A 55,475-nucleotide genomic window follows, 5' to 3' on the forward strand; every position below is an offset into this window, starting at 1 on the left:
AACTTGCGGCGTCGATTTATCGAGCACGACCTCGCGGTTACTCATCGTGGGGAGCACACTTTTTGAGCCTTAACTCAAAAAATGCCCGCTGGCTTGAATCCTTCTGCCGTAGGATACCTCTGCAAGTGGTCTACCGATAGCCCAATAAGGGCTAATGCCCAGGGGCGGCTGCTGGGTTTCTCATCCACCTCCAGGGCGTCCACGGCCTTGTCTGCGAGGAAATGAGTTGACAGAGGCGCTACAGCGCGCCTGTGCGATAGGCTCGGATGGCGGCGAGGGTCGCATCGGCGAAGTGCTGGATGGCGTCCACCTGAACCCAGCGGCCGTCTTCCCGATAGCGCAGGGAATGCCCTCGGCTGCGGCCAACACGCAGGTGCCCGATGGAGAGGGTTACGCTGCCGGGGATCTCCCGGGTTTCGACGTGGGTGCTGATGCTCGAGCCTCCCAGGGCCCAGGCGGTGAGGCCGGCGTCTGAAAGGCTGCCTGTTTCCTGATAGACGGCCAGGGCCGCCATGGCGCCGAAGCCGTCGTCCTTCTCCTCCGTTTGGCAAACGCGCCTCTCGGTGCGCCCGGGCAGCCCGGCGCACACGATGTGGGATTGCCTCGTGAAGTGGTAGCGCTTGCCGTTAACCGCAATTCCCCAGGTGAAGACCTCCCACGTGCCGGTTCCGTCCTTCGCCTGGAAGCGTGCGAGTGCTTGCTGTGCGTCCATGAATCCGTCCTTTCGGAATTGCGCCATGGCGCGATTATGGCGCGATTATGGCGCGATTGTGGCGCGATTGGCGCGATTGTGGCGCGATTCTTCGGGTCGTATCGCCTACTTCAGGTAGCGGGTGGAATAGTTGTCGAGGTGCTTGCCGATGTGCGAGACGATGATGCGGCCGGTCTCTTCGTCGAAGGCGAAGTAGAGGCGCAGGCTGTTGGGGCTGGCATCGTCGTTACCTTTCGCAAGGTGGGCCTCCGCGTTAATCTCGCGCCCCTGGTAGGTGTCCTGGTACTGGGCCATGAGCCGGCTGTCCTTGCGGGTCATCTTGCCCGCGCCTCGCTTCAATTCGAAGGTCGATTGGCTGTTGAACTTCTTGGCGTAGTCGCCGGCATCGCGGGAGGCGAAGAGGGGGTATGCGATGGCGCACAGGTCGTGCAGGGCGTTCCAGACCAACGCCGGCTCCGTGATGCAATCGCCCAGCGACTGATAGGCGCGATCGGTGAAATCGACGCGATCGCCGTGGTGCGCGCAGAAGAGCCGAAGGATATCTTCATAGGGCAGCGGCCAGCAATGCAGGTCGTTGGCGCTTTCTGTCTGCCGCCCCGCCCGGCTGAGCTGGCCCTCGAGGGTCGTCGCCTTCGCCTGGGCCAGGTACAGCTCGCTTTCGAGCTCGTCGTTGCGGGCCTTCAGTTGGTCGTTCTCGCGGTGCAGCTCCTCCAGAAGATCGACGGCGACGGCCTTCTCCTCCTCGGCCGCCTCCACCATGTCCAGGGCTTCCGAGACGGACTCGTCCTTCACCCGCTTCGTGTGGATGAGCCAGGCGCGGCGCCGCTTCACTCCGTCGGCCCGCAGCATGGTCTCGTAGAAGTGCACGTCCTGGGCCAGCGCCCGCCGCAGGATGCCGATGAAGGCCTCCTCACCCATGGCCTCGATGTCTCGGGCCGGGAAGAAGCGGTGGCGGCCCGCGTCGCCGGGCTCTTCCACGCGTGGACGGCCGGTGTATACGCGTACGGTGCCATGACAGCAGCGAAAGGCCAGGTCGGGAATGCATGCGCACATCTCCTGGGTGAATGCCCCGTCCTGGGAATAGCACACGAAGGCCGAGGGGCCCAAGGCCGCGGCCACCCGTTTCGGGTCTACAGCGAAGGAAGGTTCGTCGCTGCCGGGCTCGAAACGGGGGCTGATGTACACGAGGGGCGTCTCCCGCTCGCCATCGGCGATGAGGTTCCACAGATCTTTGAACTGCCCCACGTGCAGCAAGGTGGGCTCAAGGGACAAAGGCCGGCCCGAGGCGGTGCTGACAAGGCGATCGTTTTCCAGAATGGTCCGGATGAAGCCGGGGAAAGTGAGCGAGGGCTCGGGCTGGCAGGGACCGAGGAAGCCCGGCGTGTCGCCATAGGACAGGGCGACGGCCACCGAGCCCGCATCTACGGCCGTCCAGGCGAAGGAGATCTCGGTCGTCCAGTGACGCGGGGCCGCACCGGGCTCCTCGGCGATCTCCTCGATGGTGAGGGCCCAGTGGTTCCCTCCGTCTTCCAGGCACAGCTCCGAACGGAAACGGACGGGGCAGCCTTCCTGGAAGGGCACGCGGCCTGTTCGCTTGAGGGCGCTCCAGAAGGCCGCTTCCCGGGGAAGGGCCGGGTACTTGCGCGTGGCCCACGCCCGCAGGCTGCACAGAAGGCTCCACAGGGCATCGTCGCCCTCATCCGTCGTGCGAATGTCGAAGGAGGTTTTGTAGAACATGGTTTTGTTCAGATCGTGCATGAGGACCTCTTCTCGGTGCAACGGTGAGACAGGTATTGGGCCATATGGGGGATAGTGAAGCGGACGTAGCCGTAATCAGTTTGCTCTACGAACCGCTCTGCAATGAGGAGCTCTCGATATTTGTTGGCCCAACTGCGGCTTTTTCCCGCACGCTCGCCAATATCGGCTACTTTTGATGGCTCGGGGCCGTCCTCCGCCATAGCGCAGGCAAACTTCTTAGCTGCAGACGGCAGGGCGTCGAATGCCGGCGCACACACTGCATCGCCGAAGGCCTGGAGCGCGTCGGCGAAGCCTCGCTCTATGTCGGTTTCGGTGACAACGTCCCGCTTGTCTCGCTGTGCCGACTGCCAAACGTAGTAGCCCACCAGTTGGATCATGTAGGGATAGCCCGATGTGAGCCGGGCGCAGCGAGCGGCAGCCTCTTCGCCCAGCTCCTTGCCCGAGGAGGCAAAGGACTCAATAAGAGCGTTCTTCACATCAGGGAGGGGGACATCGCCCAAATGTCGTTGTAGGGATCGGCGCAGGAAGGTGAGCACCTTGTTGTTCACCAGCTCGTCCACAAGGGACGGCAACCCTGCGAAAGCGAAGGCAACGCCCTTCTTCTGGCTGTCGGGAAGATCCGAGAGATCTTGGTCGGTGATGACGTGCTGCACGGCGGTGGCGATGGCAATGAGGTCCTCGGGTGTGGCCGCTTGGGTCTCATCGATGGTGAAGAGGATCCCGCCCCCCTTCTTCAATTTACGGCTGCCCAGAGCTTCGTCAATGGCGCGCCGTAGAGTGAGCGCCGCTGTGTCATCGAAGGAGATGGAGGCGTTGCCCAGGCTTGCGGAGGCGATGCCAGGAATGTCTACGGACGGGCTGACGGTGGCGCGTTCCATATGCCAGCCCTTGGGTGTGAGGGCGCTTATGAGACGCGCGGTGAGGCCTTCGGAGGCCGTTTCGGAAATGGTCATCCAGCCGTGCTGCTCTGCGAGGCGGCGCAGCTCGGTGAGCATGACGGTTTTTCCATAGCCGCGTTGTCCCATGATGAGCATGAGGCGGCCAGGAGCGCCGGCGCCGTTGTCGAGCGCCTCTTGGAAGTCCTCGATGATATTCTGTCGCCCAACGAGAACCGGGGGCATCTTGCCGGCAGTAGGCTTGAAGGGGTTCATGGATGCACCTCCTCGAAGTGTCGCATGTTGCGTTGCACCACTTGCACCAATTTTACACTACTTGCACTCATTTTATACCGTCACATACCACGGGGTGACTGTGCGAAAGCGGAAACTGCTGCCAGCGCCGCGAAATGATGGCCCGGGCCCATGCGAGCCGCATTTACGCGAAGTTCGCCGTGCACACCCGCCAGGAGTTCAACGAGGTGCTCGACGGCTGCCTGCCCCCGCCGCCTCCGGGGGAGCCGCCTGAGGGCTGACGTGCGTTGCGGCAGCTCCCTGCCTCGGGGCTGGCGTTTGCGGGCTGCCGACTGGTTCGCGCGGTGCCGCCAGTTGCCGGGGAGGTCACGGTTGGCGGCGCGCCGCCCCCGCGGCGGGCGGGGTCGGGTAGCATGGGGCCATGACCGTGTTTGAAGCCCGACATATCGGCGTGCAATACCAGCGCAACGGAGAGCCCTTCGCCCCTTTCTCGGACGTGAGCCTTGCCTTGGAGGGCGGCCGGATGTACAACCTCACCGGCCCGTCGGGGTCGGGGAAGTCTACGCTGCTGGCGGCCTGCGCCCTCATGCTGCCGCGCTCGGGTGGATCCCTTGCCTTGAACGGCGTGCCCTTCGATCGCTTTCATCCCACCGAATGGCGCCGGCGTGTGTGCCTGGTGCCCCAGGCTTCGGCTTTGGTGCCGGGCACCGTGCGGGACAATCTGCGGTTTCCCTGGACGCTGAAGGTGAATGCCGGCACGGAGCCGCCGAGCGATGAGTTCCTCGAGGAGCTGCTGGCTCTCGCGCAGCTTAACGGGGTGACCCTCGACCACAGTGCGGCCCAGCTCTCGGGCGGCCAACAGGCCCGGGTGGCGCTGCTGCGGGCCTTCGCCACGCGCCCGACCGTGATGCTGCTTGACGAGGTGGAGGCGGCCCTCGATGAGGAATCTGCTGTGGCGGTGAGCCGCCTGACCCGAGCCCTGCTGACCGGCGCCACCACCTGCCTGCGTATTCGCCACCGGGCCGACGACGGCTACGCCTGCGGAACGTTCACCCTGGCCGATGGCGCGATCAGCTACGAGGCCCATCCTGCGACTGCCTCCAATGCCCCAGTGGCGGGGGAGGGGGCCGCGGTCCGTGCCCCGCAGGGGGCAAGCCGATGACCGGCGGCGTGGTGAACATCGGCTACGGGGAGCTCGTAGGGGCGAGCCTGCTCATGCTGGTGGCCGGTATCGTGTCGTGGCGGCTGCGGCTCGGTCAGACTCGGCGCATCGCCGTCTCCACGGTGCGAGCCTTCGTGCAGCTTCTGGCCATGGGGCTTCTGCTCGTGTACCTCTTCCGCTATCAGACCTGGTGGCTCGTGGGGCTCGTGCTCGTGGGCATGTGCATCGCGGCCACGCAGATTGCCACAGGGCGCACCAAGAACGTCATGGGCGGCCTGTGGGCCGACACCTTCGCCTCCATCACGGTGTCGTCGCTCGCCATCTCGTTCATCGTAGTGGAAGGCGTTATCCACGCCGATCCGTGGTACAACGCCATGCAGCTCGTGCCCATAACGGGTATGATGCTGGGCAACACGCTGTCCGCCTCGGCCGTGGCCACCGACCGGCTGCTGTCCTCCATGGATTCGCGGGCGAGCGAGATATACACCATGGTGGCCCTGGGCGCCACGCCGCGCGAGGCGGCGTTTCCCTCCATCAAGGCGGCGGTGGGCGCGGGTATGACCCCGACGCTCGCCCAGTTGTCGGCTGCGGGCATCGTGCAGATTCCCGGCATGATGTCGGGCCAGATCCTCGCCGGCGCCGACCCCATCATCGCGGCGAAGTACCAGATCGTCGTATTGCTCATGGTGTCGGCGGCCACTACGCTGTCCATCGTCGTGATGTGCTTCCTCGCCTACAAGAAGCGCTTCGCGACCGAGGGCTACTTCCTCGACCCTGCCCTGCGCGACGATATGGGCTCCCGGGGTTCGGGACGCTAGGCCGATCTACCTGCGGCCGAGGCGCGGCGGGCGAGCGGGCCGCGGCGATGAGCGGGTTATTCCCGTCTGTGATCGGCGTGGAGGGGCTCACGGGGCCCGGAGGTGGTTTACAATAGGCGCCGTCAGTTTTTAAGTTCTTTGGGAAAGAAGGCTTTACCGTGCCGGCACGAACCATGGCTCCGCGCTCCTGCGCCCCCGCGCAGCGGGGGGAGACGGCGCCCGAGATCGCACCGGTCGCGGCGCTGCTCACGCGCCGGACGTTTCTAGGGGCGAGCGCCTGCGCCGTGGCAACCCTGCTGACGGGCTGCGGCAGTTCGGAAGCCGGCGTGCAGGCCCGTCAGATCGCCGAAGTTCCCTGCCCGTACAACTGGGACAACCTCATTTGGGATGGCGGCCGGCCCGTCTACTACGAGAACGACCAGATTTGCTCCCGGTGGGGCGTGGACGTTTCCGAGCACCAGCACACGGTGGACTGGGAGGCCGTGGCGGGGGCCGGGGCTCAGTTCGCCTTCGTGCGCATCGGCAACCGCGGCGCTACCGAGGGTAAGCTGGACGTGGACGAGTTCTTCCTGGCCAACGCCATCGGGGCCCAGGCGGCGGGCATTCCCGTGAGCGCCTATTTCTTCTCCCAGTCCTTGGACGAGGCGGAGGCCCGCGAAGAGGCCGCCTTCGCCATCGAGCAGCTGCGCGAGGCCGAGCACGAAGGCGTCACCTTCCACATGGTGGCCTACGACCACGAGCCCGTGGAAATCGAGGGCGCCCGGGCCAACGACTTGCCGCCCGACCAGTTCGCCGCCAACGCGCGGGCGTTCTGCGAGCATATTCAGAAGGCCGGTTTCTCGCCCATGATCTACGGCAATCAGCAGGATCTCATGCGCCTGTCGGTGGAGGAGCGGGCCACCTATCCGCTCTGGCTCGCCGAGTACGGCATCGACGATCCCACGGTGACCTTCAACTTCGCCATTTGGCAGTACACCAACAAGGGCACCGTACCCGGCATCGACACCGACGCCGATCTGAACATCTGGCTCGAGACCCCCTAGAAGAAACTCAATAGAAGGAGCTTCATGAACATCAACAAGGCCATTCTCCATGTGTTCGACTTCGTGTCCTGTGTGAACGTGTTCGCCCAGACGGAGATGGACTTGGGCAACAAGACAGCGAAGCGCTACGTGACGAGCCAGGCCAAGCGGGCCGTGGGCAATCTGGACAGCAAGCGCGGCACCTTCGCCGAGAACAGCCTGTTCGCCGAGGAGCTGCGGGCCTACTTCCGCGGCGAGCGCGACTTCGTGGGGCTTACCCGGCAGATCGGCGAGTTCTTCGTGGGCGAGTTGTCGCGTATGGAGAAGACCCCCTCCACCGACCTGCTCGTCATCGACTTCGAGGGCGACCTGGACCAAACGGTGCGCGAGATGACCGACGAGGAGGCCGAGGCCGCCTTCAAGGGCCGCGGCACGCGGTACTTCGCCATCATATTGCTGGAGGCCCGTCAGGCCTACATGCACGAAGTGGGCTCCAACGATTTCGGCGATGCGGCCACTACCATCGCGCGGCACCATGCCATTCTGCCGAATCCGTCCCAGAAGGTGGCGTCGTTCGCGCTCATCGACGGCGATGCCATGACCGTGTGGTTCGTGGACAAGGAGCGCGAGATTGCCGGCGAGAAGCGTTGGCTCATTCCCGACGGCCTGCTGCAGTGCTCCATGGAGGCCTCGAGCAAGGAAGTGCTCGAGGCCGTGACCACCGTGGTGGAGGAAGTGGCCGAGGAATACGGGGCGAACACGGCCCGGGCGCTCGCCCGCGCGAAGTCCTACGTGGCCGAGAACGCCGAGGACTCCGACGAGGTGGACGCCCATGAGCTGGGACGCGAGGTGTTCGCCGACGAGCCGGTGCTCCAGGAGCGCTTCGATCGCGCGGTGGACGCCGGGGCCATTCCCGAGCGCGTGGTGGTGGAGAAGGCCGTGGCGAAGCGGGTCACCAAGAACCACAAGATTCGCACCGACACGGGCATCGAGCTGACCTTTCCGGCCGAGTACGGCGAGAACCCTGACTTCATCGAGTTCTTCAGCACGCCGGATGGCCGCATCGAGATCGCGCTGAAGAACATCGGCGCCATCGAGAACCGCTAGGGGTTTAACGCCAAGACCTTATCAACATTATGGCGATTCTCGCAAGTGCCGAAAAGGAAAACGTCAAAACCGCCATCTCCCAAGTTGAGGCGTTTTCCCGGGGCATTCGGATTATTGCCGCGGGAGTCTGAGGTGCTCGAGTACCTTTTGAGGGGCTACACCGTTGCCCGTCTCAGGGAACAGCTGTTTATATCGCCGAACACGGGAAAGGGGTGGCGCGTGCGATAATACTGAGGTATATTTTTGCGTATACGGTATATTTATAGCTTAGTGGTATATTACTTATATAAGCACTCTTAGAGAATGGACAAGTGAGGTGAAATCATGTGCCAGAACCCCTTTACTCCAGCCTTTGGTGGTAAGCCTCAGCACTTTTTTGGTCGCCGATCTGAGCTTTCTCTGGTAGGAGACGCTTTGGATAACAGCCTTAGCCCCCATCGCGCTCTCTTCATTACAGGTAACCGCGGGTGCGGAAAAACGGCACTTCTTGAGCAGGTCTCCGAACTGGCCATAGCTCACAAATGGCTTGCTGTAGATGTTCATGCTGAAGATGCTCTCATGTCTGCCGTGAAAAAACTCGCCGGCGGTACCCAGCGAGAAGAAACGCGAAACGCGCAACCGGAAGCATTCGGCGTAACGTTGGGGGGAGTGTCCACGACGTTATCTACAAGCTTCACGGGCATCGACCTTTCCGATTTGATCCAAGAAAAGCTTGATGGATTGCGCTCGCCCAGGGGGATTCTCATTACAGTGGATGAAGCGCAAAAGATGTCGGAGCGCGATGCGGAGGGACTTTGCACGGGCGCTCAGATGGCCATGCGAAAAGGCTACGCAGTTATGCTCGTGCTGGCCGGTCTGCCCGAATCGAAAGAGAAAATAGCCACTTATCGTGGTTGCACATTTATGGAGAGAGCTTTTGACATCAAACTTTCAAGCTTACTCATTGATGAGACCTACGATGCTTTTCGTGGATTACTGGCGCTGAGCACGAACTTGGTCGCTGACGAAGAGGCCATTGATCATATGGCCCGCTTCAGCTTAGGGTATCCCTACCTTATGCAGCTCATTGGGTTTTACGCTGTCGAAGTAGCTGGTGACTGCCAAAAAGGACAGCGGGTATCTGTGGGGCCAGGAGACGTGGCGGTGGCTGAGATGACCGCCTATGCCGCCTATCGCGAAAATGTACTCAAGGCAGCTTTGCGGCCTGTGCGCAATGGGGTGCGGGGATATCTCCACACTATGGCATTGCTTCTTGATGCTGATGGACGCGCTGAAACGCGGAAGATTGCCGCAGCCTTGGAAAAGGAGCCGTCTCAGTGCACCATGATGCGCCAGCGACTTATCGACCGACGGCTTATTGTGGCGGATGGCCGCGGATTCGTTCGCTTTAACCTTCCCTATCTGGGTCAATATCTTCTTGAGGAAGAATTTGCTGACGAAAACGCTACGTCGACGCCAGGTGCATGGTTATTCTAGTGCTTGTGTTTTAGGGCTCATCCTCTACCGGCGTAAGTTGCCGAACAGGCCGCGCATGAGCTGGCGGCCGGCCTCGCAGCCAATCTGACCGACGACAGAGTTCGCCGTCTTCGCCATCTGCTCACGCTGCTTCTGCTCGGCCTTGGCGGCAGCGGCGACTGCGACGGGGTGGCGACTACGGCTCTGCCTTGGCCTCTGGCCGCCAACAGTTCGCTGGCGTTCGGAAAAACCTAGGGTCGTGCCTGCGGCGCAAGGGGTAGAATCGGCTGCGATTACCCAGTGGAAGGAGCATTCCTATGACCCATGCGCCCCAGGCAACGGCCCTCTACGAGCGACGCGAGGGCTATATTCCCCGCGTTGCAGCCATCCATGACCTGTGCGGCTACGGCAAGTGTTCGCTTGGCGTAGCCATTCCCGTGCTGTCGGCGGCCGGCTGCGATGTGTGCCCGGTGCCCACGGGCCTGTTTTCCAGCCACACGGCCTTTCCCGGCTGGTACATGCACGACACGACCGACATCCTTGCCGACTACCTGGCCGCCTGGGCCGGCATCGGCGTGGAGTTGGACGCAGTGTACTCGGGCTTTCTCGGTGCACCCGAGCAGGTGGACATCATCAAGCAGGTATGGGGCACCTACCCGGACGCGCTGCGCGTGGTGGATCCGGTGATGGCCGACCACGGCAAGGTGTACCCCACCTACACGACCGAACTCGTGGCCGCCATGGGCACCCTGGCCGACGGGGCCGACATTCTCACGCCGAACCTCACCGAGGCTGCCATTATCCTGGGTCGCGAATGGGAAGGTGCCGACGTAGACGGGGAGACCGTGCGATCTATCATGGGGGCCCTGCGCGAGCGCGGCGCGAAGAACGTGGTGCTGAAGGGTATCGAGCACGGTGATGGCCTCATCCACAACTACGTGTGGGGTGATTCGGTTGATTTCACCGAGACCACCAACGCGAAACTCCCCTATATGCTCCACGGCACCGGCGACGTGTTCGCCAGCACGCTCCTGGCTGCGGTCATGGCCGGTCGCGACTTGGCTTGCGCCACGGCCTTCGCGGCCGACTTCACCGCCGACGCCATGGTGGTGTCCGCCAAACAACCCGACTTCGAGGCCCGCGGTGTCTCCTTCGAGCCCCTCTTGGGGAAGGTGACGGCGCTTTTGGGCTGAGCGAAAAGGAGGTGAGGAGGGGCTGCGCGGTGATCCGATGCAGCCCCTCTTCCTTGACAGCGGTTCTTCTTCCATCTAGAATGTATGACATGTCATACGGAAGGTGGTCGCCATGGAATCGGTACTCACGGTGCGTTTGGACGGCGCGGTGAAGGAGCAGGGGGCCGCAGTCATGCAAAGGTGCGGCTACACGCCCTCGGCGGCAGTGCGGCGTCTGTTCGATTACGCGGTGCGCCACGACGCGCTGCCTTTCGAGGCTCAGGAAAAGCCCTCTCGTGAGGAGATCCGCCGTCGCGTCGCCGCGTTCGACGCCTGCCATACGACGGGGCCTGCGCTTTCCGACGACGAGGTTCGTGCCCAGCGATTGGGGGAGCGCTATGGAACTGATGCTCGATAACAACATCGTGCTCGACCACATCCAGCGACGCGAGCCCTTCTACGAGCTGTCGCGGCGCGCGTGCCTGCTCGGCATTGTGGGAGAAGCGAACACCTACATCAGCGTGAGCATGCTGACAGATTTGTTCTATCTGCTGCGGAAGGACTTCGGAAGTAACGGGGCCCAGGCTATGCTGGAGAACAACCTCTCGTTCTTGAAGCTTGTGAGCGTGACGCCCGAGGATGCCCAGGTGGCCCTTCGCGCACGATGGAACGATTTCGAGGACTGTCTGGTGGCCCGCTGCGCCGAGAAGATAGGTGCCGACTACATCGTCACGCGCAACGTGAAGGGTTTCGCCGCCTCGAAGGTGGAGGCGGTTACGCCCGAGGAGTTGTTCACTCGCCTCGAGCAGCAGGGCTTCATCTACGAGGAGATTGACTGGTAGGAGCGGGGAGAGCGAAATCGCGTCTGGGGAGCGCATTGAACGGCTTAGGACCCTCGGCGAGCAGAAGCGCGCACTTGTGAGTATGGTTCGGGGAAATAGCTTGGGTGCTCTGGACGGAGAATAGGCTTCCGGTTTCTATTCGTAGAATGCCCCGTTTTCGAACGTTTTTCGATTGGTAAGCGGAAAGCGTTCGAACGTGGTGCTCTACGAGAAGCCGCTGGACGAGCCGGTCCGGCCGCGGCCTTTCCCCATGCCCTCGTGGTCGTGCGCGACTACCTGGCCGACGATGCCGAGGCTCTGCTCGCTGGCGCGTGGCCCGATCGCATCCGCATCGCCCCCGATGAGGCGGGCCGAGCGGCCGCTCTGCCGGCAATGCTCGGGGCGTGACCGCAAAACAGGAGGCTTCGCAGCCGTGTTTCCTAGTTCTCCGCCATGAGCAGATCGAGCAGTTCTTGGCGGGTGTTGATGCCGAGCTTCTCGTAGATGTGGCGGGTGTGGGCCTTGGCGGTGCCCTCGGCGATGATGAGCTCGCCGGCCACGCCGGAAAGCGACTTGCCCTGGGCCAAAAGCTCCATCACCTCCCGCTCGCGCGGGGTCAGGTGCCCTTGCTCGGCCACGGCGGCGCAGCGGCGGGCCAATCGGGTGCGCTCGTTTTCCTCGGGCGGTCGCTTCCCCAAAAAGGCGATGCCCCAGCGCTCGCCGATCTCGCGCTCGTTCAGCACGAGGACCGTCACTACGGCGATGACGGCTATGGCTCCCAGGGCTCCGACTGCGGGTCCCAAGGTGCCGAACAGACTATGGCCGTCGAACAGCAGCGCCCCTTCGTGGCCGATCCAGCCAGTGAGCAGCAGCGATTCCTCGATGCCGAACAGCAAGAGGGCACTCACGCCGAAGCGCTTCGCAATGTCGCAGAGAAACAGGAACACGATGGCGTTGAACAGCCCCACGCCCAGGGCCATGCAGAAGCTGGCCACCACGCTGCCGCCGAGGCCGAAGAGCGGCACGACGAGCAGGCCGCAGCAGATGAGCAGGGTCGGAGCCCGATAGAGGGTGGACAGGGGCAAGCGGTTGGAGAAGCGCCACACCCATACGAACAGCGCTATGCCGCAGATGAGGGTCGTCCAGGTGGAGTGCGAGCCCATGAGCGCGGCGTACTGCCCGCGAATCTGAGCACCGCTGTAGGTGGCCACCAGTTCGAATAGGGCCAGGATAATGAAGAACTTCCAGGGGATGAGTCGACGCTCAGACGGTACGGGACGATCTTCAGTCGGGATGTAGCGCTGGTAGGAGCGCCACGCCAGCGCCGCGGAAAGGGCAGGGAGCACGATAAGGGCCCCGTAGAGATACTGGTCGCGGAATCCTTCCAGGATGAAGGTGAGCACCACGCCGCCCGCCATGGACAAGGAGTAGTACAGGGCCACGCGGGTGGGGGCCAGGCAGCTGTAGATCTCGCACCAAAGGAGGATGAGCAGCGCCGATCCGATACCGGCGGCCACGGTGGCGATGGGAGCGAGGGCAGCTGTCAGCTCGGGGTGGACGAGCCCGGCGACGTTGACGGCGGTGGAGCCGCCGAGCAGCAGGGCCGCGGTCCGGAAAGCCCATCGCCTTCCCGCCAGCGGGGCTAGGCGCGGCGATAACAGGGCGATGGCAACGGCGCAGGCGGCCAGCACGATATCGTAAGGGAGCTTACCGCCAGCTACGTTCACCGGCAGAAGCGCGGCGGGGTTCGCATAGGAGAGCGACACCCAAGCCCGCCACAGGGCGAAGCCGAGGAAGGCCAGGGGCATGTCGAGCAGATGCCCGAGCGATCGCGGGCATCTGCTGTTGTCATCGTTGTCGCTGTGAGCCACGCTTTTCCCTCTCACGTCGTGCCCCCCTGAAGACGTTCCCTATTATAGCGGTCGCGGGGCGCAGGACGGCTGCGGTTTCGCTGACAGCCCTCAACGGCCTGAAGGTATATTCCCTGGTAAATCGGGTGTTTATAGCACCTGTTTACAAAGATAAACAGCCAAAGAGCCCAACGGGGGATGTGCGCGGTCCCTCGGCGGGCCATAGTGGGAGCCCGAGAGCCGCTTCGGATGCTGTCGCCGCAGACGGGCCGGGGCGGGAAGGGAAAGTGGAAACTACAGGAGGGTTCCCATGAACAACCAAACCATGCCCAACGCTACCGCCGGCTCCATCAGCCGTCGCAGCCTCTTCAAGATCGGCGGCCTTGCCACGGCAGCCGTGGCCGGCGCCTCGCTTGTGGGGTGCGCCCCGCAGCCGTCCGGCACCCCGACGGCCGCTACGGGCGAGGGCGCTGCGGCCTCCGATGGCACGCCGAGCTTCCTGGTGCCGCCCGAGCCCATCACCGAGTTCGACGAGACGCGCGATTACGAAGTGGTTGTCGTGGGCGCCGGCGTATCCGGCATGGCCGCCGCACTGTCTGCCGCCGAGGCCGGCGCGAAGATTGCCTGCGTGCAGCGCGAGGCCACGCCCTCTTCCCAGGGCAACATGGCTGCTGGCATCGATCTGAACCAGACGAGCGAGGCCGGCAAGCAGGCGCTCATCAGCTACCTTATCAAGTTGGCTGACCACCGCAGCAACCGGGCTCTCTTGGAGGCCTGGGCTGACAACTCCTTCGAGGCCCTGGCGTGGTTCAAGGAAGCTGCGTCGGCCGGTGGCATCGAGGTGAACCCCGACGAGCCCCAGGCCGACCGTGTGCTGCATATCAACGGCTACGACGTGTACCTGCATGCCAACACCTACTTCCGCATCGGCCACGACGAAGTGGTGAAGGCCATCGCCCCGGGCGCCGAGACGGCGGGCGTGGAGTTCTTCTACAGCTGCCCGGCCGTGCAGCTCGTCACCGACGAGGCGGGCCGCGTGACCGGCGTGGTGTGCGAGGAGGACGGCAAACACGTGCTCTTCAACGCCAGCAAGGGCGTTATCCTGGCCACGGGCGACTACCAGTGCGATCCCGAGATGGTGGCCTACTACTGCCCCGACATCAAGGAGTTCCCGCCGTGTCAGATCAATCGTACCGGCGACGGGCACAAGATGGGCGTGTGGGCCGGCGGCGAAATTGAGCCGACCACCCATACGAAGATGATCCACGATGCCCGCGTCGGCCGTGTGGACACGCCGCATCTGCTGGTGAACGCCAAGGGCGAGCGCTTCATGTGCGAGGGCCCCATGCAGGGCTACCTGAACAATTACGTGCGCGACTACATCCACGAGGCCGATGGCGATGCGGCTGCCGGCAACCTGTACACCATCGTGGATGCGAAGTGGCAGGATCAGATTGCGGAATGGAAGGCCATCGATCCGGAGATCGATGCCTCCAACTGCATGTGGTACTACGAGGGCAACACCATCGAGGAAGCCTGCGCCGCCATGGCCGCTGACACCGAGAGCGGCGCCTATAAGCTGGATGCGGCCGCCGTGCAGGCCACGGTGGACCGCTACAACGAGCTGTGCGCCAAGGGCGCCGACGACGACTTCGGCAAGAATCCCACCTTCATGCGGGCTGTGGACACTCCGCCGTTCATCGTGGTGCCCCACGAGTTCGGCATGGGCCTGTCGGCCATCATCGGTGGCTTGCTCATCAACGCCGACAACCAGGTGCTGAAGGCCGACGAGCACACTCCCATCGAAGGCCTGTTCGCCGTGGGCAACGTGTCCGGCTGCTTCTACGGCGGCGTGGACTACCCCATGGACGTGCTTGGCCTTTCCATCGGCCGCGCCATCACCGGCGGCTACCTCGCCGGCAAGCACGTGGCCGCGCTCTAGTCGGCATCGGGGCGGCCGTCGGGTTTCGCACCGCTTCCAAGGGACGTGTCCCCCGTCGCCGCCCTCGCGGGGTGTGCTGCCTGCACTCACATGTTCTCGCCCTCCCCTTGGCGAAGGCCCGCTTCCGGCGGGCCTTCGCTTTCTTACGACATTGAAAGCCGTCGTGTAAGGACGGAAGGAGGGAAAGCGGCTATACTGGCGGTAGACCATTTCGATACAGGAGGTATCTGCTATGACCGAATCGCAAAATGTGCCGCAGGGTGAAAGCTACGATTCCTACCAGGGTCAGCAGTCCTATCAGGCTGCGCCCCAGCAGCCCTACCAGGCCAGCTACGAGCAGCCGCAGGTGGCCTATCAGCAGGTGTACGCCCAGCCCGTGGCTCCGGCGGCGCCCGCGGCTCTGTACCCCATGACCGACACCGATCGCACGCTGCGCCTCGTGGCGTTCATTTTCGTTATCCTGTCGCTCGTGGGCTCGTGCTGGCTCATCATCCCGCTGGCGTGGATGATTCCCATGGCCGTTATCAGCTGGGGCATTTACAAGGGCACCAAGGCCAACACTGTGGCCTTCGGGGTGTGCACGCTGATCTTCTGCTCGCTGGTAGCCGGCATCCTGCTTCTGTGCTCCAACAAGGACCGGTAGCCTTTCGCAGGGTGCTCGGTCTTCCCATTGCCGAAACGAAACGCGGGCGCTCCGAGAAAGGGGCGCCCGCGTCGTTGTCGGCTGCATTGCAGTAGCCATCGGCGTCGCGCTTACTCCTCGTACAGCGAGAAGTCGTCCTTGCCGACGCCGCAGACGGGGCAGACCCAGTCCTCGGGAATGTCGGCGAAGGCGGTGCCGGGCTCGATGCCGCCATCGGGATCACCCACCTCGGGGTCGTAGATGTAGCCGCACACATCGCAGATGTACTTGTCCATGGATGGCCTCTCTTTCAAGGTTGGGGCGACGTGCTCGTCGCCTCCGGTGCTTGCAGATGCGAGCCCATGATGCCACTGGCCAGCCCGCCACGGCCGCTCCCGACGAAGCCGAAACCGATTTGTGAAGTAGGGCGCTAGCAGGAAGAAACCCAAGGCAAGCAGGGGGAAACTAACCCGTAACGGCGCAGAAACGGAAATACCAGCCGAAACCTAATCAATCACTGCCGAGCGCATCATGGGGGGCAGCATTTCCCATGAGGAAGTCCACCGCCGTCCGCAGGGTCGAGCGGGGCTCGCTGTTGCGTAAGCGCTTTGGCCGTGGCCGGACGCGCCCGCGCCAGCGACTTCCCCATCCGAGAGCGTGATGGCGTCGCGTCCGCGAGACGCGCAGGAAAGGAGCAGGCAATGGTTGCCGCCGAGCAGCAAAAGATTATCGACCGCGCCCAGCTGCAACAGGTGAACGGCTGGCAGCACTTGAAGGTGAAGGGCACTCCCTACGAGTGCGGCTTCCAAGAGGGCTACCTGCTCGTTGACGAGTACAAAGACGCCCTGCGCGTCTATAAGTTCATGACCTTGGAATCTTTCGGCATGACCTACGAGTGGTTTGCCGAACAGGCACTGAAGCTGCACCGGGACATGATTCCCGCTCGCTGGCTGGAAGAGCTGCGCGGCATGGCCGAGGGCCTGACGGCCGCCGGCGTGCCCACCACCACCGACGACATGATCGCCTGGAACGACTGGATGGAGATCACCGGCTACTGGTGGCCCCAGAACGCCGGGAAGGTCATGAGCCGCCCGCTTATGAAGACCCACCGCAAGGAGCACTGCTCCGCCATCGTGGCCACCGGTTCGGCCACTGTGGACGGCAAGCCCTATCTGGGCCACGAGAGCTTCGACGAGTTCTGGAGCGGCCAGTACTTCAACGTGTGCAAGCGCGTGGAGCCCGACGAGGGCTACGCCTTCATCATGCAGGCCTCGGCCCCGTGCATGCTGTCCTCCATGACCGACTTCTATGTGACTGCCGCCGGCCTGAACATCACCGAGACTACCCTGGCCGGCTTCGACCGCTACGACGACGCCGGCATGCCCGAGTGGGTGCGCATCCGCGACGCCGTGCAGTTCTCGGCCACCATCGACCAGTTCGTTGAGCGGCTGAACAAGCAGAACAACGGCGGTTACGCCAACGCCTGGCTCATAGCCGACCACAACACCGGCGAGATCGCCCGCTTCGAGCAGGGCCTGGCCTTCACGAGCTTGGAGCGCACCTTCGACGGCGCCTACTTCGGCTGCAACGCCGTGTTCGACCCGCGCATCCGCAACCTGGAGTGCAAGGACAACGGCTTCAACGACCCGCGCCAGCAGACCGGTGCCCGCCGCCAGCGCTGGATGGAACTGATCGATGCGTACTACGGAAAGATCGATCTGGAGGTCGTGAAGAAGATGCTGGCCGACACCTACGACGTGTATCTCGGCTATAACTGCCCGTCGAGCCGCTGCATCTGCGCCCACTACGACGTGGACCCGCAGTACTACGCCGACGATCCCGATGCCGTGTGGAACATCCCGTTCTACCCGGCCGGCTCCTGCGACGCCAAGGCCGCCGGTCCCGACGACGTGAAGCATATGAAGATGTGGGGCCGCTACGGCCGAGCCGACGGGGTGGAGTTCGTGGCGCGCGACTTCATGGACCAGCATCCGCTGTGGAAGTGGATGGATGGCTACCTGCAGGATCGTCCCACCCAGCCCTGGACCCTGTTCGACTAGGAAGCCGGGAACCCGGATGCCGCGCCTCTCCACGGCGCTCGCGTCCTTTCCATATACCGCATCAGCCTATCGAGGATAAAGGAGCATAGATTATGGAAATCTCAAAGGAACAACTTGCGAAGATGGCTCAGGCCTATAAGAAGGCTGAAACCCAGCATGTGGCCCAGCGCGCCGTCACCAAGAACGGCATTCTGGCGTCGGCCGAGAGCGTGGAGGTGCTCGAGTCCATGAGCCCCAAGAACTTCGCGTTCTCCATCGACGTGGACGACCAGGCCGTGGCCAACCAGAAGATGTCCGGCCGCTGCTGGATGTTCGCCTGCCTGAACGTGCTGCGCTTCCATATCGAGAAGGAGCTTGACCTGCCCCGCGGCACCTTCGAGCTCTCCCAGGCCTACCTGGCGTTCTTCAGCAAGCTGGAGCGTGCGGCCTGGTTTATGGAGCATGCGGTGGCCACCGCCGACAAGGCCCTCGACGACCGCGAGGTGGACTGGCTGTTCAGCGCTCCCATGGCCGACGGCGGCGACTGGGACATGGTGTGCGCCCTCGTGAAGAAGTACGGCGTGATGCCCCATTCCGCCATGAGCGAGACCCACTGCACCAATGATACCGCCGAGCTGAACACCGTGCTCTCGCACCTGCTGCGTCAGGATGGCCTGAAGCTGCGCACCCTGGCCCAGGAGGGCAAGGGCACCAAGGCGGTTCAAGAGGAGATGCTCACCGAGGTGTACCGCATCCTGGCTGTCTGCTTCGGCGAGCCCCCGGAGAAGTTCGACTTCACCTACAACGACGCCAAGGGTAAGTACCACGCCGACTTGGGCCTTACCCCGTTGGAGTTCCTGAAGAAGTACGTGCCCATTGACCTGGACGATTATGTAGGCATCATCAACGTGCCGGGCGAGGCGAACCCCTACGGCCGCCTGTATGCCGTGCAGGACTCCGACCAGATTCCCGAGCGCCGCAACCTGTACCTGAACGTGCCCATGGACGAGCTGAAGGGCTACGTCATCGAGTCGCTCAAGGACGGTGAGCCCGTCTGGTTCGGCTCCGACGTGCTGCAGCACTGCGATCGCGAGGCCGGCGTCATGGACTTCAACCTGTTCGATCTGGAGTCGCTGTTCGGCGTGAAGTTCACCATGGACAAGGCCGAGCGCTTCGCCACCCATGAGAGCCTGCCCACCCACGCCATGACCATCGCCGGCGTGGACATCAAGGACGGCAAGCCCACCAAGTGGAAGATCGAGAACAGCTGGGGCACCGAGAACGGCGGCAAGAAGACCGGCAACAACGGTTACTTCGTGTGCAGCGACGAATGGTTCGACAACTTCGTCTACGAGGTGGCTATCCGCAAGGACCGCCTCAGCCCCGCGCTGCAAAAGGCCCTGGATTCTGACCCGATTATCTGGCCGTTCTGGAACACCTTCAACCCGGTGTCTGCCTAAGGACACCCGCCGGCCGCACGCCCATCGCGCAGTCGGCTCCGCGGGCACCCAAGCCCGCACACACTATCCGCTGTCCGGCGGATCGGGACGCGACCGTTCCGCCGGACCTTCTCGTGAGGGGTAACAATGAGCTCCCAAACCGCATCTCACCCGGCGAAGGCACCGGCGAAGGGCGCAGCGAAGGCCAGCAGTGGAGCCTATATCAGCCTCATGGCACTGGTCATGATGAACGTGACCATCATCGGCAGCGTTGCCAATGACGTCCAGCAGGCTTATTACGGGCTGTCCTCCGTCACGCTCTTTATCATCGGCGCTCTCGTCTTCTTCCTGCCCACCGGCCTGGTGGCCGCAGAGCTGGCCTCCGGCTGGGGCCAGCGCGGCGGCATCTTCCGCTGGGTCGGCGAGGCCTTAGGCCCCGGTCTGGCATTCACCTGCCTGTTGATCCTCTGGTTCCAGACCTCCATCAACTTCGGCATGGGCGTTGCATCCGCATCGGCCACCATCGGCTTCTACACACCCGATTGGGACTGGGCCGTGCAGTTCATGAACCATCCGGAGAACCAGTTCTTCATCATTCTGGCATGGCTGGCCTACTATTGGGGCCTGACCTTCCTGGCCACCAAGGGCGTGAAGGCCTTCGCCCGCCTGACCAAGTACGGCGTCATCATCGGCACGTTCATCCCGCTGGCCTTCATCGTCATCTTCACGGTGGTGTGGCTGGCCCAGGGCAACGTGTCCAATGTGACCCCCACGCCCGAAGCGTTCAATCCCTTCGGCGACGGTTTCAGCCTCACCAACCTGGCCCTGGCCGCCGGCGTGTTCTTCAGCTTCGCGGGCATTGACATGAACGCCGCCCACATCAAGCAGCTGAAGAAGCCCCAGAAGGAATTCCCCCTGTCCATCTTCATCGCCATGATCCTGACGCTGATCATCTTCATCGCCGGCACGGTGTGCATTGCCATCGTTACGCCGAAGTCCGACATGAACCTGGTCTACGGCCTGTTCCAGACCTACAAGATTCTCGGTGCCACCTTCAACTGCCCGTGGATTTACGTGGCCTTCGTGTGGGTCGGCCTCGGTGCCTCCATGGCGTCGCTCGTCACCAACATGGCCGGTCCCTCGTTCATGCTCGGCCAGGCTGGCCGCTCCGGCTTCCTGCCGAAGGTGCTGCAGAACTCCAACAAGCACGGCATGCCGAGCCGGCTGATGTACCTGCAGATGACGTTCATGACCCTCATTGCGTTTCTGTGCTTCCTCATCCCGAACATCGAGGGCTTCGTCGTGCTCATCACCCAGGCCATTACCATCCTCTACATGCTGTACTACGTGCTCATGTTCGTCTCGTTCTTGAAGCTGCGCCGCGATCAGCCGAACCGCCCGCGTCTGTTCAAGGTGCCCGGCGGCAACGTGGGCGCGTGGCTCGTGGCTGGCCTTGGCCTTCTGGCCTGCTTGTTCGGCATCGTGCTGGCCATCATCCCGCCGGCCCAGGTGGCCGAGGAGGTGGGCAGCCCGGTGACCTATGTGGTGGTTATCGTGGCCATCATCGTTGTCACCTTTGCCATCTGCTTCGGCGTGTACCAGGCCTCCAAGCGCCATAACTGGGTGGACGAGAACAACGTGTTCGCCCCGTTCACCTGGCAGCTCGAGGGCTTGAAGAAGCCCCAGAAGGTGCTGTCCAATGTGCCGTCCGAGCTGATGAGCGAGGGCCAGAACCCCATGGGCATGCCCATTAAGAAGCTGTGGAACCCCAACGAGCAGATCGTGCTGCCCGACGAGTACGTGCACGGCAAGCACCATCCGTCCTCTCCGGCCATTGAGGCCGGCGACGATCCTGCGGCCATGAACCATCCGGTGAAGACCAGCGGCACGTCCATTGGCGCACTGGGCGCCATCCCCATGAGCCAGCCGACGGTGATTTCGAAGAAGGCCGGTATTGGCACGGCTGCCACCGTGGGGCTGAAGAAGGCCCCCGCGGTGCCGACGCCGGTAGAGGGAACCGAGCCGGTGCGGCTGGATGCCGCGGTGCCCGCCGCCCCTGCCGATGAGGTGGCCGCCCAGTCGGTGCCCCGCGACCCGGTGGCCGACGCCAAGCGGGCCACCGAGGCCGAGCAGGCTGCCCGTGCGGCGGCGAAGGCCTCCCAGGAGAAGGCCCATGCCTACGAGGTGGAGGCCGAGGCCTTAGAGCAGCAGGTGGAGGCCGATAGCGACCTGGCATCTGCCCGCCGCGAGGTGAAGGAGGCCAAGGCGGCCGCCGACCAGGCCCGACGCGAGGTGGGCCATCCCACAGCCGGTGCCGAGGGCGTGGCGAGTGCGGCTGCGACGGGTGCCGAGGGCGCTGACGCTGCGACCGGCGCTGCTGGCGCGGCCCCGAAGGCGTCCGACCATAAGTAGCCAGCAACGAAACGGGCCGCGCCTCGGGCGCGGGGCGCGGCCCGCCCAGGATAGAGGTGTTCTCCATGAGCAACAACGCAAAGACGATTGCGGGCGCCCCGCCGAAGGCCTCCGCATCGGTCGCGGCCGCCGTAGGCGGCGCGGCATCGGTCGGGGCGGCGGATCCGGGCAAGGCCGCCCGTCTCTCGATGCCTGAGAACAACGGCGAGAAGGTGGCGAAGCCGACGGTGGCCACGAAGCAGAACGCCGGCGACGACTTCAAGGCGACCCTCACCGTGAAGGATATGGTGGTGTGGGGCCTGATCACCATGGTGCCCATTTCCCCCATGGCCGTCTACGGCGGCGTATTCGCCGATTCCGGCGGCATGCCCACCCTGGCCTTCCTTATCGGGTTCGTGGCCGTGCTGTTCTCGGTGTTCTCCTTCGGCATCATGATCCAGCATTTTCCCTCTTCGGGCTCTATATTCACTTATGTGAGCCATGTGTTCGGCAAGCTTCCCGGCTTCATCGCCGGCTGGCTCATGCTTCTGCAGTACCTGGTCAGCCCGGCTATGGTGTACCTCATCGCCGCCATCGCCATCCATTCCATGTTGCCGGACGTGCCAATTCTGGCCCTGTGCTTCGGCTTCCTTATCATCGTGGCCATCGTGTCGCTCATCGGCATGAAGACGGCTATGGTGGTGAACAAAGTGGCCCTCGTGGCTCAGCTGGTGATTCTGGCGCTGTTCGTCGTGTGCGGCGTGATGTTCGTGGTGCAGCATCCTGAGAGCGCGAACTTCTCGCCGACCAACCTGTTCAACCCCGCGAAGTTCGAGTTCGGCGGCACCATGTCAGCGGTGTCGTTGGCCGTCATGTCCTATGTGGGCTTCGGCGCCATCGCCACCTTGACCCAAGAGGCGAAGGACCCCCAGCACGGGCCGTCGCGCGCCATGATGGTGATGGCCATCGTGCTGTGCGTGCTGTATGCGCTGCAGTGCTTCATCGCCACCTGCATCGACCCGTCGGGCGCCGCTTTCGCCGGCAACACCGATAATGCCTTCTACCTGGTGGCCAAAATGGCCGCTGGCCCCTGGCTCATGGTGGTGTGCGCCGTGGGCGTGGCCTTGGCTCAGGGCGTGTTCACCGCTATCGCGCAGCAGAACTCCATCGCCTTCGTTATGTTCACCATGGCCAACGGCGGCTGCCTGCCGAAGTTCATGGCCAAGATGGACAAGCGCACGAATTCCCCGCTGAACGCCGTCGTTTTCATCATCGTCTTGTCGGTGGTGCTGACCCTGGTCTTCCATTTCAGCAACATTGACATGAACACCGTGGTGAAGATCTCGAACTTCGGTGCGCTGTCCACCTATGTGATGCTGAACGTGTCGGTCATCGTGTTCTGCTGGTTCCAGCTGAAGGAGCGCACGGGGGCCAAGGCCGTGGCCATGCACCTGGTCTTCCCGGTGCTCGGCGCGCTCGTGTGCTTCGGCATTCTGATGTCCGTGGGCGCCGTGGCCCTCGTCGTCGGCGTAGCGTTCATCCTCATTGGCATCGTGTACTACCTGGTGCTGACGAAGGTGCTCCATCGCCAGATCAACCTCGGGTAGGAAGCGGGGCGCGTCTCCCCATTGAAGATGGCGGTCGCACAGGTTGGCGCAACGGCAACTTGGTGCGGCCGCCTTTTTGCGCGCAGAAAAGTTGCCATATTCCCTTCCCTCATGTTGCAAGCGAAGACCTCGCCTTCGGGGAACTCCCTCTTCGCTGGGCTCAAACGTCTTCCGAGGTCGTAGGGGCAACCCTAGCTGACGGCGCAACTGTGGGGATGACGATAGGGGTCTTGCCGGCAGCCACGCGACGGCGGCAATATCATGATAGCGGCAGCGCTGCGTTAAAGTACCGCGGCCAGGGCCTCTTCCAGGGCTGTCAGATCATCGGCGGTGGTGGACCAGCTGGTGACGAGGCGGATGGCGGTGTGAGTCTCATCGACCCGTTCCCAGAAGCTGAAGTGGATGCGCTCGGCCAGAGCCTCCATCTGGGTGTTCTCCAGCACGATGAACTGCTGGTTGGTGAGGCTTTCGCGGAAGAAGGTGCAACCGGCCTCGCTCAGGATGCGGCGCAGCTCGGTGGCCGCATCGATGGCGGTGCGTCCTACCTCGCCGTAGAGACCGTCGGCAAATAGCGTGTCGAACTGCACGCCGAGCAGGCGACCCTTGGCCAAGAGCGCCCCGTGCTGTTTCGCGTGGGTGAGGAAGTGGGCGGGCATGGCGCCGCGCGGGAACACCACGGCCTCGCCGCAGAGTGCCCCGCACTTGGTGCCGCCGATGTAGAAGGCGTCGCAGAGGCGCGCGATGTCAGCCAGGGCGACGTCGGTATTGCGGGCGGCCAGGCCGTAGGCGAGGCGCGCACCGTCCAAGTACAGCGGAATCTCGTAACGGTGGCACAGGGCCGAGAGCTCTTCCAGCTCGGTCAGCGAGTACAGGGAGCCCAGCTCGGAGGGGTGCGCAATGAACACCATGCCGGGGAACACCATGTGGTCGTGGCTTGCGTCGCCGTAGAAGGTATCCAGGTAGGCGGCCACGTCGGCGGCGCGCAGCTTGCCGTCGCACTCGGGCAGGGCGATTACCTTGTGTCCCGTCGCCTCGATGGCGCCCGCCTCGTGCACCGCGATGTGCCCGGTGTCGGCTGCGATCACGCCTTCGTAGCCGGCGAGCAGCGACGAGATCACCACGGCGTTGGCCTGCGTGCCTCCCACCAGGAAGAACACGTCAGCCGCAGGGTCGTCGCAAGCCGCGCGAATGCGCTCTGCAGCGCCCGCGCAGAACCGGTCCGTCCCATATCCCGAAACTGGTTCGAAGTTCGTTGCCGCCAGCGCCTCCAAAATCCGCGGATGCGCACCGGTGGAATAGTCGTTCTCAAAAGAAATCATGGATGCTCCTCAGTGTCGCGGTCTCCCCATTATTCCACAATGGTGAAGGCGACGAGCTGTCGCGCAGGCTTCGCGTTGGTCGAGCCTCTTTCCTTCTTCAGCAAATTCGGGGAACGTCCTCTTGACGAAGTTGTGCGACTCTTATACTATGCAACACATAGTATCATGCGAAAGGAGGTATGATGGACGCTCAAATGAAGCGTGGGTTTCTGGAAGCCTGCGTGCTCGCGGTGCTGAGCCGCGGGGAATCCTATGGCTACCAGATCATCAAAGACGTGCCGCCGTCGCTGGGTCTCACGGAATCGACGCTGTATCCGCTGCTCAAGCGGCTGGAAGGCGCGAGCTGCATTGCCGTGCGCTCGGCCGAGCACAACGGGCGGCTGCGCAAGTACTACCGCATCACGAGGGAGGGCCGCGCCCGCGTGGGGGCCTTCATCGAGGAATGGAACGAGGTCGAGGCCATCTACCGCTTCGTGCGCGAGGCCTTGGATGCAGAGGCGGGGTCGGAACGGCCGCAGCCAAAGGAAGGAGCCGCATCATGAACAAGCAGGAATACCTTGCCCGGCTACGGGCGGCCCTCGCCTGCCTGCCCGAGGGCGAGATCGAGGAGTCGGTGGGCTTCTATGCCGAGATGATCGACGATCGGGTGGCCGACGGCATGACCGAGGAAGAAGCGGTGGCCCAGCTGGACGATCCGAAGGCCGCCGCACGGGCCATCATCGCCGATTTGCCTGTGGTGCCGCGGACCGTGGTGCGCACTAAGCAGAGGAACCGTGCGCTGTACTGGACGCTCGTCATTCTGGGCTTCCCCTTGTGGTTCCCGCTGCTGGCGGCAGCTGCGTTGGTGGCGTTTACGGGCGTGCTGGTCATCTGGCTGCTCGTCGCAGGGCTGTGGATGCTGGCGGCAGGACTTCTCTTCGGAGGCCCGCTCGGTATCGTCGTATGCCTGTGGGGCTTGGCGAACGGGCAGATTCCCTATGGCGTCGTCGAGCTAGGGTCGGGGCTCGTGTGCTTCGGCCTGGGGCTGTTCTGCCTGCATGGGGCGCTGGCGGCCAGCAGGGCGCTTGCACAGGTCTCGCGTCAGTGGATTGCGAAGATGAAAGCGCCGTTCGTGAAGGAGAAGGTTCAGCGTGCGGCGGCGGTGCCGGGCGTGTTGGCCGAAGTGGCGAAGGAGGCCGTCGATGAAGCTTAGCGAGAAACACCCCTGGCTAACGTGGAAGAACATCCATTTGACTGCTGTGGCCTGTGTCGTGGCCGGCGTGGCCCTCATCATGCTCGGCGGTGCCCTGGCGGCGGTGAGCGCCAGCGGCTGGCACGACCTGGTCATGCAATTCGCAGGCCCTCCGCTGGGCTTCGGCGATGCGATGGGGGCCGCTCCCGTTGCGCCCGAGCCGCCGACGCTGCCCGCGCCACTCTAGGAAACGGCCGGTCGCCCGATGAGGCGGCCGGCCGTTTTTGCGAAGAGGCGAGACCGTAGTCGTCCGCGATGCTGTGCGGTGCCCATGGGTGCGCTGGAGCGTGAAGGTGCCAGTGGGCCGTTACTCTCCCTCGACCCGGTCGGTGACGAGGTTGATGAGCTCCTGTTTGGAATGGATGCCCAGCTTGCGGTAGATGGTCTTCGCGTACCACTGCACGGTGCCGAGCGCCAGGTAGAGCACCTCTGAGATGTGCTTCTGACTGTTGCCATGGGCGATGAGCGCCATGATCTCGGCTTCGCGCTCGGAAAGCCCCGCCTCGCGGGCCACGTCGGTGCAGGCCTCGTCGAAGCTGGGATGCGCATGAGGTGCGGACTTCGCGCCGGCGCTGCTTTCGGCTCCGGCTGCCGGGGCTCCTTGGATGGCCACGGCAGCTGCCGGGGCCGCCGTTGCGCCACGAGTACCCGCTTCCGCAATCGTCGACGGTGCCACCGCGCTGCCCGTGTTCGCGCCCTCCTCCTCGTCCGATTGCGCCAGGGCGCGCAGCTCGGCGGCTGTCAGGCGGTGGTTCGCGAAGGCGAGCACCGAGACGAGCACCACCATGGACATGAGGATGACTGCGGGCGCCACATCGCCCTCGGTCAGGCCGAGGTCGCTTATCACCTGGGGGAATACAAGACGCTGGAGGGCAATGGGCAGCACCTTGAACACGACCATGCCGAGGCTGACCACCATGACGGGGGAGACGCGGTCGTTCTTCACGAAGCGGAACATGATGAGGTAGGCGAGTACCTCGAAGCAGTTCAGCGCGCCGTGGGTGATACCGAGCCCCAGATAAGAGGTTGGCCCCTGCAGCCCGATGGTCATCATGGCGCCGAGCAGGAACAAGCCCGCGGCGGGAATCCACGTGTTGCGGTAGCCCTGCTCGAGGCTGGCGCCGCGGCGGGCCGACACCAGGCAGTAGGCCATGACGCCGGCGATGCAGGCGCAGCGCACGAGCAGCTCGCCGAAGGGCACTTCCTTATCCAGGTTGAAGTAGAGCCCCGTGACCACCCGGCCGCCGATGAGCAGCACCGCGAGCAGTCCCAGCAGCGCGAAGGGGGCATGGCGCAGGGCCGCCGCCTCGTGGCTGTAGGCAGGGGCAGGCACTGCGGTCGGCTTCAGGAAAAACCAGCACAGGCCGGAAAGGGCGGCCGAGGTGGCGCACAGGGCCATGCGGCCCTCGGCGGGCAGGAAGTTTCCCATGGTAAGGGCCGCATATCCGATGGCCGAGCCGAACAGCAGCACCATGGTCTGGCGCGTATCGATGCGGGCGAGAGTCATGATCCAGCAGAGCATGAGGGCCACGTAGCTTGCGGCCAGCACGAAGGTGACAACGAGCGCAAAGGGCAGCGAGTAATGGCCGATGGCGAGAGCTCCCGTCAGAAGCCCGTAGCCGGCAAGCCCCGACAGCACGAGGGCCAGCATGACGCCGCGATGGCGCTCGACGAGTCGTTCGAGGGGCCGACGCGCCACGGCGGCTACGAGGAAGAGCGCGAGGCAGAACCCCAGCAGCGTCTCGTTGGCATGGGAGTAGGCGCGGGCTTCGGGGAAGAACCCCGGGATCATCCCCGGCGGGAAGAACACCCAGCTGAAGACAAGCCCCACCATGGCCAGGACGAACTGGCCCCCTCGCAGCGTGCGCACGATCTCATCCCCTTGATGCGTTTGATGCCCGGCGTCCCCGGAGCATCGCGAATGTAGCTAGGGGCATTCTACCCGAAAGGGCGGGAGGGGGAAACGGGATACGCGCCGGCTCGAGGCGGCAACCTGAGCGGTGTGCGAAAGCAGTCAGAGGCGAAAAGGAGGCATATGATCAGGTGATTCCTTGCCTTCCCCAGCTTTTATGGGGTCATTGGAGGGGAGGGGGCGGCCGATTTCCCCATGAAACATGAGGTGATTTCCGAACGCCCGCGAGCCACAATCGGGGCGTCCCGGAAAACAAGAGGAAAAGAGCAAGCTGGGGCGCCCGGCGCGAGAGGCGCTGGGGAAGACGAGGAAGGAAGGGAAGCAGTATGAAGGCACGGAAGATGATGGTCGCCGTGGCGACGCTGGCGCTGATGGGTGCCATGGCGTGCGTGGCTGCCGCGTGCAGCCCGAGCACCGAGCCGCTGAGCCAGAGCGGCGGCGACTGGGAGGCCGCTATGGCCGAGCATCCGGACGACCCCTATGTGGCCAGCTACGAGGCGGAGGATCCCTCCACGCTCATCACCATGCACAAGAAGCTGGGCAATACCTGCGAGAGCTGCCATGACGATGACGTCATGAAGGAGGTAGGCAACTTCGCCGAGCTGGTGGGTCCCTCCGAGAACACCATAGCCACGCGCGAGTTCTGCCTGAACGACGGCTGCCATAGCTGGGAGAAGATCGTGGACACCACGGTGCTCGACGGCGACAAGACCATCTACAACCCCGAGGGCACGTACAACGTGCACGACAACCACCGTGGCGACGTTGACTGCGGCCAGTGCCACTCCATGCACGGCCAGCCGACGCTGAACTGTGTGGAATGCCACTACATGGACCTGCCCGAGGGCTGGGACGGCTTCGAGTAGGAACCCACGGAAGGAAGGGAACTATCATGACGCAAGAACTCTCTCGCCGCAGCTTCCTGCTCGGCTCCACCACCCTGGGCGCCGCCGCTTTGGCCGCAAGCGCCCTGGGGCTCGCCCCCGAGGCCGCCCACGCCGACGAGGCGGATGAGGCCGCCCCAGCCGGCGATGTAACCGCCACCTACGACTGCGACTTCGTGGTGTGCGGCAGCGGCACCACCGGCCTGTGCGCGGCTACCCGTGCCGCCGAGCTGGGCGCCAAGGTCATTCTCGTGGATGTGAACACGGAAAACGGCATCGGCGGCAACTCCCGCTATGTGGAGAACATCGGCAATGTGGCCATGGGCACCGACAACGCGCTGGAGAACGTGGGCGCGGCCGATCACTACTACGACGGTTTGGCCTCCTACCATCGTTACGCGAGCAACACCATCGTCACGCGGCGCTACGCCGACGACGGTGAGAAGGTGCGCGCCTGGACCACCGACTTTCAGGGCATCACCTACAACGAGAAGGGTAAGTACGACCACGGCGAGGACGGCACCTCCGGCGGTCTGAACGCCATCTATACTATGTACCAGCTGGCCCAGGACCTCGGCGTGCAGTTCCTCTTCGACGCCCGCGCCTATCAGCTGCTCACCAACGAGGCGGGTGCGGTGACCGGCGTGCTGTGCAAGAGCCGCACCGGTGAGATCACCCAGGTGAACGCCAAGGCCGTGGACTTGTGCACCGGTGGCTTCGCGGCCAACAAGGAAATGTTCGAGCACTACACCAACGTGTCCTACGACTGCGTTATCCCCCGCGGCTCCATGGGTACCCAGCGCGGTGACGGCCTGAACATGGGCCTCGAGCTGGGCGCGCTGCTGCACCATCCCGAGGCGATCAACTACTGCAGCTGGATCCTCCCCGGCCACTACAACAAGGGGGCGCTCACCGTGTGCGGCGTGAACCAGGCCGACGAGATCTTCCTGAACCAGGACGGCCGCCGCTTCTGCGACGAGAGCGTCATCAAGGACTGGACGCTGTCCGGCAACATCGGCTCCCAGCAGCAGCACGTCTTCGCCGTGATCGACCAGGCCTTCGTCGACAAGATCATGGCCGAGGGCGTCGTCACCCGCCGCGCCAACTATTTCGAGCCCGGCGAGCCGGTGCCCCACTTCCAAGAGGAGATAGACGCGGCCATCGTCCGCGACAACCCGCGCGTGTTCAAGGCCGACACCATCGAGGAATTGGCCGAGATGCTGGGCATGGAGCCCGCTGCCTTGAAGGCCGAGGTGGACAAGTACAACGGCTACTGCGACGGCGGCTACGACCGCGACTTCCTGAAGGCGCCGGAGTTCCTGCGCAAGATGGACACGCCTCCCTTCTACGGCTTCCGCTGCCTGCTGGCCTTCTACAACACCGTGGGCGGCCTGAAGGTGGACGAGCACGCCCGCGTCATCCGCAACGATTTCAAGCCGATTCCCGGCCTGTACGCCGGCGGCTCCGATGCCGGCGCCCTGTTCGGCCCCTACTACGACGTGTCCTGCGCGCCCGGTTCCACCCAGCTGTGGGCCCGCGTGTCGGGCTACTGGGCGGCCGACCACGCCGTGAACGAGTACTTCCCCACGCTGTAGCCCAGCGATTCCTGCGCCGTCTTCGGGCGGCGCAGTCGCATACCTTTGGCCGTCGACCCTTCCCCCTCCCCTCATCGACGGCGCTCACGAGTCCCGCCGGCGCTTCCCCATAAGCCGGCGGGACTCGTGCGTTCGGGGTACGACGGCACCCTCCCTTTCGAGCCCGGCAGCTTCGGCGGCCGGGCTTTTCTGCGCCAGGGGCCCCTCGTGCCGTTCTGGCGAACGCTGTGCCCGGACTGGATGGGAGCTTGCGAGGGGCGTGCCACGGGGGCGTCCCTCGCAACTCTACCGTCCCAGCGCGGCTTCCCAGGCGGCTTCCTTGAAGCCGGGGATGATGGTGACGTCGGTGACGAGGAGGGGGCGCTTCACGAGCATGCCGTTGGTGGCGAGTAGGGCGTATTGCTCCTCCTCGGACAGATCGGCCAGCTTCTTCGACAGCTCCATCTCGCGGTAGAGCATGCCGCTCGTGTTGAAGAAGCGCTTGAGCGGCAGTCCGCTGCGCTCGTGCCAGTGCCGCAGCTCGTCGGCGGTGGGGTTGTCGGTCACGATGTCGCGGTCGGTGTAAGTCACGCCCTGCGCATCCAGCCACTTCTTCGCCTTCTGGCAGGTAGAGCATTTGGGATATTCTAGGAACAGAACGGTATCGGCCATGGGGTTCTCCTTCTTTCAACTTCTAAGAAGAGCAAGAATTATAGTCCTTGGGCGGCTCATTCTGCGAGAGATGGTCGTCAATTTTGCTGTACGTACGAATCGCTTTATAAGCGCAGAAGATGCCTCGTAGAAGATTTGCAAAAGTGCCAGAATCATCAAAATAAAGATTTGCAAAAGTGTAATTCCGCTGGTGCAGGTAAAATGGCAGGCGATGATGATATGTCCAAACGCAAGGCCTTTAAGACCCTGGAACGCTGGCGAGGGCAGAAAAGTAAGACGGCCGCTACTCTTACGCGTTCTCTGGCTCGACGCTGGGAATTGAGCTGGGGCATGTGCGCTCGTACCCTGTCGGCTTCGTCACCGAAGTCACCATGTTTCCGATGGACTTCGAGGAGTTTTGCTGGACGGTAGGCGTGAACGATGACGCCCTTGCAACGGTGAGGGAATGCTGCGCCGCCCGCGCCGCTGTGCCGGACTTTCTGCACGCGCGGCTTCTCGCGCATTTTCGGGGCTACATGGTAGTAGAGGGAATGTGGGCGGCAGTCCAAACGTTCATCGACTCCCGAGGCGTTGGGACTAGAAGGCGAGGCGGTTCTTGGAGACGATGAGGGGCCTTTCAAGATCGTGCTGCCATCCGTGTAGGGCTTATCGAGGGGCTTTTGAGGCGGTTTGCAGGTGCGGTCAACAGAGGGCCACGGGCGTCAGGTTTTGCTTGAGGCAGCCGCAGAATGGAGGTTTCGGTGTGCCACCGGTTTGAGATGGTGAGTGGGGAAGAGGCCGATGCGGTGGTGGATTGGCTGTACGCGGTGCGCCGGGCCGTGGCGTTCGGGGCGGGCGTGGCGTCGGTGCCTCCGCTGTCGTTCGGGCGCCCCGCCGACATTCCACTTGAGGCTATCGACTGCTATCCCGGTGCGGAGAGCCCGGTTGTCATCGCGGAAGGCGACGAGCTTAGGCGCGCCGATCTGGCCTGGGGCGTGGAAGTGCCCTGGAAGCGGGGGCTCGTCTTCAATGCGCGCATCGAGTCGGCGCTGGGCGGATCGGGCCTGTGGCATAAGGCCATGGAGCGGGCCCGCTGCATCGTGCCGGTGCACGCCTTCTACGAGACGCGGAACGTGGACGCGCCTTCCGGCCGGCGCCCCCAGTACCGGTTTTCCGCCCGCGGAAGCGAGGCGCTGCTGCTGGCCGGCCTGCGCCTGGGCGACCGCTTCGTGCTGGTGACCTGCGAGCCCGATGCCGTGGTGGGCGCCGTGCACACGCGCATGCCGCTGTCGCTCACGGCCCCGGAGGCACTCGCGTGGCTGAACGCCGCCGCCGACGCCCGTGTCCTGCTCGACCGCCACGCGCCCGTTCCCCTTACCTCCGAAGAGGAGCCCGTGCCCGCACAGCGCCCGAAGCGTTCCGCCGACCCCGACCAGCTGTCGCTGTTCTAGGATGCCTCGGGCCGGGGGCTCATGAGGTGCTCCACGCTGTGGAGCGTCATGGACCCCAGCAGCTGGGCGGCCTCTTCCACGGGCACCACCTTCCCCGCGCGCACCCATTCGCGATAGCACTCCAGGGCCATGTTGCGGATGAGGGCGCAGACCAGCTCCTCCTGGTCGGGCGTGATGCCCTCGCGCCAGAACAGCTCGTCGGCGAAAGCGCGGTAGCGGTTCATCTGGGTGGCGTAGATGCGCTCGCCGAAGTCGTAGAAGCTCGGCGAGCAGACGAGCCGCTCGATCATGGGCGGCTGGGCGGCCAGGTAGCGGAAGAACCGCCGGGCGTGGCCGTCCATATCCCACGGATCGTCGGGGGTCTTCTCGTAGTAGGCGAAGAATTCGTCCATGATGCCGTTCATGATCTCGTCGTAGAAGGCCTCGATGGTCTCGTAGTGCAGGTAGAAGGTCTTGCGGTTGATGCCGGCTCGATCGGTGAGGGCCTTCACGGTGATCTTGTCGAGGGTCGTCTCGGCGATCAGCTCCTCGAAGGCCCCGCGCAGGGCGTTGCGCGTGCGCACGACGCGCAGATCGCTTTTCCTGTCGATCATCGTCCCCTCCTCGCGGCCCTGCTTCTTGTCGTTGTTCGTATCTTAGCGGGTGTAACGCCGTTTCGGCGACCTCGTTAATGCCCACATTTCCAAAAATGGGGCATAAGCCCCGCTCTCCCTCAAATGGGCAGTGATTTCCCTGTTGACGCTTCGTAGACTGCACCCAGGAATCGCCGCTGGCCTTGGGGAAGGCGCGAGCGGCCAAAGACGGGTACGAGAAGAGCAGGAGGATACCATGGAGCAGAAACCGAGGGGGAGCGCGCTGAGCCGCCGCAGCTTCCTGAAAACCGCTGCCGTTGCCGGTGCGGTCGGCTTCGCGGGCGCGAACCTGGCGGGCATCGCCGAGGCAGCTGGTTCGCCGGCCGCGGGATCGGCGGGCGAGACCCAAGCCTTTACCTATCACAACGAGCATTGCCTGTGCAATTGCATGCTGCAGTGCACTGTGCGTGACGGGCGGCTCGCGATGATCCAGCCGCGCCCCAATGAGGACCATCGTTTCCAGAACGTGTGCCTGAAGGGCCTTTCCGAGGTGCAGAACATCTACGGCGAGGCGCGTATCCAGCGCCCCATGAAGCGCGTGGGCGAGCGGGGAAGCGGCGAGTTCGAGGCCATCAGCTGGGAAGAGGCCTTCCAGATGATCGCCGAGAACTTCAAGGCCATCCAGGACAAGTACGGCAAGGACGCCCTGTGGATCCAGTTCTCCACCGAGGCCTCGCAGCGCTTCCCACCGCTTCTGGCCAGCGTGCTGGGGGCCCAGGCCGGCGGCATGAACGGCTACGACATGGGCCAGGGCAACGGGCAGATCATGGCCTTCTCGCCCTGGATCGGCATGTTCGCGCAGAACACCATCTGGGAGTGGCCCGAGGCTGCCGTGGTCATTCTGGCCAACACGAACCTGGTGGAGACGAGCCTCACCTGGTCGCGCGGCATGCTGGATGCGCAGGAGGCGGGCACGAAATTCATCTGCCTGGACCCGCGCTTCAGCCCCACGGCGGGCAAGGCCGACCAGTGGGTGAACCTGCGGGCCGGCACCGACCCGGCGTTCTTCCTCGGCATGACGAAGTACATCCTGGACGAGGACCTGTTCGATCGCGAGCACGTGCTCGCCCACACGTCGCTGCCGTTCCTCATCGATGCGGAAACGGGTGCGTGCCTGGTGGACGTGACGCCGGGCACCGATCCCGAGACCGGCGAGCCGGTGGAGTTGAAGACCTTCTACGTGTGGGACGAGAACACAAACGCGGCGGTGCCCCAGGAGACCGCGGGCGTTGCTGCCGCCCTGGAAGGCGAGTTCACCGTTAACGGCACGCGCTACCTCACCCAGTTCACGCGCCTGCGGAAGGACATGGAGCCCTACACCTTGGAATGGACCGCTGCTACCTGCGACATTCCCGCCGATGTGGTGGCCGATGTGGCCACCCAGTACGCGGCCGGCCCCTCCATCATCGATAACGGCGTGGGCGGCATCGACAAGTTCGGCAACAACGACGTCGCCGGCCACTGCTACGCGCTCATCGCCTCGCTCACGGGCAACTACGGCAAGCGCGGCACCGGCTGCGGTATCTACGGCTACCACGTGACGCCCTACGAGGCGCACCTGGGCGCCTGGCCGCTTCCCGAGGGCATGGCGCCGGCACCCAGCCCCCAGGGCTTCTACGATGTGGTCAAGGGCGACACCATCCACGGCGCGATGTTCTTCGGGGACATTCCCACCCAGAAGGCCGCGAACTGGAACAAGACCCTGGAGTGGATCGACTCGCTCGACTTCGTGTGCCTGGCCGACATCTACCACAGCTCGGTGACCGATTTCGTCGATCTGGTACTGCCCTCGTGCAGCAAGTTCGAGTGCGCCGACGCCGTCGGCGGCATCAAGTGCGCCAACGCCCATATTCTGGCCAACCTGAAGGTGCTCGACCCGCTGTTCGAGAGCAAGTCGGACTTCTACATCGAGAAGGGCATCGCCGAGGCCATGGGACTGGGAGACGTGTTCCCGGCCGACGGCGAGGAGTACGCGCGGGCGCTTTTGACCACCGACGACCCGCAGGTGGCCGGCTTCACCTTGGAGAAGCTCCAGGAAGCCGGGGGCGCCTTGCGCCTCATCGGGTCGGAGGACCTCATTGCGCCCGAGGTGGGCTTCACCTACGGAACGGCATCGGGCAAGCAGGAGCCCTACTACGAGGCGCTGCTGCAATTCGGCCAGGCGTTCCCCGCTTGGGAGCAGCCGTGCGAGGCCTATCCGGAAAACCCGCTGCGCGAGAAGTACCCGCTGCAGTTCAACCAGGCCCGCTCCCGTTTCCGCGTGCACTCGGCCTACTCGGGCGCGAAGTGGATTCAGGAGGTGAGCGAGCCCCACATCGAGCTGAACCCGGTGGATGCCGCCGCCCGCGGCCTGGAGGACGGCGATGCGGTGGAGGTGTTCAACGACCGCGGCTCCTTCCGCACAGTGCTGCGGCTGAACGAGTCGGTGCGCCCCGAGAGCGCCTTCATGGTGGAGAGCACCTACCGCCAGTACCTGGACGGCACCATTATGCAGGCGGTGTCCAACGACACGCTGAACGAGCGCGGCTATGCGCTGCCCTTCGGCCCCATGATTCCCTATAACGATACGCTCATCGAGATCAAGAAAGCTGGTGAGTAGCCATGACGAAGCTTGCCATCGGCATCAACCTGCGCCGCTGCATTGGTTGCAACACCTGTGCGGTGGCCTGCAAGATGCAGAACAACGTGCCCGACGGAATGCTGTGGAACCGGGTGCTGACCGAGGGCTGCGAGCAGTTCGACGGCGCCGAGGGCGTCTACCCGCACCTCACGCGCACCTACCTGCCCCTGGCGTGCCAGCATTGCGAGAACCCGGCTTGCGAGCGGGTGTGCCCCACCGGCGCCACCTACAAGGATGATATGGGCCGCGTGGAAATCGACTACGACAAGTGCATTGGCTGCCGTATGTGCATGGCCGCCTGCCCCTACAACGCCCGCACGTTCAACTGGAACGAGCCCGTGCGTGCCACGGGGGCTGCCTATGGGGATGCGCGGGTGCCCGAGCGCGGTCGCGGCGTGATGGAGAAGTGCACCCTGTGCAAGGAGCGCACCGACGAGGGCGAGGTACCCATGTGCGTGCACTGCTGCCCCGGCGATGCGCGCATCTTCGGCGATCTGGACGATCCCGATTCCGCCGTGTCGCGCCTGCGCCGCGAGGGCAGCGCCGAGGTTCTGCTGGAAGATAAGGGCACGCGCCCGCAGGTTTTCTACGTTCGCTAGGGGGATTGCGCTATGACTTCGTTGATGAAAAACCCGCTTGTCGTTGGGTCGGGCGTGCTGGCCCTCGTAGGCGCCGGCGTGTACGTCTACCAGCTGATGTTCGGGCTCGGCATAACCGGCATGAACAACTCCACGAGCTGGGGGCTGTACCTCACCTGCTTCATGTTCTTCGTCGGTCTGTCCGCCGGCGGCCTCATTGTGGCCTCGTCGGCCTCCATCTTCGGCATTAAGAAGTACAAGGCCGTGGCGCTGCCGGCTGTCATCCTGTCGCTCGTGTGCATCTGCTGTGCGGGAGTCTGCGTGCTCGTGGACCTCGGCGGTATCCAGCGCATCTGGCGCATGGTGACGGGGCTGAACTTCATGTCGCCTCTGGCCTGGGACATGATCGTCATCACGCTGTACCTGGTCATTAACCTGGTGTACCTGTACTTTATGTGCTCGGCGAAGGCCGATCCGGCGAAGGTGGCGGTGGTGTCGCGCTTCGCGCTGCCAGTGGCCATCCTCGTGCACTCCGTGACCGCGTGGATTTTCGGCTTGGAAATTGCCCGCGAGGCCTGGCACACCGCCATCCTGGCGCCCATCTTCGTGGCCTCGGCTTTGGACTCTGGCCTAGCTCTGCTGGTGCTTGCCCTGTTCGGCCTGCGGGCGCGCGGCGTGTTCCAGACTCCCAACGAGCTGATCACGAGTCTGGCGGGGCTTTTGTGCACCTGCATCGCCGTGGACGCCTACTTCATCGGCTGCGAGATCCTCACGACGGCTTACAACGGCACCGAGGGCGGCCTGGCCGTGGTGAACACGCTGCTGTTCGGCGGCACGGCTCCCTTCTTTTGGTTCGAAGTGGTGTGCGGCCTGGTGATTCCCTTCTGCCTCTTGGTGTTCGCGAAGAACCGCCGCAACATGAAGATCGTGGGCGTGGCGGCTGTGCTCGTGGTGGCCGGCGTGTTCTGCAAGCGCTGCTGGCTCATGTTCACCGGGTTCGCCGTGCCCAACATCGTCGGCGGCCCGGGCATCACCCTGGGCAGCGCGGCGGCCCAGACCGGGGGTGCTGCCGATATGTGGGCGATCATGGGCGTGTATGCGCCCACGGTGCCGGAGGTCGTGCTGACCGTGGGCATCTTCGCGCTCGGCGTGTGCGCTTTCACGGTGTTGTGCCAGCTGCTGCTGAGGAAGTAGCCGACGCGGGGCCGTTGGCACTGCGACATCCGCCCGGTGCTTATCTTCTCGGTCGTCTCTTATGTGCGGAGGAGGCAGTCCCACGGGGCTGCCTCCTCCTTTTGTCGCCAGCGGTATTTTTTGGCTTGACGATAAAATCTTCCCTTGACCCTTCCGCAGCGTGAGGGTTTATGCTGGGGCTCGACAGGATGGATGGAAGAGGTACCTATGGAAGAAAAGGCCTACACGGTGGGGCAGTTGGCGAAGTTGGCGGGAGTGACGGTGCGGGCCCTGCACCATTACGAGGACGAGGGGCTGCTGCACCCGACTCGCACAGCCAACGGCTACCGGCGCTACGGGGCCGACGATGTGGCGCGGCTGCAGCAGATTCTGCTGCTGCGGTCGTGCGGGCTGGCCTTGGGCGACATCCGCGCGGCCTTGGCAGACCCCACGTTCAACTTCCACGACGCGCTGAACGGCCATCTTGTCACGCTGCGCGCACAGCAAAAGGAACTGGAAACCCTGGTGGGAACGGTGGAGAAGACCATCGCGTCCCTGGAAGGAAGATGTACGATGACTGATGCAGAACGATTCGAGGGCATGAAGGCCCGTGTGATTGCCGAGAACGAGGCTGCCTATGGCGCCGAGGTCCGCGCGGCCTATGGCGATGCGGCCGTGGATGCGGCCAACGAGCGCATGGCCGCCCTGACCGAGGAGGAGTGGAACGACGCGGAAGCGCTGGGCGCGGCCATTCTGGAGCAGCTGAAGGCGGCCCGAGCCACGGGCGATGCGGAAAGCGCCGAGGCGCGCGAGCTGTGCGCCATGCACGCCCGCTGGCTGCAGATGCACTGGGGCGCGGGTGCCTACTCGCCCGAGGCCCACGCCGCCCTGGCCGAAGGCTACGTGGCCGATCCGCGCTTCACGGCCTACTACGACAACGCCGCCGGCGAGGGGGCTACGGCCTTTCTGCGCGATGCGCTCGTGGCCTGGTGCGCGGAGCGGGAGTAAGGGCGGATCGACGACGTAGCGGCAACGATCCGTTGCGCCTGGGGGCAGTCTCGTCATTCTGCCCCCAGGCGGCGCCGCGGGGCGAACAGCTGGCTCGTCGGTTCAGGCGCGCTCCTGCACAAGGGCGATGTCCGCGAGGGTTCTTTCCGGAGAATAACGGGAAGGTCGGCCTACGCCAAATCGTCCGATGGGGAAGTGCCGGGCGGTCGCGCTCTTCTCAAGGCTCTGTGTCCTTACTTCGGGTCACCGGGAATCTTTTTTCGCGCTACACTGGCCTCCAAAAGAAGAACAAATGTTTGGAATAGGAGGGAAGCTATGAGTGCGAGAGCAAGCAGGGAGGCTGTAGAGGTAGCGTCGGGTGCAAGGGGGTCGTCGTTGAAGGCGCGGGTGCAGGCGGCGGTGAACGACCTGGCGGCAGAGGGGAAGACTCCGTCGTTCTACCAGGTGGCCCAGCGCGTAGGAGTGGCCCGCAGCACGCTCTACCGCCGGGCGGATCTCAAGGCGGTAGTGGTTCAGGGGCGCCGGGCCGCAGCCGATGGGGGTGGCGCTGCGGGCCGTGCCGGCCCTGCCGAATCCTGTGGCGACGTGGGGGCTTGTGCCGCCGATGATCGGGCTGAACGGGCAGCCTTGGAAGCGGCACTGGAGGCCCTCCAGAAGGAGCGCGACGCCCTGGCTTGGCGCTTGGCTTTGCGCCAGCGGCTCGATGATCGGCCGCGGTTCGTCTACGCCGTATGCCGCCTCGGGGATGCAGCCTTAATTGGGTGAGTGCCAAGCGCGACGGTATTGCAAGGGGCGCGGTTTGGGCCATGGTGCCTTACAGGTTGCCAACGGAGCGGAATCGGCCCCTTGCGATCTCTGCATTGTTTGGGGCATGCTGAACGCTGTCATCGGTCGCTCTGCCCGAGGAGTGGTGCCCGGCGACTGTCCAAGAAAGGGGGCTGCCATGGAATTCACGTCGGCAAGCGCTAACAAGTATCTGCGCCGGCTGCAAGATGAGAAGGGCTTCATTCTTGGTATTGAGGCAGAGTGCAGCACCTATGTGCTCGGCGATAAGGAGGTGGCCGATCCGCCAGCGTACAGCTATGAAGAGACGCGGGCGAAGGTGGCGGAAATCGACCGTACCACGATGGTCGTGCGCCATGCCGTGCATCAATTCAACATGGCAACGGTACTTTCCCAGTGCGGACTTACCATCGGCGAGGTCCTGATTGCCCTGGCTTAGAAGACTGACGTTTGCGCATACAAACGTTATCAGGGGGCATCGATGGCGTTATCCGCGAGGACAAGCTCGGCTTTGAAAACATCTACATTCAGGCAAAGCGATGGGATCTGAATGCGAGTGTCGGACGGCCCGACTTGCAGGCATTTGTGGGCGCTTTGACGGGAACGGGCGCGACAAAGGGTCTTTTTATCACAACGGCGCGATTCTCGAAAGGCGCCCTTCAGTTTGCAAGTATGCAGCATGCCATAAAACTTGTGCTTGTGGATGGAGATCAGCTCGCACGTTTGATGGTCGCCCATAATGTTGGCGTCTCGGTTCGACACACCTATGAGATCAAGGGTATTGATCGCGACTATTTCGATATAGGCGATTAGACCGAAGTTGTAAGTGCACTTTGGTTATGAGGTGGTTGAGGGTTCGCGTGCTGGGACGGTTTTGGACAATCTGGAAGTGACTGTCTACAGACGCAAACTGAGTGGTGACGATGCCTGTGCGCCTCGCGGGTCGAACTGGCTGATCGGCTGGGGGTCTGGGAGGTCTGCTGCCGGGGCCAAGGGTAAGCGTGGAAGGGCCCGGCAGTGGTCGTAACGTGCCGGGCCCTCTTTGCGCTGCAAGCAGAATGCTCGTAGTGGTATTCGGCGGATGGGGCTACTTGTCCAGCATCTCGCGCACTTCTTCGCGGCCCTCATCGTGGAGGCCCTTCTCATCGGGGGCCAGGCGCTCCAGCAGTTCCAACAGCTCGCCCATATGCTCGCGCTCTTCGTCGCGAATGTCGGAGAGCACCTTCTTCGCGTCTTCGTTGTCCGTCGCCTGCACGTGGGCGTCGTACTCGTGAATGGCTTCCAGCTCGCCGATGATGTCCTGGCGGATCGCGTTGATGAGCTCCTGATCGGTCAGCTTCCGCGGCACTTCCATGACAAACGGATCAGAAATAGTGGCCATGACAGCTCCTTTCACCCGACGCCCCGCCTCGGCGGCCGCGTCCTCGGTACCTCGCGCCTCGTGCCGTCGCAACGGTTTTTCGAGCGCTTCGGAGTATCGTAGGTGACGAATGCGGCGCGGTGCGGCAGAGACCCGGGTTGCCATCAACCTGTAGACGCTGCGACAAGGGGGCGACGAAGGAGCAACGGCAGGACGGTCGATGGCGCGGGCCTTTCCCGACACGCGTGCGGCCCTTGAGCGCATGCGGGCCGGTAACGCCGCCGGCTGCGCCACGGTGGCCGCCCTCTGGGGCATGTTCTCCGCCGAGGCTCTTGCCGCCGAGAATCCCACAATGATGTGCGCATCGCTGAGCGCGATGGTGGAGCGCCTGTCGCTTTGAGGACGCCCTATCGCTGCCAGTGCTTCAAGTGGGGGACGATAACGCCCATGAACGAGACGGCCTCGTCCTGCGACATGCCAGTCGCCTCCATGAGGAAGGGGGTCGTTTTCTCGATCAGCTCGTCTTCGCTTTTGTACACGAATTGGCCGCTATCGTAGCACCACTGGCAGTAATCCGGGTTCTCTGCACCGTCGGCTTCGGTGCCGCGGGGCATGTTGGGCACCGTGAAAGGGGTCCCGCAGCATTGGCACAGCTGTGTCGTGTCGATGTCGAAGAGCCGGATCGCGGGGATGTCGAGCACCGTCGCGATCAGCTTGCGCATATCCACCGACGGCTCGGTCTCGCCGTTCTCCCAGCGCGATACCGCCTGCCGCGTGACGTAGAGCTTGCTGGCGAGTTCCTGCTGGGTCATTCCACGCTGCTCGCGCGTCTCGACGAGCGTTTCCTTGAACGGCATGAGTGCCTCTTTTCTCTCAGTTTCGGAACTGACTTCATTCTGGCTGGGCGGGCATCCTCATTCAAGCAACGTTTTGTTGCGCTGAAACCTTCTCTCGGCGCAACGTCGTCATCGTCGGGTTCCCGCCGCCCATTCGATGCAGCCCGGCTGCCCCCTAAGCCCGGCACCTCATCTACAGCCCCAGCTCGGCCTCTCCCCATTGCTTCATGGCCAGAAGAATGGGAACGAAGCTCTCGCCTCGGGGCGTGAGGGCGTACTCGACGCGCGGGGGCACCTCGCCGAAGTCCGTGCGGGCGAGGAAGCCGTCCTCGACCAGCTCTTTGAGCTGCTTGGAGAGCGTGGATTCAGAGATATTGCCGATGCAGCGGCGCAGCTGGCCGAAGTGGCGCACATCTTTCAAGGCGATGTAGAAGAGGATCTCGATCTTCCATTTCCCGCCGATCATGCGCTGGATAGTCGAGACCGATCGGCAGCGCTCGATCTCCTCGCCGCGCCTTTGCGCCATGGGCTCCTTTATGCACTACAGAAAAAGACAGTACTTCACGGTTCGTAGCTCTTCTCCCATGATAGCAGCATGTAATGTGTTCCTATAGTTTTGTCAACTGGTTTCCTCGATTGTCTTTCCAAAAAAATGGCAATGCTGGCGCGGGGCCCATGGGCCCCGCGCCTTTCTATGGAAAACGGCTGGCTAGGCCGAGTACGGGACCTCGTCCCTCATAATTGCGCAGATCACCTTCATCCTCTTCCTGGCAACGGCCTTCAGGGCCTCCCCGTGGACATGCCGCGGTCCCTGCATCTGCGGTAGTAGTCGCCGAACCGGCCCTTGCTGCGGCTGAGCGAGCTGCAGGAGAAGATGAGCAGGTTCTTCAGCCGCTTGTTCCCCTGCCGGGACGAGCTCACCGACGATATCGACTTGCCCGACTGCCGGTTCCTGGGCGCGATCCCGCAGCAGGATGCGAGGTGGTCGTGGTCGTGCTCGGTGTTGGCCACGGGCCCGCTTCCCAGCACCTCGCCCCTCCTGCTCACATGGCATGCCCAGTGGGAGAACTTTCCGACATCGAGCCCTATGACGGCATTGCAGGTGGCGGCTTCGCTCAGCATGGTGGTATCCTTCCAGTCGTCGGTCGATCGGAGCGCTGCCTCGCGCGACACCTACATTGCCTGGCCGTGGCGCTCTTTGGTCGGAGGAGCCCGGCAGTTTCCTATTAGTCGTCGGAAGCAGCAGTGCCCGCGTCGGCGACACCCCCCGGGCCCTCGAGGGGCAGGGGCAGAAGGCCGTCCGCGGGCGCCCGACCGGCAGTCCCTCGGGACATATGTCAATCGTAACCCGACTGGCAAGGCAATTGCACTAAACAGTCGGACTAACTGCTTTTCAAACTGTAATGGGGATGCGCACATCTATGATGCTGTTCGCAAGACGCTGAGCGGAAGCGCTTGCCCGCATTGTCGCGAGCCTCGCACAATGAAGCGTACGGCCCTGTTGTCGGCTAGCGGGATGCCGCGGGGCCGTGTCCATGGCCCCGCGGGCGCGGCCTGTCGTCGTTGCGATCGCGGGCGAACAGGTAGACGGCCAGAAGCCCCACCACCACGATGGCCGTGCCGATGGCGCAGACGGTTTTCAGATGAATGGCCGGAATACCCACGAGCATACCGATGATGTAGGGCACGAGCCACAGCAGCCACACGACGGTGCTGAAGGTATGGAAGCGACGGCGCGCCTGCTGGCTGCCGCGCAGATAGGTGAAAGTGGCCCACAGCGCGTGCACGATCATGAGCACGATGGCCAGCGCACCGGTGAGGCCGTGGATACCAAAGCCGGTGGCGTTCGATTGACTGGCGATGTTGCTCATGATGAGGGTGCCGGTGGTATCGCAGGCAAGGCCTGCCCAGAATAGCAGGACGTACTTCAAGTTAAGCGAACCGTGACGGCGTTCACCGAAAACGCCCCACGTATAGAAGAGGAGTGCCAGCGAAATAGCCACGGTGGAAACAATAAGCTCGGGGGACATGAATCTCCTTTCTCAGATAAGGCATAAGAGCGCCAAGCTCCTATCATGAACATTGTTCATTAATGAACAATGTTCATGATAGGAGCAGCGGACAGCGAGGGCAAGGGCGATTGTGCGGATTCGCAAGGTTTTCACGGACTTGTTACGCCGCGGACATTCATAATGAGCACTGTTCATGTTGGTATGCTGGAAAGGACAGGTCATGGGGAATCGCCCTGTTATCAGCAAAGATCAGATTTTGGGTGCAGCCTACGAGATTGCCACCACGCAGGGTTTGGGTGCGCTGAGCATTCGGGCTGTTGCGACGGCGTGTGGGGTGGCGGTGGGTACAGTGTACAATTCGTACCCCACAAAGTCCGATTTGGTCAACGATGTAGTGGGCCGGTTCTGGCAACGGGCTCTTTCCGGCTGCATGGCCATGGCCAATGGGGGCGAGGAGGCGGAAAGCGCTAATAGCTCCAGTCCATGTAGTTCGGCAGAGTTCGAGCACGACGACTTCGTGGCGCTTTGCCGTCAACTGTCCGGTGAGGTAGGTCGGGCTTTGGAGGAGTTCCGGTCCGATTTTCTTGAGGGGCTTGCTGCGCTCGGGTCTTATGATTTGGCCGGGGCACGCCGTCGTGAGGCGGCGAGTTTCGCCCATGTGCGCCAGGGGCTGCAAATGGCTCTCGAGCGTGATCCTGCCATCTGTCGGAAGAAGCTCGTGGGCGCGCTTGCCCCCGATCGCGTGTGCGATCTCGTGTGGGAGACCATGGTGGATGCTGCGCGCCGCAAAAAACCCCTCGACGAGACATTGTTCGCCCTGCTACGCGACGCACTGTACAGCTAGGGCAATAAACGTTTGTCCTTACAAGCAATATGAGCCGGCGTTTCGCCATGCTACAATGTTTCCCACTGTTTCCGCTGGCGTTGAAGGAGGTCCTCTGTGATAGAAATCGCCGATCTTCGCGATTGCGCTCCGAGTGGCCTTTTCTATGGAGGCCGGGCGGGGCAGAAAGAGGGCATTCTCATCAACGGGGAGCCTTGGATTGCCAAGTATCCGCGTACGACGCGCGATCTAGTGGGCAAGCATCTGCCGTCGTACACCTCGAGTCCCGTTTCCGAGTATCTCGGCTCGCATATCTACGGGCTGCTGGGCATCCCGGTTCACGAGACGACGCTCGGGTACCGCGCCGGCAAGATCGTATGCGCGTGCCGCGACTTCACCTTCCCGAATGCGCGTCTCTTCGAATTCAAGGAGATCAAGAACGCCCTTTCCGATGACGATGCGGGCTTCAGCTCCGCGCCGTCGGATGGGGAGGTTATTCTTCTCGGCGATGTGCTCGCCGCTATCGAGACGTCGGATGTTCTGAAGAAGGTGCCGGGAGTGCGCGAGCGTTTTTGGGACATGTTCGTGGTGGATGCCTTCATTAAGAACCCCGATCGTAACAATGGGAACTGGGGCGTTCTCATGACGGCGCCAATGGCCTACGAGCTGGCTCCCGTCTACGATATGGGGAGCTCTCTGTTCAGTAAGCGTAGCCCCAGCGTTGCGGCGCGTCGGCTGGGAGATGAGGCGGCTGAGCATGAGGATGCTTTCGGGACGAACATCTCGTGCTATCGGCTTTCTGATGGCGAGGGCGGCAGTAGCGCCATTCATCCCTTCGAGTACATGGCAAAGACGGCGAACCCCGATTTGACCGCTGCCATCGAGCGTTTTGCGGCAGCGGTGGACATGGATGCCATCGATGCGCTCATAGATAGCGTGCCCGAAGAGGCCTATGGCATCGTGCTTCTGTCGGAGCCGAGGCGCGCGGAGCACAAGCGACTGCTGAGAAAGCGCCTTGAGGAGGGTATTCTCCCGTTGCTGTAGGTGAGGTGCATCAACTGTTCTACAATGGCTACCAATCCCATCGACCTCACCGCGGAAAGGCTTCCATGAACGATATCCAGGGCATCTTGTTCGATGCCGACGGCACGCTGATCGACACCTACGACATCATTCTCGCCTCCATGCGCTACGCCATCAACGACGTGCTGGGGCGCGACCTGTCCGACGATGCGCTCATGGCCGGCGTCGGTACGCCCCTGCGCGATCAGATGGTCGGCTTCGCGGAAGGCGACGAGGCCCTGGCCGAGCATTTGCTGACGACCTACCGCGAGCACAACGTGGCCGTGCACGATGCGCAGGTGCGGGCCTTTCCCGACACGCGCGCGGCCCTCGAGCGCTTGCGGGCCGCGGGCATTCCGATGGCGGTCGTCACGTCGAAGCGCCACGCTTTGGCCGAGCGAGGGCTGGCCATGAGCGGCATCGCCGAGTTCTTCCCCGTGCTCATCGGCCCCGACGATTGGCCCGAGCACAAGCCGGCGCCCGGGCCGCTGCTGCGCGCCTGCGAGCTCATGAGGCTCGATGCGACCCGCTGCCTCTATGTGGGCGATAGCCCCTTCGACATCCAGGCCGGCAACGCCGCCGGCTGCGCCACGGTGGCCGCCCTCTGGGGCATGTTCCCCACGGAGGCTCTTGCCGCCGAGAATCCCACGATAATGTGCGAATCCCTCGCAGAGCTGGCAGACCGCCTCGGCTGCTAGCGCCCGATGCGATCTGAGATCGCGTTCGCGTGCATGTCTTCAATCGGCCGCCGTGAATCCACAGGATGCCCGGCGTCTGCTCGGGCGGTCGAGCGCTTGCCACCGGCCGCATGACCAGCAGGCGGATGTCGCGCCCGGTAGAGGGAATGGTGCGCCACTCCTCGCTACGATGCCTCTGTTCCACGGCATGTCGCCTTTCTGTTCGGCTTCCTAAAATCCCAGTACCTCGCCGACGTGGGCGGCGATGCAGAGATCGGCTGTGTCGTCGCGCCCGCATATCGATTCCAGGCGGTAAACGCAATATGGGGCTTGCCTCCTAGCCGGCATCGGCGAATCGTTCCATGCGCTCGGCTTCCGCTTCGGACAAGCGGCAAAACATGTCCGCCAACCCTTCGTAGTCACTCCGGGCCAGCGCCTCCATGTACGCGGCGCGCTCCTCCACAGGGATGACCACAGGGGCAAGCCCGGCTCGCATAAGTCCGCGATTTATGAGAATGCGCCCCGTGCGCCCGTTGCCGTCTTCGAAAGGGTGAATTCTCTCGAATCGGATATGAAATTTCGCCTCGCGCAGGAAGGGGTCCTCCCCCTCGTCGTGGTTGTACTCCCATACCAGCTGCATCATGAGCTGGTTCACTTGGTTAGGAGTCGGCGGCATGTGCTCGGCGCCGCGAATCACCACCTGCACCCGCCGATAATCGTCAACCTCGCTGATGTTGCGATTAATGCCTTGTGCTATGTCCTTGATGAGCCTCTCGGAAAGACTGGCGCTCAGTTCGCCCGTGGCGACGCCGAGAGCATACTTGTGGTTAATTGCCTCGTACAACTCGCGCGCCGTAGCCGTCACCTTCATGGAATTATCGTTCCATAAAATGGCATACGTCTCAGCATAAGACAGCGTGCTGCCCTCGATGGCATTCGAGTGGTATGTGCTGCGCGTCACGTAATCTTCGAAGTAAGCTTGATGATCGCGCATGAATTCCATGACATCCACGGGGCACTCCTTGGAGGGGGTTCGGTCATTGGGGGTTTCATTTTAGCACGCAAGAAAACCCTCCCTCTCGCCTCTGGATGGGAGTGCGCCGCCATGGTGCTGGCGATTGCGAAATTCAGTGCGGACTCGCTTCGGCTACAATCCCAGCTCGGTCTCTCCCCACTGCTTCATGGCCAGAAGGATCGGTACGAAGCTCTCGCCTCGGGGCGTGAGGGCGTACTCGACGCGCGGGGGCACCTCGCCGAAGTCCGTGCGGGCGAGGAAGCCGTCCTCGACCAGCTCTTTGAGCTGCTTGGAGAGCGTGGATTCGGAGATAGTGCCGATGCAGCGGCGCAGCTGGCCGAAGTGGCTCACATCTTTCAAGGCGATGTAGAAGAGGATCTCTATCTTCCATTTCCCGCCGATCATGCGCTGGATAGTCGAGACCGATCGGCAGCGCTCGATCTCCTCGCCGCGCCTTTGCGCCATGGGCTCCTCCTTTATGCACTACAAAAAAAGACAGTACTTCACGGTTCGTAGCTCTTCTCCCATGATAACAGCATACAGCGGGACTGCCGGCGGGCAGCTGAAGGGAAAGGAAGCAAGTCATGCACTACACGGGAACTATCTGGCGGCCGCCCTACGAGGCCGATTCGCTCATCATCGAGGCCACGGCGGGATGCACCCACCATGCCTGCAAGTTCTGCACGCTTTACGCCGATTTGCCGTTCAAGTTCAGGCCATCCCCAATCGAGCATATCGAGGCCGATCTGTTGGAAGCGCAGACTTGGTACCGCGATCCGCTGCGCAAAGCCGAGGAGCGGCTCTTCGAAACGCGGCGGGCGAGCTGCGAGCGCATCTTCCTGGCGGGCGCTAATCCCTTCGGACTCAAGGCGAAGGGGCTGCTTGAGATAGCCGGTCTGGTGCACGGGTACTTTCCGGAGTGCCGAAGCATCGGATGCTTCTCGCGCATAACCGACGTGACGCGCAAGACCGATGCTGAACTGACCGAACTGGCGGCGGCCGGCTACGACGGTCTCACCTTGGGGATCGAGACGGGGGATGACGACGCGCTCGCGTTCATGAACAAGGGCTATGGGGCCCGCGACATCGTTGAGCAATGCGCCCGGCTCGATGCGGCGGGCATCTCCTACGCCTTTTTCTACCTGGTGGGCATTGCGGGGAAGGGGCGCGGCCTTGAGGGCGCCCGGCGCACGGCCGCCGTGGTGAACCGCACGCATCCGTGGCTTATCGGCGCCAACATGCTCACGGTATACGAGAACTCCGAGCTGCACCGGGAAATCGTCGCCGGCAATTGGCAAGAAGCGGCCGAGGTGGAGAAGTACGAGGAGGTAAAGGAGCTGGTGGGCGCTCTTTCCGTGCCGACCGAGTTCGCCATGCTGGGCGCCTCCAACCCGGTGATGCTGCAGGGTCGCTTGCCCGAGCAGCGGGAGCAGATCCTGGCGGCTCTCGACGCCATTATCACCGACATCGGCGAGGAACGCCTGCGGAGCTACCGCACCAGCCTTCGGCACTTGTAGGGATTTCGACCTCCCACACTCTCTTCTTGACAAAACAGTAAGCGACAGTAAAAACTCCGGCTGCTCCGCGTTCAAGGAGGTGCTTACTTCCCCTGCTCGCGGTGCAGAAGCGCGTTGGCGCCGTAGAGGCGGATTGGGCCGCCGTCGAGCTCGTTCACCTCGCCCACGTACTCCCAGCCGCATTTCTCGTAGAACCCTACGAGGTCGGTAACCAGGTACAGGCGGCTGTGGTCCATCGTTTCTTCCTTCGCATTGGCTCGCTCAAAGATGATAGCCTAACGGTCCGGCGCAACGCCCCACAAGGATGCTGCAAATGAAATCACACTTCGCTCGATCTGGACGATGGGGCGTGCTCAGCGAACGCGCAGTTTGGCAATGCCGTCGCATCGCTCCGTGTGCCAGGCAGTTTGCGTGACTGCGTCGGCCAGCTGCCGGTCGTGGGTGACGAGGAGAACCGCGCCGGGGAAATCCGCGAGCATCCGTTGGAGTGCCTCGATGGATCCCACATCCAGGTGGTTGGTGGGCTCGTCCAGCATGAGGAAGTTCGGCTCTTGCACCAGCTGCTCGGCGAGCAGGAGCTTGCGCAGTTCGCCGGGGCTCATATCGTCGCCATCGAGCAGCCTGTCGGGGTCTGAGTTCAGCTGAGCCACAATGGAAAGGATGCGACCGCGCCGCTTTGGGGAGTGCTCGCGAAGCTGGCCCAGCGCGCGCTCGCGCTCACCAACTCCGACGTCCTGGGGCACGAAGGCCACGCGGACGCTTTCGGGAGCCGATGCAAGCGCCGCGCGCACGACCAGGCTCTTGCCCGTGCCATTCTCGCCCGTCAGCACCACGTGCTCGGTCGGTCCGATCCAAAGCTCCGGCACCTCGATGGCGAACTCGCCCGCGCGCAGGGCCTTCGCTTCCAGGTGGGCCACGAACGGCGCTCGCGTTGCCTCGCCGAATATGCTGATGCGGTGCTCATAGCGCTTTGCGACGAACTGCTCCGCAAGAGCCCCCTCGGCTTGGGCGAGCCGTCGGTCCATGGTTGCCGAGAGCCTTCCCGCAACGCCGTCTTTTCCGGAGACGATGGCCCGCCCGATTTTCTCGCGGCCGTCGCTGTCGCCCTTGGCCAGGTTGCGCTTGCTCCGCCTGCCCCGTTGCCGGGCGGCCTCCTCGCTTCGACGTTGCGCCTCCGCTTTCAGGCGCTTTGCCTCATGTGCGGCCTTTTCGCGCTGGCGAAGGGCGGAGGCCCTCTCGCTTTCCGCTTGGCAACTGGCCTTCGAGTAGCCGCCCGGGCGCATCATCCAGCGGCGATTCTCGCACACCAGGCTCTGGCCGACGAGGCTGTCCAGCAGATCGCGGTCGTGGGATATGAGGATGCCGATGCCACCGAAATTGGAAAGCGCTCCCTTCACAACGTCGCGCGTCACGGCATCTAAGTCGTTGGTCGGCTCGTCCATGACCAGCACGTCGGGGCTCGTAAAGAGAGCGCAGGCGATTTGGAGTCGCTTCCGCTGGCCGCCCGAGAGCGTCTCGTAGCGCCAGAACCACTCGTCTTCCAAGTGCAAAAGCCGCCGGATACGTTGGCCGTCCTGACCCCAATCCGACGCGAGGTCGGCCAGGTTGGGCGGCGCTTGGGTGGAGTCCTGCTGGCAGTAGGCGGAGAACAGCTGCGGGCTCACCGCTCCGGCATCGGGTTGAAGAAGGCGCGCGGCGATGCGAGCGAGGGTGCTCTTGCCGCATCCGTTGTCGCCGATGATGCCCGTCCAGCCAACGGGAAAGGTGGCGCTCGCATCGGTAAGCGCGGGCGCAGTACCGCCGGGATAGGTGTAGCTGATAGAGGTGAGATTCAGTTGCATGGCGAGCTCCTTGGGAAGGAGGCCGCGCCGAGGTGAGGCTCGCGGTATGTCGGTTCTGGGAAGAAGAAGCAAAGGCGATGCGGCACCCTGAAAGCGCGACCGGGAATGCGGAAATGGTCGAAGGGGCGCCCGAATGGGCATCGCTAGTTCTTCATCAAACCTAACCTAACCCGAAGCGGAACTTGCCAAAGGCTCCGCTAAATGACAAGGTGCCACGATTATAGCATTCCGCGACGGGGCGGGCCAGGTTTATGCGGGCACCTTGTGGCAGTCGAGGTTTGCGTGTAGCAACTTTTCTTGTTTTCGTAGAAAATCGAGTTGAAAACTTTATAGCACACACTCGATTCGACGGTAATTGAAACGAACCGGGATCGCCGCTGCCGTATCGATTGCAGTCGAAAGTTCAAATGTGGCGCTTCTCCCCTCGCTGCAGGTGCGGGATGGGGGTCGGGCCACCCCTGCCGTCGGCTTCCGAGCTGCCGACGGCAGGGGCGAAGCCCCGGCACGGGAGCGATGGGCGTTACTCCACAACGAGCTCGCGGACGCTGACGTCCTTGATTCTCCCCGACATTCCGAAGGCCGAAAGAGCGAAGGCGAGGGCGAAGGCCGCGCTGATGGCGAGCGCCTCCCAAACAGGCAGCGCGAGGCTGAACGCGCCGACGCCGAACAGGCCGAACAGCGAGCTGATCAGAGCGCCCCCAGCTGCCATCGTAAGAGCCGACCCCGCCAGGGCACCTACCGCCGACACGCCGAGAAAGCGCAGCGCGAACGAGGCGCGCAATGAGGCCACCGTGAATCCCATGGCGCGATAGATGCCCATATCACGACGCTCGGAAAGGAGCGTTCGCCTGCTTATCAGCATCACGGCAACGCAGGCAAGGGCCATCGCAAATGCGGACATGACATAGCCCATGATCGTCAGCATGTCCCTGCAGAGCAAAAGCATGTTCGTGCTCGACCCGAACAGTCCGGTCAGCTCGGTGTCAACGCTGTCCCCGAACCTGCTTGCAAGCGCCTCTACCACTTCTTCGGCCTTATCGGGATCGGCCAGCTGGTACTGACGCGAAACGTCCGTGGCGTCCGCCCCCAACTCCACCAGCTCCTGAAATCCCTCATGAGTGAGGACGACGCCATTGCCCCCATTGAGCACCGATGACAGCAAACCGCTTACGATGTAGGTTCGCTCCTCGCCGTCGCCCTTCTCCACCTGCAGCTCATCGCCCACCGAAAGCCCCTTGGCGCGGGCAAGGCTCAATCCTACGAGCGCCTCGTTGGCGTGCTTTGGCGCGCGTCCCGAGACGATGGACGCCTCCTCCAGAACGCCCGTGTCGGACAGTCCGATGAAGGTGCAGGCCTCGCCGCTCAAATTGAGAATCGCTGCGCTTTCTTCCCACTCGCGCGTTATGGGAGAGATGCCCTCTATGGTTTCACGCACCTCGTCAAGGCTCACCTCCTGCCCGTCGAAGCGAACCGAGCCGTCGCTCTTCCACACGCCAAAGGCCTTGTACATCGCGTCGTCTCCGGCAACCGCGCCGCCGATTCCGAAGCACAGCGCGACGAAAGCGCACAGCAGCAGGGAGCAAACGCCGATTCCAAGATAGCGTCCCTTCTCGGACACGATCGCCCGCCATGCCAGCGACGCCCTCAGCCGATTGCCCGATATCGCGCTCGCCCCACGTGGCGAGAAGCGGATGTCGCCATCGCCTTGCCGGAGTGCCGCCAAAGGCGTGATGCGCCCTATCTTGCGGGCCATCACGGCAACGCATACCACGAGGGCCGCCAAGAGGGCAGCACAGCAGCAAAGGCCCACCCAAGGAAAGGATGCCTCAACCACGAGGATTCCCGTGATGAGCAAGAACATCGGCCAGAAGAGCGGCTCCAGAAGGCAGCCCGCGACGAAGCCGAGGACGAGGCCAATGAACGCGACGAACGCATACTGCATGACGAGGGCCCTACGGAGCGCATTGCGCGGAAGCCCCACCCCTTTCAGGACGCCCCAGTCGGCATAGCCGCTCTGTATGTTCGAGGACGCCGTGTGCAGGCACAGGATGAGGGCTACCACAAACAGGATGAGCGAGAACACGGCAAGCACCGCGGTGATGACCTGCACCACCAAAAGACTGTAGCCAGCGAGAGTCTGCCGGGAGAAAAGCGTGTGCGCGGATTCGCCCCACGAGGTCTCATCGTCGATCAGCTGCGTCAGATCGTGCCCGTCGATGCCCTGGGAGCGTGCCTCGGGCGTCAGCATCACGTTGATCTCCCTGATGGGGTACGCTTCCTTCTCCATGGCCATGGCGCCGCTGGAGACACCGGCGCCGGATACGCCCGTCTCCTCAACTTCCGCCAACAGCTTCTCGAAAGTGCCGGAAGACAGCAGATAGCGCTTTATCTCCATGAAGGGCGTCCCCATCTGCGGATCTTCGTAGAATCCCGCGACGCGCAGAGAGGTCTCCCGTCCGCCGATATCGAGCACCAGGTAGTCGCCTATCTGTATGTTGTGCAGAGTGCGCTCCGCAATGCGGACGTAGGCCTCGCCGTCCGCCGGCCCTCTCTCATCGTCGCGATACGACGAGAGGTCATCGGCGAAGACGTTGAAGTCGAGGGATGAGCCCCAGGCCTCATAGGCGCTTGCCGACGGCGGTGCGGTTTTCACGACCTCGTTTCCCTGGGCATCTTCGACGCGCGTGGGTGCGGCGAAAGCCTCGGTCACCTTCACCTCGGCAACTTCGGGAAGCGCCTCTATCTCGCGAACGTCCTCATCGGTGAGGTTCGCGATCAGGTCGTTGGCGAAAACATCTCCCGCTTCGGCCTCATCGAGCAAGGCCTCCTCGCGATTGGAGAGGTCGGCGAAGAGGCTGGTGGTCAGCGTCAGTGCGAAGGCGGCAAGGAACAAGAGCAGTGCGAGGCCGACGAACGTCCCTTTGTCCTTCCGCAACCCTGCGAGCACAAGCGTGCGCAACGGTTCCATGGCGCACCCCCTACCAGGATAGCGAGGCAAGCCAGGCGCTCGCCATGGCCTCGCGCTCGCGAACGTAGGCTTCGTCGCCGGAGAGCACCGGGTCCCAAGGCGCCAACTCCAGCTCGCCGCGGATGCCACCGTCCTCGAAGTAGAGCACGCGGTTGCCGCGGACGGCGCTGCGCACGTCGTGGGTCACCATGAGGATGCTGATGCCGTCGCGGTTGAGCTCGCCCAGAAGGTCGAGCACCTCCAGGCTGTTCGCGCGGTTGAGGGCACCGGTAGGCTCGTCGGCGAACACGATCGCCGGCTCGTTCACCACTGCGCGGGCCACGGCGCAGCGCTGCTTCTGGCCGCCGGACGCTTGGCTGGGAAGGTGCGAGGCAACTTGCGCCAGCCCCATGCGCGCAACCAGCTCGTCGGTGGCGCGCTTCGTCTCGGAGGCGCTGCGCCCCCGCTTCAGATAGCCGGGCACGGCGATGTTCTCGTACAGGGTGAGGTTGCTCACGAGGTTCGCCGCCTGAAAGACGAACCCGAAGCGCTGCGCCCTCAGCTCGGAGAGCCGGCCCTGCCCAAGGCGGGCGATGTCCTCGCCTTCGAAGATGACCTCGCCCGAGGTGGGGGCATCCATGCCCGAGAGGCAGTAGAGCAGCGTGGATTTTCCCGAGCCTGAAGGGCCCATAATCGAGGTGAAATCCCCCTGGTAAAGATCGAGGCCGACGCTTCCCAGGACATGGGCCTGCACGCCGTCCGCAACGTAGGTCTTCGACAGTTTTCGCGTCGAGAGTATGGTTTCGCGCATGGTTGGTCCTTTCCCTTGTGCGCCGTCGGCCCCATCATAGAAAGACGGCCATTAAGGAATCATTAAGGCCGCAGGGTTTGCGGCTCAGGGCAAAAGGGGAAGCTCTATGGTGGCCTTGAGCCCCGGGTGGGCATTGACCAGGTGCAGGCGGCCGCCCATGCGTTCTGCCAGATAGGACGAGATGTAGAGCCCCAGCCCCGAACCCGGCTTGTCCGACGCGTTCGCGCCCCGATAGAAGCGCTCGGTGGCAAACGGCATGTCCTCAGGGGGCATGCCCGGCCCGTAATCGCGCACCGCTATCGTGTACAGCCCGTTCTCGGCCGTGGCCTGGATATCGATGGCCGAACCGCGCGCGTACTTGATGGCGTTGCCGATGAGGTTGCCGATGGCCTGGGCGAGCCGCGCCTCGTCGGCTTCCACGCGGGCATCGTCCACGCGCAGGCAGGAAATCTGGGCCAGGCCGGACGAGTCGCTGGCGCAGCGCCTCACGATGGGGGCCGCCTGCACGGACTCGCAGGCCACCGCGATGCGATCCATGTCCGAGAGCGCATGCTGGAACAGGTCCTCCACCAGAGATGAGGCCTCGTCGCATTTTCGGATGATGGCACGCTCGTATTCCGCCCGTTCCTCCTCCGAGTTCACTAGCCCCATGTCCAGGGCCTCCGCATAGGCCCTGAGGGACGCGAGCGGGGTGCGCAGGTCGTGGGAGAGCGAGGCGAGCGCGGCCTTGTGGTCTTTCCTCGCGCGTTCCTCGTCCTTCCGGGCGCGGTCGAGTTCCTTGCGAAGGTGGTCGAATGCCCAGGTGAACTTGCCGAAGGGGTTGGACCTTTCATAGGCGAGCGGCGCATCCAGGTTGCCGGCCGCCACTTCCTCGGCGAAGCCCTCCAGTCGCGTGAAAGGTCGCGCCACCGCGCGGTGCAGGTAGATGACCAAAAACGCGAGGGCCGCAACGGAGACGAGCGCGGTGAGCGCCACGGCGCCGGCCGCCGCGTCGTTGCGGGATTCGGCGGCATCCCGCAACGCATCCTGGGCGCCTGCGAGCGCTTGATCGGCCACCTGCAGGGAGCCGTCGCGGCCGTCGGGCGCAGTTTCTGCGATGTCCTGCCGGGTGTCGTTGAGCTCGACCACTTGGCTTCGCAGTGCATCCTCTCCGCCGTTGGTGACAACCGCGATGCCCGAAGCAGCCGCAATGACGACGGCAAGCGCGGAGGCGAGGGCCGCGCCGGCAAGCCGCTTCGTCAGGCGTTCTCCCTGCTTCGCCATCAGCGATCGCCTTCGGGAAGATCGAAGCGATAGCCCTCGCCGCGAACGGTCTTGAAGTAAACGGGGTGAGCTGGGTCGTCCTCAAGTTTGGCGCGAAGCCAGCTCATGTGGACGGAGACCGTCTGCGGCTCCACCTCGGCAAAGGCGCCCCACACCTTCGCCAAAAGGGCGTCGCGGCTGAGGCTCTGGCCGGCGCTGCCCATGAGGGCCGACGCGAGCTGGAATTCCCGGGGCGACAGGGCAATCAGTTGCCCATTCTTCCGGATGGTCTTGGCCCTGCCGTCAAGCTGAAACGGGCCGGCGGAGAGCACGGCCTCGTCGGCGCCGGTTTTCCGCTCGGGCCGCATCATGAGCGCCTTCGCCTGGGCGAGCATTTCCCGCAGGCTGAACGGCTTGGAGAGGTAGGCGTCGCCCCCTTCCTCCAGGGCGCGGATGCGCGCGTCGGGCT

The 55,475-nt window shown here is 63.6% G+C and carries 55 protein-coding genes (1 of these 55 running past the window's edge); 33 read left to right on the forward strand and 22 right to left on the reverse strand.

The window, feature by feature from the left end:
* Positions 1 to 238 precede the first annotated feature (238 nt).
* From AAK988_RS08755 to AAK988_RS08765, 3 genes are all read right to left on the reverse strand, one after another.
* Complete coding sequence (locus tag AAK988_RS08755) at positions 239 to 712, reverse strand: hypothetical protein (protein WP_369873571.1); 474 nt, start codon at positions 710 to 712, stop codon at positions 239 to 241.
* A gap of 105 nt (positions 713 to 817) precedes the next feature.
* Positions 818 to 2,470, reverse strand: a complete 1,653-nt coding sequence (locus tag AAK988_RS08760; protein ID WP_369873572.1) for a hypothetical protein — start codon at positions 2,468 to 2,470, stop codon at positions 818 to 820.
* A complete protein-coding gene (locus tag AAK988_RS08765; protein ID WP_369873573.1) occupies positions 2,458 to 3,621 on the reverse strand; it encodes an ATP-binding protein in 1,164 nt (387 codons plus the stop codon). Before AAK988_RS08765 ends, AAK988_RS08760 begins: the two co-directional genes overlap by 13 nt.
* A gap of 400 nt (positions 3,622 to 4,021) precedes the next feature.
* Between AAK988_RS08765 and AAK988_RS08770 the strand changes: the two genes are divergently transcribed.
* The 9 genes from AAK988_RS08770 to AAK988_RS08810 all read left to right on the forward strand — a co-directional run bounded on the left by AAK988_RS08770 (position 4,022) and on the right by AAK988_RS08810 (position 11,565).
* A complete protein-coding gene (locus tag AAK988_RS08770) occupies positions 4,022 to 4,762 on the forward strand; it encodes an ABC transporter ATP-binding protein (RefSeq protein WP_369873574.1) in 741 nt (246 codons plus the stop codon).
* Entirely contained in the window at positions 4,759 to 5,580 is an 822-nt protein-coding gene (locus AAK988_RS08775; RefSeq protein ID WP_369880625.1) for an ABC transporter permease, read from the forward strand. Before AAK988_RS08770 ends, AAK988_RS08775 begins: the two co-directional genes overlap by 4 nt.
* 158 nt (positions 5,581 to 5,738) lie before the next feature.
* Positions 5,739 to 6,623, forward strand: coding sequence for a GH25 family lysozyme (locus tag AAK988_RS08780; protein WP_135971685.1), 885 nt, complete (start codon positions 5,739 to 5,741; stop codon positions 6,621 to 6,623).
* A 24-nt stretch (positions 6,624 to 6,647) separates the two neighbouring features.
* Complete coding sequence (locus AAK988_RS08785) at positions 6,648 to 7,709, forward strand: nucleoid-associated protein (protein WP_136435828.1); 1,062 nt, start codon at positions 6,648 to 6,650, stop codon at positions 7,707 to 7,709.
* Positions 7,710 to 8,033: 324 nt separating this feature from the next.
* Positions 8,034 to 9,185 (forward strand): ATP-binding protein, encoded by a 1,152-nt coding sequence (locus AAK988_RS08790; protein WP_289636068.1) that lies wholly within the window; start codon positions 8,034 to 8,036, stop codon positions 9,183 to 9,185.
* Between the two features lie 296 nt (positions 9,186 to 9,481).
* A complete protein-coding gene (locus AAK988_RS08795; RefSeq protein WP_369873576.1) occupies positions 9,482 to 10,357 on the forward strand; it encodes a bifunctional hydroxymethylpyrimidine kinase/phosphomethylpyrimidine kinase in 876 nt (291 codons plus the stop codon).
* Positions 10,358 to 10,469: 112 nt separating this feature from the next.
* Entirely contained in the window at positions 10,470 to 10,754 is a 285-nt protein-coding gene (locus tag AAK988_RS08800) for a type II toxin-antitoxin system RelB/DinJ family antitoxin (protein WP_150838739.1), read from the forward strand.
* Complete coding sequence (locus tag AAK988_RS08805) at positions 10,735 to 11,178, forward strand: type II toxin-antitoxin system VapC family toxin (protein WP_369873577.1); 444 nt, start codon at positions 10,735 to 10,737, stop codon at positions 11,176 to 11,178. The genes AAK988_RS08800 and AAK988_RS08805 overlap by 20 nt, the downstream gene beginning before the upstream one ends.
* A 264-nt stretch (positions 11,179 to 11,442) precedes the next feature.
* Positions 11,443 to 11,565: a hypothetical protein gene (locus AAK988_RS08810; RefSeq protein WP_369880626.1), complete on the forward strand. Its 123-nt coding sequence runs from the start codon at positions 11,443 to 11,445 to the stop codon at positions 11,563 to 11,565.
* Positions 11,566 to 11,597: 32 nt separating this feature from the next.
* On the opposite strand, the gene AAK988_RS08815 is transcribed toward AAK988_RS08810, so the two are convergent.
* Positions 11,598 to 13,043 (reverse strand): LuxR C-terminal-related transcriptional regulator, encoded by a 1,446-nt coding sequence (locus AAK988_RS08815; protein ID WP_369880627.1) that lies wholly within the window; start codon positions 13,041 to 13,043, stop codon positions 11,598 to 11,600.
* Between the two features lie 274 nt (positions 13,044 to 13,317).
* Here AAK988_RS08815 and AAK988_RS08820 point away from each other — a divergent pair, with 274 nt between their 5' ends.
* A complete protein-coding gene (locus AAK988_RS08820) occupies positions 13,318 to 14,949 on the forward strand; it encodes an FAD-dependent oxidoreductase (protein ID WP_369873579.1) in 1,632 nt (543 codons plus the stop codon).
* Between the two features lie 232 nt (positions 14,950 to 15,181).
* A complete protein-coding gene (locus AAK988_RS08825) occupies positions 15,182 to 15,592 on the forward strand; it encodes a hypothetical protein (protein WP_369873580.1) in 411 nt (136 codons plus the stop codon).
* A 110-nt stretch (positions 15,593 to 15,702) separates the two neighbouring features.
* Here the strand turns inward: AAK988_RS08825 and rd are convergent, their stop codons facing one another.
* A complete protein-coding gene (rd, locus tag AAK988_RS08830) occupies positions 15,703 to 15,867 on the reverse strand; it encodes a rubredoxin (protein WP_135970482.1) in 165 nt (54 codons plus the stop codon).
* A gap of 405 nt (positions 15,868 to 16,272) precedes the next feature.
* Between rd and AAK988_RS08835 the strand changes: the two genes are divergently transcribed.
* The 4 genes from AAK988_RS08835 to AAK988_RS08850 all read left to right on the forward strand — a co-directional run bounded on the left by AAK988_RS08835 (position 16,273) and on the right by AAK988_RS08850 (position 23,047).
* Positions 16,273 to 17,631 carry a C45 family autoproteolytic acyltransferase/hydrolase gene (locus tag AAK988_RS08835; protein ID WP_369873581.1) on the forward strand — a complete coding sequence of 453 codons (1,359 nt, stop codon included), beginning with the start codon at positions 16,273 to 16,275 and terminating at the stop codon, positions 17,629 to 17,631.
* 92 nt (positions 17,632 to 17,723) lie between these two features.
* Positions 17,724 to 19,070, forward strand: a complete 1,347-nt coding sequence (locus AAK988_RS08840; RefSeq protein ID WP_369873582.1) for a C1 family peptidase — start codon at positions 17,724 to 17,726, stop codon at positions 19,068 to 19,070.
* A 126-nt stretch (positions 19,071 to 19,196) separates the two neighbouring features.
* Positions 19,197 to 21,461 (forward strand): APC family permease, encoded by a 2,265-nt coding sequence (locus AAK988_RS08845; RefSeq protein WP_369873583.1) that lies wholly within the window; start codon positions 19,197 to 19,199, stop codon positions 21,459 to 21,461.
* Between the two features lie 65 nt (positions 21,462 to 21,526).
* Positions 21,527 to 23,047, forward strand: a complete 1,521-nt coding sequence (locus AAK988_RS08850; protein WP_369873584.1) for an APC family permease — start codon at positions 21,527 to 21,529, stop codon at positions 23,045 to 23,047.
* 281 nt (positions 23,048 to 23,328) lie between these two features.
* Here the strand turns inward: AAK988_RS08850 and AAK988_RS08855 are convergent, their stop codons facing one another.
* Positions 23,329 to 24,366, reverse strand: coding sequence for a threonine aldolase family protein (locus AAK988_RS08855; protein ID WP_369880628.1), 1,038 nt, complete (start codon positions 24,364 to 24,366; stop codon positions 23,329 to 23,331).
* 182 nt (positions 24,367 to 24,548) lie between these two features.
* Between AAK988_RS08855 and AAK988_RS08860 the strand changes: the two genes are divergently transcribed.
* The 3 genes from AAK988_RS08860 to AAK988_RS08870 are packed head-to-tail and all read left to right on the forward strand — an operon-like array spanning position 24,549 to position 25,784.
* Positions 24,549 to 24,908, forward strand: coding sequence for a PadR family transcriptional regulator (locus AAK988_RS08860; protein ID WP_201757664.1), 360 nt, complete (start codon positions 24,549 to 24,551; stop codon positions 24,906 to 24,908).
* Positions 24,905 to 25,558 carry a DUF1700 domain-containing protein gene (locus AAK988_RS08865; protein ID WP_369880629.1) on the forward strand — a complete coding sequence of 218 codons (654 nt, stop codon included), beginning with the start codon at positions 24,905 to 24,907 and terminating at the stop codon, positions 25,556 to 25,558. Before AAK988_RS08860 ends, AAK988_RS08865 begins: the two co-directional genes overlap by 4 nt.
* The gene (locus AAK988_RS08870) at positions 25,548 to 25,784 is read left to right on the forward strand and encodes a hypothetical protein (protein ID WP_151429885.1); all 237 of its coding nucleotides are present in this window, start codon (positions 25,548 to 25,550) and stop codon (positions 25,782 to 25,784) included. Before AAK988_RS08865 ends, AAK988_RS08870 begins: the two co-directional genes overlap by 11 nt.
* Before the next feature lie 120 nt (positions 25,785 to 25,904).
* Here the strand turns inward: AAK988_RS08870 and AAK988_RS08875 are convergent, their stop codons facing one another.
* Positions 25,905 to 27,467 carry a helix-turn-helix transcriptional regulator gene (locus AAK988_RS08875; protein ID WP_369880630.1) on the reverse strand — a complete coding sequence of 521 codons (1,563 nt, stop codon included), beginning with the start codon at positions 27,465 to 27,467 and terminating at the stop codon, positions 25,905 to 25,907.
* Between the two features lie 368 nt (positions 27,468 to 27,835).
* Between AAK988_RS08875 and AAK988_RS08880 the strand changes: the two genes are divergently transcribed.
* Both AAK988_RS08880 and AAK988_RS08885 read left to right on the forward strand, forming a co-directional pair.
* Positions 27,836 to 28,375: a cytochrome c3 family protein gene (locus AAK988_RS08880; RefSeq protein ID WP_369880631.1), complete on the forward strand. Its 540-nt coding sequence runs from the start codon at positions 27,836 to 27,838 to the stop codon at positions 28,373 to 28,375.
* A gap of 26 nt (positions 28,376 to 28,401) precedes the next feature.
* Complete coding sequence (locus AAK988_RS08885; RefSeq protein ID WP_369880632.1) at positions 28,402 to 29,988, forward strand: FAD-dependent oxidoreductase; 1,587 nt, start codon at positions 28,402 to 28,404, stop codon at positions 29,986 to 29,988.
* Positions 29,989 to 30,273: 285 nt separating this feature from the next.
* On the opposite strand, the gene AAK988_RS08890 is transcribed toward AAK988_RS08885, so the two are convergent.
* Entirely contained in the window at positions 30,274 to 30,639 is a 366-nt protein-coding gene (locus AAK988_RS08890) for an arsenate reductase family protein (protein ID WP_369873589.1), read from the reverse strand.
* 740 nt (positions 30,640 to 31,379) lie between these two features.
* Between AAK988_RS08890 and AAK988_RS08895 the strand changes: the two genes are divergently transcribed.
* A complete protein-coding gene (locus AAK988_RS08895) occupies positions 31,380 to 32,069 on the forward strand; it encodes an SOS response-associated peptidase family protein (RefSeq protein ID WP_369880633.1) in 690 nt (229 codons plus the stop codon).
* On the opposite strand, the gene AAK988_RS08900 is transcribed toward AAK988_RS08895, so the two are convergent.
* Complete coding sequence (locus tag AAK988_RS08900; protein WP_369880634.1) at positions 32,066 to 32,662, reverse strand: TetR/AcrR family transcriptional regulator; 597 nt, start codon at positions 32,660 to 32,662, stop codon at positions 32,066 to 32,068. The genes AAK988_RS08895 and AAK988_RS08900 overlap by 4 nt on opposite strands.
* Before the next feature lie 235 nt (positions 32,663 to 32,897).
* Here AAK988_RS08900 and AAK988_RS08905 point away from each other — a divergent pair, with 235 nt between their 5' ends.
* The 7 genes from AAK988_RS08905 (at position 32,898) to AAK988_RS08935 (ending at position 39,676) form a co-directional block, all read left to right on the forward strand.
* Positions 32,898 to 35,300, forward strand: a complete 2,403-nt coding sequence (locus AAK988_RS08905) for a molybdopterin-dependent oxidoreductase (protein WP_369880635.1) — start codon at positions 32,898 to 32,900, stop codon at positions 35,298 to 35,300.
* Positions 35,301 to 35,302: 2 nt separating this feature from the next.
* Entirely contained in the window at positions 35,303 to 35,920 is a 618-nt protein-coding gene (locus tag AAK988_RS08910; RefSeq protein WP_150839039.1) for a 4Fe-4S dicluster domain-containing protein, read from the forward strand.
* Positions 35,921 to 35,932: 12 nt separating this feature from the next.
* Positions 35,933 to 37,093 (forward strand): NrfD/PsrC family molybdoenzyme membrane anchor subunit, encoded by a 1,161-nt coding sequence (gene nrfD / locus AAK988_RS08915; RefSeq protein ID WP_151429892.1) that lies wholly within the window; start codon positions 35,933 to 35,935, stop codon positions 37,091 to 37,093.
* Positions 37,094 to 37,300: 207 nt separating this feature from the next.
* Positions 37,301 to 38,080 carry a MerR family transcriptional regulator gene (locus AAK988_RS08920; protein ID WP_369873595.1) on the forward strand — a complete coding sequence of 260 codons (780 nt, stop codon included), beginning with the start codon at positions 37,301 to 37,303 and terminating at the stop codon, positions 38,078 to 38,080.
* A 375-nt stretch (positions 38,081 to 38,455) separates the two neighbouring features.
* On the forward strand, positions 38,456 to 38,845 hold the full coding sequence (locus AAK988_RS08925; protein ID WP_242369338.1) for a hypothetical protein: 390 nt from the start codon (positions 38,456 to 38,458) through the stop codon (positions 38,843 to 38,845).
* Positions 38,846 to 39,023: 178 nt separating this feature from the next.
* On the forward strand, positions 39,024 to 39,302 hold the full coding sequence (locus tag AAK988_RS08930; RefSeq protein WP_151429894.1) for a hypothetical protein: 279 nt from the start codon (positions 39,024 to 39,026) through the stop codon (positions 39,300 to 39,302).
* A gap of 11 nt (positions 39,303 to 39,313) precedes the next feature.
* Positions 39,314 to 39,676: a restriction endonuclease gene (locus tag AAK988_RS08935; protein ID WP_135969947.1), complete on the forward strand. Its 363-nt coding sequence runs from the start codon at positions 39,314 to 39,316 to the stop codon at positions 39,674 to 39,676.
* A 274-nt stretch (positions 39,677 to 39,950) separates the two neighbouring features.
* On the opposite strand, the gene encB is transcribed toward AAK988_RS08935, so the two are convergent.
* Positions 39,951 to 40,244, reverse strand: a complete 294-nt coding sequence (gene encB, locus AAK988_RS08940) for an encapsulin nanocompartment ferritin-likeEncB family encapsulin nanocompartment ferritin-like cargo protein cargo protein (RefSeq protein WP_135969946.1) — start codon at positions 40,242 to 40,244, stop codon at positions 39,951 to 39,953.
* Positions 40,245 to 40,443: 199 nt separating this feature from the next.
* Here encB and AAK988_RS08945 point away from each other — a divergent pair, with 199 nt between their 5' ends.
* Positions 40,444 to 40,623 carry an HAD family hydrolase gene (locus tag AAK988_RS08945; RefSeq protein WP_263000027.1) on the forward strand — a complete coding sequence of 60 codons (180 nt, stop codon included), beginning with the start codon at positions 40,444 to 40,446 and terminating at the stop codon, positions 40,621 to 40,623.
* A 7-nt stretch (positions 40,624 to 40,630) separates the two neighbouring features.
* On the opposite strand, the gene AAK988_RS08950 is transcribed toward AAK988_RS08945, so the two are convergent.
* The 4 genes from AAK988_RS08950 to AAK988_RS08965 form a co-directional block, all read right to left on the reverse strand.
* Positions 40,631 to 41,080, reverse strand: coding sequence for a zinc ribbon domain-containing protein (locus AAK988_RS08950; RefSeq protein WP_135969944.1), 450 nt, complete (start codon positions 41,078 to 41,080; stop codon positions 40,631 to 40,633).
* 172 nt (positions 41,081 to 41,252) lie between these two features.
* The gene (locus AAK988_RS08955; RefSeq protein WP_016309939.1) at positions 41,253 to 41,585 is read right to left on the reverse strand and encodes a winged helix-turn-helix transcriptional regulator; all 333 of its coding nucleotides are present in this window, start codon (positions 41,583 to 41,585) and stop codon (positions 41,253 to 41,255) included.
* 254 nt (positions 41,586 to 41,839) lie between these two features.
* Positions 41,840 to 42,181 carry a transposase gene (locus AAK988_RS08960; protein WP_369873596.1) on the reverse strand — a complete coding sequence of 114 codons (342 nt, stop codon included), beginning with the start codon at positions 42,179 to 42,181 and terminating at the stop codon, positions 41,840 to 41,842.
* Between the two features lie 386 nt (positions 42,182 to 42,567).
* Positions 42,568 to 43,089 (reverse strand): HsmA family protein, encoded by a 522-nt coding sequence (locus tag AAK988_RS08965; RefSeq protein ID WP_369873597.1) that lies wholly within the window; start codon positions 43,087 to 43,089, stop codon positions 42,568 to 42,570.
* 202 nt (positions 43,090 to 43,291) lie between these two features.
* Here AAK988_RS08965 and AAK988_RS08970 point away from each other — a divergent pair, with 202 nt between their 5' ends.
* The 3 genes from AAK988_RS08970 to AAK988_RS08980 all read left to right on the forward strand — a co-directional run bounded on the left by AAK988_RS08970 (position 43,292) and on the right by AAK988_RS08980 (position 45,654).
* Positions 43,292 to 43,915 carry a TetR/AcrR family transcriptional regulator gene (locus AAK988_RS08970; RefSeq protein ID WP_369873598.1) on the forward strand — a complete coding sequence of 208 codons (624 nt, stop codon included), beginning with the start codon at positions 43,292 to 43,294 and terminating at the stop codon, positions 43,913 to 43,915.
* Between the two features lie 96 nt (positions 43,916 to 44,011).
* Positions 44,012 to 44,938: a HipA domain-containing protein gene (locus AAK988_RS08975; protein WP_369873599.1), complete on the forward strand. Its 927-nt coding sequence runs from the start codon at positions 44,012 to 44,014 to the stop codon at positions 44,936 to 44,938.
* A gap of 65 nt (positions 44,939 to 45,003) precedes the next feature.
* Positions 45,004 to 45,654, forward strand: coding sequence for an HAD family hydrolase (locus AAK988_RS08980; RefSeq protein WP_369873600.1), 651 nt, complete (start codon positions 45,004 to 45,006; stop codon positions 45,652 to 45,654).
* A gap of 316 nt (positions 45,655 to 45,970) precedes the next feature.
* Here AAK988_RS08980 and AAK988_RS08985 read toward each other — a convergent pair whose 3' ends face one another.
* A complete protein-coding gene (locus AAK988_RS08985) occupies positions 45,971 to 46,636 on the reverse strand; it encodes a Fic family protein (protein WP_369873634.1) in 666 nt (221 codons plus the stop codon).
* Positions 46,637 to 46,780: 144 nt separating this feature from the next.
* Positions 46,781 to 47,113 carry a winged helix-turn-helix transcriptional regulator gene (locus tag AAK988_RS08990; RefSeq protein WP_369873601.1) on the reverse strand — a complete coding sequence of 111 codons (333 nt, stop codon included), beginning with the start codon at positions 47,111 to 47,113 and terminating at the stop codon, positions 46,781 to 46,783.
* A 119-nt stretch (positions 47,114 to 47,232) separates the two neighbouring features.
* On the opposite strand from AAK988_RS08990, the gene AAK988_RS08995 reads away from it, so the two are divergent.
* Positions 47,233 to 48,165: a radical SAM protein gene (locus tag AAK988_RS08995; protein WP_369880636.1), complete on the forward strand. Its 933-nt coding sequence runs from the start codon at positions 47,233 to 47,235 to the stop codon at positions 48,163 to 48,165.
* Positions 48,166 to 48,248: 83 nt separating this feature from the next.
* Here AAK988_RS08995 and AAK988_RS09000 read toward each other — a convergent pair whose 3' ends face one another.
* The 6 genes from AAK988_RS09000 to AAK988_RS09025 form a co-directional block, all read right to left on the reverse strand.
* Complete coding sequence (locus AAK988_RS09000) at positions 48,249 to 48,401, reverse strand: hypothetical protein (RefSeq protein ID WP_369880637.1); 153 nt, start codon at positions 48,399 to 48,401, stop codon at positions 48,249 to 48,251.
* Between the two features lie 117 nt (positions 48,402 to 48,518).
* Positions 48,519 to 50,006, reverse strand: a complete 1,488-nt coding sequence (locus tag AAK988_RS09005; RefSeq protein ID WP_369880638.1) for an ATP-binding cassette domain-containing protein — start codon at positions 50,004 to 50,006, stop codon at positions 48,519 to 48,521.
* A 520-nt stretch (positions 50,007 to 50,526) separates the two neighbouring features.
* Positions 50,527 to 52,974 (reverse strand): FtsX-like permease family protein, encoded by a 2,448-nt coding sequence (locus AAK988_RS09010; protein ID WP_369880639.1) that lies wholly within the window; start codon positions 52,972 to 52,974, stop codon positions 50,527 to 50,529.
* Positions 52,975 to 52,984: 10 nt separating this feature from the next.
* Entirely contained in the window at positions 52,985 to 53,764 is a 780-nt protein-coding gene (locus AAK988_RS09015; protein ID WP_028026026.1) for an ABC transporter ATP-binding protein, read from the reverse strand.
* A gap of 84 nt (positions 53,765 to 53,848) precedes the next feature.
* Positions 53,849 to 55,027, reverse strand: coding sequence for a HAMP domain-containing sensor histidine kinase (locus AAK988_RS09020; RefSeq protein WP_369873604.1), 1,179 nt, complete (start codon positions 55,025 to 55,027; stop codon positions 53,849 to 53,851).
* Positions 55,027 to 55,475: the 3' portion of a response regulator transcription factor gene (locus AAK988_RS09025; RefSeq protein WP_369873605.1), read on the reverse strand. It continues 259 nt past the right edge of the window; the window shows 449 of its 708 coding nt (coding positions 260-708); its start codon lies beyond the right edge, outside the window; it ends in the stop codon at positions 55,027 to 55,029. Before AAK988_RS09025 ends, AAK988_RS09020 begins: the two co-directional genes overlap by 1 nt.

It is taken from the genome of Adlercreutzia muris (genome assembly GCF_041223505.1).
In the GTDB taxonomy this organism is placed as follows: Bacteria; Actinomycetota; Coriobacteriia; order Coriobacteriales; family Eggerthellaceae; genus Adlercreutzia; species Adlercreutzia muris.

Excerpts from the sequence above, each read along its gene's own strand:
- AAK988_RS08900 (WP_369880634.1), bottom strand. The coding sequence starts at position 32,662 with ATGATCGACAGGAAAAGCGATCTGCGCGTCGTGCGCACGCGCAACGCC.
- AAK988_RS09015 (WP_028026026.1), bottom strand. The coding sequence starts at position 53,764 with ATGCGCGAAACCATACTCTCGACGCGAAAACTGTCGAAGACCTACGTT.
- AAK988_RS08790 (WP_289636068.1), top strand. The coding sequence starts at position 8,034 with ATGTGCCAGAACCCCTTTACTCCAGCCTTTGGTGGTAAGCCTCAGCAC.
- AAK988_RS08840 (WP_369873582.1), top strand. The coding sequence starts at position 17,724 with ATGGAAATCTCAAAGGAACAACTTGCGAAGATGGCTCAGGCCTATAAG.
- AAK988_RS08980 (WP_369873600.1), top strand. The coding sequence starts at position 45,004 with ATGAACGATATCCAGGGCATCTTGTTCGATGCCGACGGCACGCTGATC.
- AAK988_RS08990 (WP_369873601.1), bottom strand. The coding sequence starts at position 47,113 with ATGGCGCAAAGGCGCGGCGAGGAGATCGAGCGCTGCCGATCGGTCTCG.
- AAK988_RS08955 (WP_016309939.1), bottom strand. The coding sequence starts at position 41,585 with ATGGCGCAAAGGCGCGGCGAGGAGATCGAGCGCTGCCGATCGGTCTCG.
- encB (WP_135969946.1), bottom strand. The coding sequence starts at position 40,244 with ATGGCCACTATTTCTGATCCGTTTGTCATGGAAGTGCCGCGGAAGCTG.
- nrfD (WP_151429892.1), top strand. The coding sequence starts at position 35,933 with ATGACTTCGTTGATGAAAAACCCGCTTGTCGTTGGGTCGGGCGTGCTG.
- AAK988_RS09010 (WP_369880639.1), bottom strand. The coding sequence starts at position 52,974 with ATGGAACCGTTGCGCACGCTTGTGCTCGCAGGGTTGCGGAAGGACAAA.
- AAK988_RS08890 (WP_369873589.1), bottom strand. The coding sequence starts at position 30,639 with ATGGCCGATACCGTTCTGTTCCTAGAATATCCCAAATGCTCTACCTGC.
- AAK988_RS09005 (WP_369880638.1), bottom strand. The coding sequence starts at position 50,006 with ATGCAACTGAATCTCACCTCTATCAGCTACACCTATCCCGGCGGTACT.
- AAK988_RS08785 (WP_136435828.1), top strand. The coding sequence starts at position 6,648 with ATGAACATCAACAAGGCCATTCTCCATGTGTTCGACTTCGTGTCCTGT.
- AAK988_RS08795 (WP_369873576.1), top strand. The coding sequence starts at position 9,482 with ATGACCCATGCGCCCCAGGCAACGGCCCTCTACGAGCGACGCGAGGGC.
- AAK988_RS08755 (WP_369873571.1), bottom strand. The coding sequence starts at position 712 with ATGGACGCACAGCAAGCACTCGCACGCTTCCAGGCGAAGGACGGAACC.
- AAK988_RS09020 (WP_369873604.1), bottom strand. The coding sequence starts at position 55,027 with ATGGCGAAGCAGGGAGAACGCCTGACGAAGCGGCTTGCCGGCGCGGCC.
- AAK988_RS08845 (WP_369873583.1), top strand. The coding sequence starts at position 19,197 with ATGAGCTCCCAAACCGCATCTCACCCGGCGAAGGCACCGGCGAAGGGC.
- AAK988_RS08885 (WP_369880632.1), top strand. The coding sequence starts at position 28,402 with ATGACGCAAGAACTCTCTCGCCGCAGCTTCCTGCTCGGCTCCACCACC.
- AAK988_RS09000 (WP_369880637.1), bottom strand. The coding sequence starts at position 48,401 with ATGGACCACAGCCGCCTGTACCTGGTTACCGACCTCGTAGGGTTCTAC.
- AAK988_RS08920 (WP_369873595.1), top strand. The coding sequence starts at position 37,301 with ATGGAAGAAAAGGCCTACACGGTGGGGCAGTTGGCGAAGTTGGCGGGA.
- AAK988_RS08805 (WP_369873577.1), top strand. The coding sequence starts at position 10,735 with ATGGAACTGATGCTCGATAACAACATCGTGCTCGACCACATCCAGCGA.
- AAK988_RS08930 (WP_151429894.1), top strand. The coding sequence starts at position 39,024 with ATGGAATTCACGTCGGCAAGCGCTAACAAGTATCTGCGCCGGCTGCAA.
- AAK988_RS08970 (WP_369873598.1), top strand. The coding sequence starts at position 43,292 with ATGGGGAATCGCCCTGTTATCAGCAAAGATCAGATTTTGGGTGCAGCC.
- AAK988_RS08855 (WP_369880628.1), bottom strand. The coding sequence starts at position 24,366 with ATGATTTCTTTTGAGAACGACTATTCCACCGGTGCGCATCCGCGGATT.
- AAK988_RS08760 (WP_369873572.1), bottom strand. The coding sequence starts at position 2,470 with ATGCACGATCTGAACAAAACCATGTTCTACAAAACCTCCTTCGACATT.
- AAK988_RS08985 (WP_369873634.1), bottom strand. The coding sequence starts at position 46,636 with ATGGAATTCATGCGCGATCATCAAGCTTACTTCGAAGATTACGTGACG.
- AAK988_RS08880 (WP_369880631.1), top strand. The coding sequence starts at position 27,836 with ATGAAGGCACGGAAGATGATGGTCGCCGTGGCGACGCTGGCGCTGATG.
- AAK988_RS08860 (WP_201757664.1), top strand. The coding sequence starts at position 24,549 with ATGGACGCTCAAATGAAGCGTGGGTTTCTGGAAGCCTGCGTGCTCGCG.
- AAK988_RS08905 (WP_369880635.1), top strand. The coding sequence starts at position 32,898 with ATGGAGCAGAAACCGAGGGGGAGCGCGCTGAGCCGCCGCAGCTTCCTG.
- AAK988_RS08870 (WP_151429885.1), top strand. The coding sequence starts at position 25,548 with ATGAAGCTTAGCGAGAAACACCCCTGGCTAACGTGGAAGAACATCCAT.
- AAK988_RS08965 (WP_369873597.1), bottom strand. The coding sequence starts at position 43,089 with ATGTCCCCCGAGCTTATTGTTTCCACCGTGGCTATTTCGCTGGCACTC.
- AAK988_RS08995 (WP_369880636.1), top strand. The coding sequence starts at position 47,233 with ATGCACTACACGGGAACTATCTGGCGGCCGCCCTACGAGGCCGATTCG.
- AAK988_RS08800 (WP_150838739.1), top strand. The coding sequence starts at position 10,470 with ATGGAATCGGTACTCACGGTGCGTTTGGACGGCGCGGTGAAGGAGCAG.
- AAK988_RS08765 (WP_369873573.1), bottom strand. The coding sequence starts at position 3,621 with ATGAACCCCTTCAAGCCTACTGCCGGCAAGATGCCCCCGGTTCTCGTT.
- AAK988_RS08770 (WP_369873574.1), top strand. The coding sequence starts at position 4,022 with ATGACCGTGTTTGAAGCCCGACATATCGGCGTGCAATACCAGCGCAAC.
- AAK988_RS08825 (WP_369873580.1), top strand. The coding sequence starts at position 15,182 with ATGACCGAATCGCAAAATGTGCCGCAGGGTGAAAGCTACGATTCCTAC.
- rd (WP_135970482.1), bottom strand. The coding sequence starts at position 15,867 with ATGGACAAGTACATCTGCGATGTGTGCGGCTACATCTACGACCCCGAG.
- AAK988_RS08820 (WP_369873579.1), top strand. The coding sequence starts at position 13,318 with ATGAACAACCAAACCATGCCCAACGCTACCGCCGGCTCCATCAGCCGT.
- AAK988_RS08850 (WP_369873584.1), top strand. The coding sequence starts at position 21,527 with ATGAGCAACAACGCAAAGACGATTGCGGGCGCCCCGCCGAAGGCCTCC.
- AAK988_RS08910 (WP_150839039.1), top strand. The coding sequence starts at position 35,303 with ATGACGAAGCTTGCCATCGGCATCAACCTGCGCCGCTGCATTGGTTGC.
- AAK988_RS08835 (WP_369873581.1), top strand. The coding sequence starts at position 16,273 with ATGGTTGCCGCCGAGCAGCAAAAGATTATCGACCGCGCCCAGCTGCAA.
- AAK988_RS08865 (WP_369880629.1), top strand. The coding sequence starts at position 24,905 with ATGAACAAGCAGGAATACCTTGCCCGGCTACGGGCGGCCCTCGCCTGC.
- AAK988_RS08945 (WP_263000027.1), top strand. The coding sequence starts at position 40,444 with ATGGCGCGGGCCTTTCCCGACACGCGTGCGGCCCTTGAGCGCATGCGG.
- AAK988_RS08960 (WP_369873596.1), bottom strand. The coding sequence starts at position 42,181 with ATGCTGAGCGAAGCCGCCACCTGCAATGCCGTCATAGGGCTCGATGTC.
- AAK988_RS08950 (WP_135969944.1), bottom strand. The coding sequence starts at position 41,080 with ATGCCGTTCAAGGAAACGCTCGTCGAGACGCGCGAGCAGCGTGGAATG.
- AAK988_RS08775 (WP_369880625.1), top strand. The coding sequence starts at position 4,759 with ATGACCGGCGGCGTGGTGAACATCGGCTACGGGGAGCTCGTAGGGGCG.